Annotated in this window: 53 protein-coding genes, 2 tRNA genes and 3 pseudogenes (1 of these 58 running past the window's edge); 29 read left to right on the top strand and 29 right to left on the bottom strand. The window is 68.0% G+C overall.

All coding sequences use genetic code 11. From position 1 onward, the window contains the following. The 5 genes from OPU66_RS05695 to OPU66_RS05675 all read left to right on the top strand — a co-directional run. Positions 1-347 carry the end of an efflux RND transporter periplasmic adaptor subunit gene (locus tag OPU66_RS05695; protein ID WP_498552641.1) on the top strand. The gene continues 718 nt to the left of window position 1, outside the view, so 347 of the gene's 1065 nt are visible here — the last part of the coding sequence; its start codon lies off the left edge, out of view; its stop codon occupies positions 345-347. Between the two features lie 13 nt (positions 348-360). Next, entirely contained in the window at positions 361-1815 is a 1455-nt protein-coding gene (locus tag OPU66_RS05690; RefSeq protein WP_498552640.1) for a TolC family protein, read from the top strand. A 132-nt stretch (positions 1816-1947) separates the two neighbouring features. Beyond that, positions 1948-3162 carry an acetyl-CoA C-acetyltransferase gene (locus OPU66_RS05685; protein ID WP_498552639.1) on the top strand — a complete coding sequence of 405 codons (1215 nt, stop codon included), beginning with the start codon at positions 1948-1950 and terminating at the stop codon, positions 3160-3162. Positions 3163-3302: 140 nt separating this feature from the next. Beyond that, a complete protein-coding gene (locus tag OPU66_RS05680; RefSeq protein WP_498552638.1) occupies positions 3303-3470 on the top strand; it encodes a hypothetical protein in 168 nt (55 codons plus the stop codon). 276 nt (positions 3471-3746) lie between these two features. Further along, complete coding sequence (locus OPU66_RS05675; RefSeq protein WP_498552637.1) at positions 3747-3944, top strand: hypothetical protein; 198 nt, start codon at positions 3747-3749, stop codon at positions 3942-3944. A gap of 301 nt (positions 3945-4245) precedes the next feature. Here the strand turns inward: OPU66_RS05675 and ahcY are convergent, their stop codons facing one another. From ahcY to OPU66_RS05660, 3 genes are all read right to left on the bottom strand, one after another. Beyond that, on the bottom strand, positions 4246-5718 hold the full coding sequence (gene ahcY / locus OPU66_RS05670; RefSeq protein WP_498552663.1) for an adenosylhomocysteinase: 1473 nt from the start codon (positions 5716-5718) through the stop codon (positions 4246-4248). Between the two features lie 253 nt (positions 5719-5971). Then, positions 5972-6475 carry a hypothetical protein gene (locus OPU66_RS05665; RefSeq protein ID WP_498552636.1) on the bottom strand — a complete coding sequence of 168 codons (504 nt, stop codon included), beginning with the start codon at positions 6473-6475 and terminating at the stop codon, positions 5972-5974. 90 nt (positions 6476-6565) lie between these two features. Beyond that, a complete protein-coding gene (locus OPU66_RS05660) occupies positions 6566-7147 on the bottom strand; it encodes a GNAT family N-acetyltransferase (protein WP_498552635.1) in 582 nt (193 codons plus the stop codon). Positions 7148-7242: 95 nt separating this feature from the next. Between OPU66_RS05660 and rpiB the strand changes: the two genes are divergently transcribed. Genes rpiB through OPU66_RS05640 form a run of 4 tightly spaced genes read left to right on the top strand, consistent with a single transcriptional unit; the run spans position 7243 to position 10215 of the window. Further along, positions 7243-7716, top strand: coding sequence for a ribose 5-phosphate isomerase B (gene rpiB, locus OPU66_RS05655; RefSeq protein ID WP_498552634.1), 474 nt, complete (start codon positions 7243-7245; stop codon positions 7714-7716). Continuing rightward, entirely contained in the window at positions 7713-9026 is a 1314-nt protein-coding gene (gene glyA, locus OPU66_RS05650) for a serine hydroxymethyltransferase (RefSeq protein ID WP_498552633.1), read from the top strand. The genes rpiB and glyA overlap by 4 nt, the downstream gene beginning before the upstream one ends. Next, complete coding sequence (nrdR, locus tag OPU66_RS05645) at positions 9026-9490, top strand: transcriptional regulator NrdR (protein WP_498552662.1); 465 nt, start codon at positions 9026-9028, stop codon at positions 9488-9490. The genes glyA and nrdR overlap by 1 nt, the downstream gene beginning before the upstream one ends. Continuing rightward, entirely contained in the window at positions 9487-10215 is a 729-nt protein-coding gene (locus OPU66_RS05640) for an RNA methyltransferase (protein WP_498552632.1), read from the top strand. The genes nrdR and OPU66_RS05640 overlap by 4 nt, the downstream gene beginning before the upstream one ends. On the opposite strand, the gene OPU66_RS05635 is transcribed toward OPU66_RS05640, so the two are convergent. Further along, a complete protein-coding gene (locus OPU66_RS05635) occupies positions 10179-10505 on the bottom strand; it encodes a chorismate mutase (protein ID WP_498552661.1) in 327 nt (108 codons plus the stop codon). The genes OPU66_RS05640 and OPU66_RS05635 overlap by 37 nt on opposite strands. 79 nt (positions 10506-10584) lie before the next feature. On the opposite strand from OPU66_RS05635, the gene OPU66_RS05630 reads away from it, so the two are divergent. After that, on the top strand, positions 10585-10857 hold the full coding sequence (locus OPU66_RS05630) for a hypothetical protein (RefSeq protein WP_498552631.1): 273 nt from the start codon (positions 10585-10587) through the stop codon (positions 10855-10857). Positions 10858-11049: 192 nt separating this feature from the next. Continuing rightward, positions 11050-11664, top strand: coding sequence for a 30S ribosomal protein S4 (gene rpsD, locus OPU66_RS05625; protein WP_498552630.1), 615 nt, complete (start codon positions 11050-11052; stop codon positions 11662-11664). 83 nt (positions 11665-11747) lie between these two features. Here the strand turns inward: rpsD and OPU66_RS05620 are convergent, their stop codons facing one another. After that, a complete protein-coding gene (locus tag OPU66_RS05620) occupies positions 11748-13691 on the bottom strand; it encodes an alpha/beta hydrolase family protein (RefSeq protein WP_498552629.1) in 1944 nt (647 codons plus the stop codon). 269 nt (positions 13692-13960) lie between these two features. Here OPU66_RS05620 and OPU66_RS05615 point away from each other — a divergent pair, with 269 nt between their 5' ends. From OPU66_RS05615 to OPU66_RS05595, 5 genes are all read left to right on the top strand, one after another. After that, complete coding sequence (locus OPU66_RS05615; RefSeq protein ID WP_498552660.1) at positions 13961-14950, top strand: agmatine deiminase family protein; 990 nt, start codon at positions 13961-13963, stop codon at positions 14948-14950. Beyond that, positions 14947-15795 carry an N-carbamoylputrescine amidase gene (aguB, locus tag OPU66_RS05610; protein ID WP_498552628.1) on the top strand — a complete coding sequence of 283 codons (849 nt, stop codon included), beginning with the start codon at positions 14947-14949 and terminating at the stop codon, positions 15793-15795. Before OPU66_RS05615 ends, aguB begins: the two co-directional genes overlap by 4 nt. Next, on the top strand, positions 15792-16256 hold the full coding sequence (locus OPU66_RS05605; protein WP_498552627.1) for a VOC family protein: 465 nt from the start codon (positions 15792-15794) through the stop codon (positions 16254-16256). The genes aguB and OPU66_RS05605 overlap by 4 nt, the downstream gene beginning before the upstream one ends. A 182-nt stretch (positions 16257-16438) precedes the next feature. Beyond that, positions 16439-18598 (top strand): TonB-dependent receptor, encoded by a 2160-nt coding sequence (locus tag OPU66_RS05600; RefSeq protein WP_498552626.1) that lies wholly within the window; start codon positions 16439-16441, stop codon positions 18596-18598. After that, positions 18598-19650: a PepSY-associated TM helix domain-containing protein gene (locus tag OPU66_RS05595; RefSeq protein WP_498552625.1), complete on the top strand. Its 1053-nt coding sequence runs from the start codon at positions 18598-18600 to the stop codon at positions 19648-19650. Before OPU66_RS05600 ends, OPU66_RS05595 begins: the two co-directional genes overlap by 1 nt. Positions 19651-19727: 77 nt before the next feature. Here the strand turns inward: OPU66_RS05595 and OPU66_RS05590 are convergent. After that, a tRNA-Arg gene (locus tag OPU66_RS05590) sits at positions 19728-19804 on the bottom strand. Between the two features lie 93 nt (positions 19805-19897). Between OPU66_RS05590 and OPU66_RS05585 the strand changes: the two genes are divergently transcribed. Next, a complete protein-coding gene (locus OPU66_RS05585) occupies positions 19898-20383 on the top strand; it encodes a hypothetical protein (RefSeq protein WP_498552624.1) in 486 nt (161 codons plus the stop codon). Positions 20384-20437: 54 nt separating this feature from the next. On the opposite strand, the gene OPU66_RS05580 is transcribed toward OPU66_RS05585, so the two are convergent. The 3 genes from OPU66_RS05580 to hemB are packed head-to-tail and all read right to left on the bottom strand — an operon-like array spanning position 20438 to position 24278. Further along, positions 20438-20998, bottom strand: a complete 561-nt coding sequence (locus OPU66_RS05580) for a gamma carbonic anhydrase family protein (RefSeq protein ID WP_498552623.1) — start codon at positions 20996-20998, stop codon at positions 20438-20440. A 56-nt stretch (positions 20999-21054) separates the two neighbouring features. Next, on the bottom strand, positions 21055-23280 hold the full coding sequence (locus OPU66_RS05575; protein WP_498552622.1) for a spermidine synthase: 2226 nt from the start codon (positions 23278-23280) through the stop codon (positions 21055-21057). 2 nt (positions 23281-23282) lie between these two features. Further along, complete coding sequence (hemB, locus tag OPU66_RS05570; protein ID WP_498552621.1) at positions 23283-24278, bottom strand: porphobilinogen synthase; 996 nt, start codon at positions 24276-24278, stop codon at positions 23283-23285. 30 nt (positions 24279-24308) lie between these two features. On the opposite strand from hemB, the gene OPU66_RS05565 reads away from it, so the two are divergent. Next, the gene (locus tag OPU66_RS05565) at positions 24309-25244 is read left to right on the top strand and encodes a diacylglycerol kinase family protein (protein WP_498552620.1); all 936 of its coding nucleotides are present in this window, start codon (positions 24309-24311) and stop codon (positions 25242-25244) included. Positions 25245-25323: 79 nt separating this feature from the next. Here OPU66_RS05565 and OPU66_RS05560 read toward each other — a convergent pair whose 3' ends face one another. From OPU66_RS05560 to OPU66_RS05540, 5 genes are all read right to left on the bottom strand, one after another. After that, positions 25324-26766: an MATE family efflux transporter gene (locus tag OPU66_RS05560; RefSeq protein ID WP_498552619.1), complete on the bottom strand. Its 1443-nt coding sequence runs from the start codon at positions 26764-26766 to the stop codon at positions 25324-25326. Continuing rightward, positions 26763-29402: a valine--tRNA ligase gene (locus OPU66_RS05555; RefSeq protein WP_498552618.1), complete on the bottom strand. Its 2640-nt coding sequence runs from the start codon at positions 29400-29402 to the stop codon at positions 26763-26765. Before OPU66_RS05555 ends, OPU66_RS05560 begins: the two co-directional genes overlap by 4 nt. A 104-nt stretch (positions 29403-29506) precedes the next feature. Further along, positions 29507-30145 (bottom strand): DUF2497 domain-containing protein, encoded by a 639-nt coding sequence (locus OPU66_RS05550; protein ID WP_498552617.1) that lies wholly within the window; start codon positions 30143-30145, stop codon positions 29507-29509. 42 nt (positions 30146-30187) lie between these two features. Then, on the bottom strand, positions 30188-31609 hold the full coding sequence (locus OPU66_RS05545; protein ID WP_498552616.1) for a TolC family outer membrane protein: 1422 nt from the start codon (positions 31607-31609) through the stop codon (positions 30188-30190). 69 nt (positions 31610-31678) lie between these two features. After that, a complete protein-coding gene (locus OPU66_RS05540; protein ID WP_498552615.1) occupies positions 31679-32329 on the bottom strand; it encodes a protein-L-isoaspartate O-methyltransferase family protein in 651 nt (216 codons plus the stop codon). Between the two features lie 165 nt (positions 32330-32494). On the opposite strand from OPU66_RS05540, the gene OPU66_RS05535 reads away from it, so the two are divergent. The 5 genes and pseudogenes from OPU66_RS05535 to OPU66_RS05515 form a co-directional block, all read left to right on the top strand. Then, positions 32495-32568, top strand: a tRNA-Cys gene (locus tag OPU66_RS05535). Between the two features lie 294 nt (positions 32569-32862). Beyond that, positions 32863-33342, top strand: a complete 480-nt coding sequence (rplM, locus tag OPU66_RS05530; RefSeq protein ID WP_498552614.1) for a 50S ribosomal protein L13 — start codon at positions 32863-32865, stop codon at positions 33340-33342. Next, on the top strand, positions 33342-33860 hold the full coding sequence (gene rpsI, locus OPU66_RS05525; protein WP_498552613.1) for a 30S ribosomal protein S9: 519 nt from the start codon (positions 33342-33344) through the stop codon (positions 33858-33860). Before rplM ends, rpsI begins: the two co-directional genes overlap by 1 nt. 256 nt (positions 33861-34116) lie before the next feature. Then, positions 34117-34809 (top strand): annotated as a pseudogene (locus OPU66_RS05520) (trypsin-like serine protease); the annotation flags it as partial. A 465-nt stretch (positions 34810-35274) separates the two neighbouring features. Then, positions 35275-35379, top strand: a pseudogene (locus OPU66_RS05515) (PEPxxWA-CTERM sorting domain-containing protein); the annotation flags it as partial. 108 nt (positions 35380-35487) lie between these two features. Here OPU66_RS05515 and OPU66_RS05510 read toward each other — a convergent pair. Then, positions 35488-36333 carry a metallophosphoesterase family protein gene (locus tag OPU66_RS05510; RefSeq protein ID WP_498552612.1) on the bottom strand — a complete coding sequence of 282 codons (846 nt, stop codon included), beginning with the start codon at positions 36331-36333 and terminating at the stop codon, positions 35488-35490. A 100-nt stretch (positions 36334-36433) separates the two neighbouring features. On the opposite strand from OPU66_RS05510, the gene galE reads away from it, so the two are divergent. After that, entirely contained in the window at positions 36434-37447 is a 1014-nt protein-coding gene (gene galE / locus OPU66_RS05505; protein WP_498552611.1) for a UDP-glucose 4-epimerase GalE, read from the top strand. A 30-nt stretch (positions 37448-37477) separates the two neighbouring features. Here the strand turns inward: galE and OPU66_RS05500 are convergent, their stop codons facing one another. The 8 genes from OPU66_RS05500 to OPU66_RS05465 form a co-directional block, all read right to left on the bottom strand. Continuing rightward, positions 37478-37972 (bottom strand): molybdopterin-dependent oxidoreductase, encoded by a 495-nt coding sequence (locus OPU66_RS05500; RefSeq protein WP_498552610.1) that lies wholly within the window; start codon positions 37970-37972, stop codon positions 37478-37480. Between the two features lie 4 nt (positions 37973-37976). Then, a complete protein-coding gene (locus tag OPU66_RS05495) occupies positions 37977-39974 on the bottom strand; it encodes an acetyl-CoA carboxylase biotin carboxylase subunit (protein WP_498552609.1) in 1998 nt (665 codons plus the stop codon). Between the two features lie 82 nt (positions 39975-40056). After that, positions 40057-41076, bottom strand: a complete 1020-nt coding sequence (gene bioB, locus OPU66_RS05490) for a biotin synthase BioB (RefSeq protein WP_498552659.1) — start codon at positions 41074-41076, stop codon at positions 40057-40059. 14 nt (positions 41077-41090) lie between these two features. Further along, positions 41091-43232, bottom strand: a complete 2142-nt coding sequence (gene scpA, locus OPU66_RS05485; protein WP_498552608.1) for a methylmalonyl-CoA mutase — start codon at positions 43230-43232, stop codon at positions 41091-41093. A gap of 43 nt (positions 43233-43275) precedes the next feature. Beyond that, positions 43276-44061, bottom strand: a complete 786-nt coding sequence (locus OPU66_RS05480) for an enoyl-CoA hydratase-related protein (RefSeq protein ID WP_498552607.1) — start codon at positions 44059-44061, stop codon at positions 43276-43278. A gap of 73 nt (positions 44062-44134) precedes the next feature. Continuing rightward, positions 44135-44560 carry a methylmalonyl-CoA epimerase gene (gene mce, locus OPU66_RS05475; RefSeq protein ID WP_498552658.1) on the bottom strand — a complete coding sequence of 142 codons (426 nt, stop codon included), beginning with the start codon at positions 44558-44560 and terminating at the stop codon, positions 44135-44137. A gap of 26 nt (positions 44561-44586) precedes the next feature. Continuing rightward, positions 44587-46119, bottom strand: a complete 1533-nt coding sequence (locus tag OPU66_RS05470) for an acyl-CoA carboxylase subunit beta (RefSeq protein ID WP_498552606.1) — start codon at positions 46117-46119, stop codon at positions 44587-44589. A 103-nt stretch (positions 46120-46222) separates the two neighbouring features. Beyond that, entirely contained in the window at positions 46223-47239 is a 1017-nt protein-coding gene (locus OPU66_RS05465; RefSeq protein ID WP_498552605.1) for an NAD-dependent epimerase/dehydratase family protein, read from the bottom strand. A 179-nt stretch (positions 47240-47418) separates the two neighbouring features. Here OPU66_RS05465 and acs point away from each other — a divergent pair, with 179 nt between their 5' ends. After that, a complete protein-coding gene (gene acs, locus OPU66_RS05460; protein ID WP_498552604.1) occupies positions 47419-49362 on the top strand; it encodes an acetate--CoA ligase in 1944 nt (647 codons plus the stop codon). Between the two features lie 116 nt (positions 49363-49478). On the opposite strand, the gene gorA is transcribed toward acs, so the two are convergent. Continuing rightward, positions 49479-50822, bottom strand: coding sequence for a glutathione-disulfide reductase (gorA, locus tag OPU66_RS05455; protein WP_498552603.1), 1344 nt, complete (start codon positions 50820-50822; stop codon positions 49479-49481). A gap of 191 nt (positions 50823-51013) precedes the next feature. Between gorA and rplU the strand changes: the two genes are divergently transcribed. From rplU to OPU66_RS05440, 3 genes are all read left to right on the top strand, one after another. Beyond that, entirely contained in the window at positions 51014-51382 is a 369-nt protein-coding gene (gene rplU / locus OPU66_RS05450) for a 50S ribosomal protein L21 (RefSeq protein WP_498552602.1), read from the top strand. A 38-nt stretch (positions 51383-51420) separates the two neighbouring features. Further along, positions 51421-51690 carry a 50S ribosomal protein L27 gene (rpmA, locus tag OPU66_RS05445; RefSeq protein WP_498552601.1) on the top strand — a complete coding sequence of 90 codons (270 nt, stop codon included), beginning with the start codon at positions 51421-51423 and terminating at the stop codon, positions 51688-51690. Positions 51691-51862: 172 nt separating this feature from the next. After that, entirely contained in the window at positions 51863-52417 is a 555-nt protein-coding gene (locus OPU66_RS05440; RefSeq protein WP_498552600.1) for a GNAT family N-acetyltransferase, read from the top strand. 94 nt (positions 52418-52511) lie between these two features. Here OPU66_RS05440 and OPU66_RS05435 read toward each other — a convergent pair whose 3' ends face one another. From OPU66_RS05435 to OPU66_RS05415, 5 genes are read right to left on the bottom strand one after another with little or no spacing between them, the layout of a single operon-like run. Next, the gene (locus OPU66_RS05435; protein WP_498552599.1) at positions 52512-52784 is read right to left on the bottom strand and encodes a hypothetical protein; all 273 of its coding nucleotides are present in this window, start codon (positions 52782-52784) and stop codon (positions 52512-52514) included. Positions 52785-52825: 41 nt separating this feature from the next. Next, positions 52826-53683 (bottom strand): S-formylglutathione hydrolase, encoded by an 858-nt coding sequence (gene fghA / locus OPU66_RS05430; RefSeq protein ID WP_498552598.1) that lies wholly within the window; start codon positions 53681-53683, stop codon positions 52826-52828. 25 nt (positions 53684-53708) lie between these two features. Next, positions 53709-54092, bottom strand: a complete 384-nt coding sequence (locus OPU66_RS05425) for a VOC family protein (protein WP_160593396.1) — start codon at positions 54090-54092, stop codon at positions 53709-53711. 27 nt (positions 54093-54119) lie between these two features. Then, positions 54120-55229, bottom strand: coding sequence for an S-(hydroxymethyl)glutathione dehydrogenase/class III alcohol dehydrogenase (locus OPU66_RS05420; protein WP_498552597.1), 1110 nt, complete (start codon positions 55227-55229; stop codon positions 54120-54122). Then, entirely contained in the window at positions 55226-55846 is a 621-nt protein-coding gene (locus tag OPU66_RS05415; protein ID WP_498552596.1) for a class I SAM-dependent methyltransferase, read from the bottom strand. The genes OPU66_RS05420 and OPU66_RS05415 overlap by 4 nt, the downstream gene beginning before the upstream one ends. 181 nt (positions 55847-56027) lie before the next feature. On the opposite strand from OPU66_RS05415, the pseudogene OPU66_RS05410 reads away from it, so the two are divergent. Then, positions 56028-56288 (top strand): annotated as a pseudogene (locus OPU66_RS05410) (DUF885 domain-containing protein); the annotation flags it as partial.

Raw genomic sequence — 56288 nt, 5'->3', positions numbered from 1 at the left:
GGGTGCGGCTGGAGTTTGAAGGCTGGCCGGCGATCCAGTTCAGCGGCTGGCCGTCGGTCGCGCAGGGCATGTTCGATGGCCGGGTGTTCGCGCTCGACGTCAATGCCTCGCCCAACGGCCTGTTCCGCGTGCTCGTCGAGGAAGCGCCGGACCGCCAGCCCTGGCCGCGCGAGCCGTTCGTCCGGCTGGGTGCCAAGGTGCGCGGCTGGGTGATGATGGACACGGTCAAGGTCGGGTTCGAACTGTGGCGGCTGCTCAATGACTTCCCGCTCCAGTTCCAGCGGCCGGGCGACAATATCATGGATGTGGCCCGCGGCACGGCGGACGAGACCGATGAGGCGAAATAACCCTCCCCGCCCTGTGCGGCTGTGGTTGCTCACCGGTGCGCTGGCGGCTGTTCTGGCCGCCGCCCCGGCCGCCGCGCAGATGATCGCGCCGCTGCCGCCGGTCGCGGCCGGGCCGGTCACGCCGCCCCCTGCCAGCGGGCCGCTGACGCTGGACGCGGTGCTGGAGGCATCGCGCCAGCACCAGCCGCAGATTCTGGAGGCGCTGGCGCGGGTGCGCGTCGCCGAAGGGCGGCGGCTGTCGGTCGAAGGCGCGTTCGACACGCTGTTCGCCGCCAGCGCCGACACCAGGCTGTCGGGCTTTTACGACGGCCGCTATCTGGAATCGAAACTCACCCAGCCGCTCCAGACCAATGGCGGCAATGTCTATGGCAGCTACCGCGTGTCGGGCGGCCGCTTCCCGACCTATGAGAACGAGAAGTTCACCAACGAGCTGGGCGAGTTCAAGGTCGGGGCGGTGTTCGCGCTGCTGCGCGACCGGATCATCGACGAACGCCGCTTCGGCCGCACACTGGCCGAGGGCGAGATCGAGCTGGCCGATGCCGAACGGCTGATGATCGCCATCGGCGTGCAGGCGCGGGCGATCGAGGCCTATAACGCCTGGGTGGTGGCCGGGCAGCGACTGCGCGTGTTCCGCGATCTGCTCGCGCTGGCCGAGGAACGGCAGCGCGGTTTCCAGCGCGCGGTCGCCGAAGGGCTGCGGCCGCGGATCATCCTGACCGAGAACGAACAGAATATCCTCAGGCGCAAGTCCTTCGTCACCCAGGCTGAACAGGCGCTAGCGGTGGCAGCCAACAATCTGTCGCTGTTCTGGCGCGATAGCGATGGTCGGCCGATGCTGGCCGACACCGCGCGGCTGCCCGACACCTTGCCCACCCCCCTGCCGCTGCCGGTCGATCCGCGCTCGGGCCTCGTTCAGCGGCCCGACCTGCGCAATCTGGAGCTGCGGCTGAGCCTGGCGCGCGAGCGGCTGGCGCTGGACCGCAACCAGCTGCTGCCCCGGCTCGACGTCGCGGTCGAGGTGTCGCGCGACATTGGCGAGATCGGTGCCGGCGGGCGCTCGTTCGACGGCACCGAGAGCAAGCTCGGCCTCACGCTGCGCGTGCCGCTACAGAACCGGGCGGCGCGCGGCCGGCTGATGCAGACCGAGGCCGAAATCGACGCGTTCCGGCGGCGCGGTCAGGCGCTGGGCGAACAGATTGTCGCGCAGATCGACGCCATCGGCATCGCCATCGGCGCATCGGCGCGCATCGCCGGGCTGGCGACCGAGGAGGCCGACCGCGCAAGCGCGATGGCGGTGGCCGAACGGCGGCGGTTCGACATGGGGGCGACCGACTTTTTCGTCGTCAATCTGCGCGAGGAAGCCGCTGCCGACGCCCAGATCCGGCGGATCGACGCGCTCGCCCGCCAGATTCAGGCCCATGCCGACATGGCGGCGGCAACCGCCGACGCGACCGTCCTGAAGCTCTGACCGCGCCGGGCCGCCCGCGCCCTCTCCCCCTGCCGTCCGCCTGCCGCATTTTACCGGCGGCGGGCTGTTTCCACCGACGCCCAAATCGCTCTAAAGCGGGCGGACAGGTGAAAAACACAAAAGGGAGAGACGATGCGCGACGTGGTGATTTGCGAGCCGGTGCGGACAGCGGTCGGCCGGTTCGGCGGGGTGTTTCGCGGGGTGCCGGCAGAGCGGCTGGGCGCAACCGTGGTCGCCGCGCTGGTCGAGCGGGCGGGGCTGGCCCCCGATGCCGTCGACGATGTGCTGTTCGCGCAATGCTATCCCTCGATGGAAGCGCCTGCCTTGGGCCGCGTCGTCGCGCTCGATGCCGGGCTGGCGATCACCACCTGCGGGTTGCAGGTCGACCGGCGCTGCGGCTCGGGGCTGCAGGCGATTGCCTATGCGGTCATGCAGGTCGCGATGGGCGCATCCGATCTGATCATCGCGGGCGGCGCGGAATCGATGAGCAACGCGCCGTTCTTCACCCATGATGCGCGCTGGGGCGTCAATGGCCGCGCGCTCGCCATTCAGGACGGGCTGGTGCGCGGGCGGCTGACCGCGGGCGGCCGCCATTATCCGGTGCCGGGCGGCATGCTGGAAACGGCCGAGAATCTGGCCCATGAATATGGCATTCCGCGCGCCGAGCAGGATGAATATGCCGCCCGCTCCCATGCCCGCGCGGTCGCCGCGCAGGCCGATGGCCGCTTTGCCGACGAAATCGTGCCGGTCGCCGTGCGCACCAAGGCGGGGGAGACGCTGGTGACGCGCGACGAACATCCGCGCGCCGACACCACCGCCGAAACGCTGGCGGCGCTCAAGCCCGTCCGGCTGGCCGAGGATCCGGCGGCAAGCGTGACGGCCGGCAATGCCAGCGGCCAGAATGACGGCGCATCGGCAGCGATCGTCACGACGCGCGACCGGGCCGAGGCGCTGGGGCTGAAGCCGCTTGCCCGGATGCGCAGCTGGGCGGTGGCCGGCGTGCCGCCGCGCACCATGGGCATCGGCCCGGTGCCGGCGACCGCCAAGGCGCTGGCGGCCGCGGGACTGGACCTGTCCCAGATCGATCTGATCGAGCTGAACGAGGCCTTTGCCGCGCAGGTGCTGGCCTGCACCCGCGAATGGGGTTTTGGCACCGCCGATTTCGACCGGATGAATGTCAATGGCTCGGGCATTTCGCTCGGCCATCCGGTCGGCGCGACCGGTGGCAGGATTCTGGCCACGCTGTTGCGGGAAATGGACCGTCGCGAAGCGCGCTTCGGGCTTGAAACAATGTGCATCGGCGGCGGCCAGGGAATTGCGGCGGTTTTCGAGCGCGTCGTCGACTGAATCAAAACAGCTGCGGCATCCCCCTATACTTTTCCTACGATCCATGTTATGCATCGCAGGTCGGCGATTAACTGTGCGCGTTTCATTTCGGGTTCGTAATGAACATTGGGGGTGCCGCAGCCATGCCTTCACCAGAGGATATGACCGAAAATCCTGCCGCCCAGGCCCGGCGCTGCCGGACGCTGGCGAGCAACATGACCAACCAGTCCGATATCGAACTGCTTGAGCATATGGCCGATGAGTACGACCTTCAGGCCGATGCTGCTGACAGCGGCGATGTCAAATATGCGCGAAGACAAACGCGCTGAAACCGCCGCCTGACTGACGGCAACCATATTCATCACATCTTGCCCGCAAGACCATCATTACCGGCCGGGTTACCATTTCTATCCGGCGTTTAGTGTTGGGTTAACGGGCCAGCCCCGGCATCAACTGGGGTCAGCGCCATCCATCTCCCGCCCACCCCATTTGTCTATACAATAGGTATATATACGGAATAAATCCTTTCCCCGTGCTGACGTTAAACTAATAACGACAGGCCTGTTTATGCAGACAGGCCGCAGGGGTGGAGTTGGTCGCGAGTCATGTGGGTATCGGCGCTGCTTGACCACAGCGAAAGCCTGCGCGCACAGGCGCTGCGCTGCCGTGCGCTCGCGGCGGGGCTGAAGACCCATGACGAAATCCAGCTGCTGCTGCAGATGGCCGACGAATATGAGGCCGAGGCCGCCAATTGGGAGGCCCGCGCGCTGTCGCGCAGCTCGTCGGACAGCACCGAAGGCTGAGCGCATGGCGGCGGGTTGCGCCCGCGCCCGCCCGGCCGATCCTCCCCGGCAGCATGCAGCCAGCCGCCCACCTCAGGCCGCAGCAATCTTCAGCCGGTGACGCCCCGGACCGCGCTGTCAAACCACCCCGCAAGACCGATCGGCCAGAGCTGACCGATCCGCCGCCAGCCCCAGCGCCGCGACGGGGACATCGCCGCGAACGATGCCAAGCCGCGCATGAAAAATGCCGGGCCAGCACAGGCTGACCCGGCATCTTTCGAACCCCGCCCGCTGCCACGCAGCGGGTCGGGCAGTCTGCCAATCAGTAGCGATAATGATCCGGCTTGAACGGCCCTTCGGCACCGACGCCGATATAGGCGGCCTGTTCCGGATTGAGCTTGGTCAGCTTCACGCCCAGCTTTTCCAGATGCAGCATCGCGACCTTTTCATCGAGATGCTTGGGCAGGACATAGACTTCGTTCTTGTACTGCGCGTGGTTCTTCCACAGCTCGATCTGGGCGATCGTCTGGTTGGTGAAGCTCGACGACATGACGAAGCTCGGATGGCCGGTCGCGTTGCCGAGATTGACCAGACGGCCCTTCGACAGGACGATGATCTTCTTGGCATCCGGGAACTCGACCTCGTCGACCTGCGGCTTGATCTCGGTCCACTTCATGTTGGCGAGCGCGCCGATCTGGATCTCGCTGTCGAAATGGCCGATGTTGCAGACGATCGCCATGTTCTTCATCGCGCGCATGTGATCGAGCGTGATCACATCCTTGTTGCCGGTCGCGGTGACGAAGATGTCGGCGCGGGTCGCCGCTTCTTCCATGGTGACGACTTCATAGCCTTCCATCGCCGCCTGCAGCGCGCAGATCGGATCGATTTCGGTGACGAGCACGCGCGCGCCGCCATTGCGCAGCGACGCGGCCGACCCCTTGCCGACATCGCCAAAGCCGGCGACCACGGCGACCTTGCCGGCCAGCATCACGTCGGTCGCGCGGCGGATCGCGTCGACCAGCGATTCCTTGCAGCCATAAAGATTGTCGAACTTCGACTTGGTGACCGAATCATTGACGTTGATCGCCGGGAAGGGAAGCTTGCCGGTCTTGGCGAGTTCATAGAGCCGGTGGACCCCGGTGGTGGTTTCTTCCGACACGCCGCGGATGTTCTGGACGGTCTTGGTCAGATAGCCCGGACGCTCGGCCAGGAAGCGCTTGAGCGTCGCGCAGAAGATTTCCTCTTCCTCGTTGGTCGGCGTGAACAGCGTCTCGCCGGCTTCGACGCGCGCGCCCCACAGCGCGAACATCGTGGCGTCGCCGCCATCGTCGAGGATCATGTTGCAGGTCGTGTCCTGACCCCAGTCGAAGATGCGGACGACATAGTCCCAATATTCCTCGAGCGTTTCGCCCTTCACGGCGAACACCGGCACGCCCGACGCGGCGATGGCGGCGGCGGCATGATCCTGGGTGGAGAAGATGTTGCACGACGCCCAGCGCACTTCGGCGCCCAGCGCGGTCAGCGTTTCGATGAGCACCGCCGTCTGGATGGTCATGTGCAGCGAGCCGGTGATGCGCGCGCCCTTGAGCGGCTGCTCAGCGCCATATTCGGCGCGCAGCGCCATCAGGCCGGGCATTTCCGTCTCGGCGATCTCGATCTCCTTGCGGCCGAACGCGGCCAGGCTGAGATCGGCGACGACATAATCCTTGGGGTCGAGTTGAGTGGCCACGACGGTTCTTCTCCGGCAAACGAAAAAACGCGGCCGGCTGCGGAAATGCGGCCGGCCGGATGGCATCGCCCTTAGCGTCAGCACCCGCTCAAGGCAAATATAAAGAATCCTTTATATCCGCCATTCTCCCCGGATCGACAGGGCGGAGATGGCGGAAAAGAGGGTAAATGAAAGCTTGCCGGTCGGTCCCCGCCACGCGCGCGGCTTAACGCCGCTATGGAGGCCCCTGCTTGCGCTCGCGGCTTAACGCCGCGACGGGGTCCCCTGCTTGCGCTCGCGGCTCAACGCCGCGACGGGGTCCCCTGCTTGCGCTCGCGGCTTAACGCCGCGATGCGATGGCCAGCGGTGCGGCAGGGCCGGTGCAGCGTGCGCCCGGCAGCGCCGGCTGCATATCGGCCGCCTCGGCCAGTTCGATCAGCGCCGGCAATGCGCCCTTGGCACCGGCGGCCGCGCGCAGGATGTTGCGCATGTCGTCGCAGCCCAGCCCCGACACGCCCGCACCGTAACGATTGGCGACCGTGGTGACATAGCGGTCATAGGCATCGAGCGCGCGCGCCGCGCCGACATTGGCGGCGAAATGCTGGCGCAGCTCGTCATTCACCCGCACCAGCGCCGGGCGGCTGTGCTGCACGAACGCATTGTAATCCGACACGAAATCGGGCGCGGCGCGGCGGCAGCGCAGCGCTTCGACCATCAGCATCGTGTCCAGTTCGCGCACCTGCGCGGCGCGATAGGCGGCATCGCTCCAGCACGCTGCCTCGACAGGTGCGGCAAGTGCGGCGGCGGCGGCGAACAGCGCAGCCCCTTTGGCGAAAAATGTCATCGACCGATCCTTTCGACAACCGGAGCCGCATGAGCGCGGCCCACCGCCAGACTGGAGCGGGAGGATCGGCCAGAATGTGAAAAGAAATGGTTAAGCCGGGGCTGGCGACGATTGGCCGGGGGGCGGCGCAACTGGTGCCAGCGCGGCGGCGGCCCGCTCGAACATCAGCACCTCATTGCCCTTATAGGGGCAGGTGCCGAACGGCCGGTAGCCAAGCGCTGCCGCCGTCGCCAGCGACGGGGCATTGGCAGGATCGATGATGCATACGGTGCGGGCAAAATGATGCTCCGCCTCCGCCCAGCCGAGCACGGCCGTCATCGCCGCGCGGGCATGGCCATGCCCGTGGGCTGCCGGGCACAGCACCCAGCCCGCCTCGGGCGCGCTGTCGAACCGGCTGCCCAGCCCGCGCCGCCCCTCGAACAGGCCGACCTCGCCCAGCGCCGCGCCGGTCTCGCGGTCCTCGACCACCCACATGCCAAAGCCGTTGGTCCGCCAATGGCCGATATAGCGCAGCAGCCGGTTCCACGTGTCTTCAGGGGCCATGGGCTGGCCGCCGAAATGGCGCACCACCACTGGATCGCGCCAAAGCGCGATCAGCGTTTCGGCATCTTCCCGGCGATGCGCCCTCAACCGCAACCGGTCGGTCAGGATTTCCGGGGCGGCATCTGGCATCAGGGTTCCGATCACTGTGGCATTTGAGCGGCAACGACCCTAAACAGCGCGCCGTCCGGAGTCATCCCGGCTCCGAGTCACCGCTGGAACCCGCCATGTTGGAACCCGCCCAATCCGGCCCCATCGCCATCGCGTGCGACCATGCCGCCGTCGCGCTCAAGACGCTGCTTGCCGACTGGCTGCGCGAACAGGGCCATGAGGTGATCGACCTTGGCACCGCGACCGAGGCCTCGGTCGATTATCCCGATTTCGGCTATCGGCTGGCGCGCGCGATTGCCGCCGGCGATGCGGCGCGCGGCATTGCGCTGTGCGGATCGGGCATCGGCATTTCCATTGCCGTCAACCGCGAGCCGGCCTGCCGCTGCGCGCTGGTGTCGGAACCGCTGTCGGCGCGGCTGGCGCGCGAACATAATGATGCGAACGTGATCGCGCTGGGCGCGCGGCTGGTCGGGCCGGACATGGCCAAGGCCTGTGTCGAGACGTTCCTGTCGACCGCCTTTCTCGGCGACCGCCATGTCCGGCGCGTCGGCAAGCTGTCCACCCCCATCCTTGCCAAGGAGCCCGCATGAGCACCAATCCCGTCTCCCTTGCCCAGGTCCAGCCGGACGGTTTCTTCAGCCGCGGCCTGGCCGATGCCGACCGCGAGGTGTTTGCCGGCGTCGCCGCCGAGCTGGAGCGCGAGCGTTACCAGATCGAGCTGATCGCATCGGAAAACATCGTCTCGCGCGCGGTGCTCGAAGCGCAAGGATCGGTGTTCACCAACAAATATGCCGAGGGCTATCCCGGCAAGCGCTATTATCAGGGCTGCGCCCCGTCCGACACCGTCGAGACGCTGGCCATCGAGCGCGCCAAGCAGCTGTTCGGCTGCGGCTTTGCCAATGTGCAGCCGCATTCGGGCGCACAGGCCAATGGCGCGGTCATGCTCGCGCTGACCAAGCCCGGCGACACCATTCTGGGCATGAGCCTGGATGCCGGCGGCCATCTGACGCACGGCGCCCGCGCCGCCCAGTCGGGCAAATGGTTCAACGCCGTGCAATATGGCGTGCGGCCCGACGACCATCTGATCGATTATGACGAGGTCGAACGGCTGGCCAAGGAACACCGGCCGACGCTGATCATCGCCGGCGGCTCGGCCTATCCGCGCATCATCGATTTCGCCCGCTTCCGCGCGATTGCCGACGAGGTCGGCGCGCATTTCCTGGTCGACATGGCGCATTTCTCGGGTCTGGTCGCGGGCGGCCACCACCCCTCGCCCTTCGGCCATGCCCATGTCGTGACCACCACGACCCACAAGACGCTGCGTGGCCCGCGCGGCGGCATGATCATGACCGATGACGAGGCGATCGCGAAGAAGATCAACTCGGCGGTGTTCCCCGGCCTGCAAGGCGGGCCGCTGATGCATGTCATCGCCGCCAAGGCGGTGGCGTTCGGCGAGGCGCTGCGCCCCGAATATCGCGACTATATCGGCGCGGTCATCGAAAATGCCCGCGCGCTCGCCGCGCGGCTGAAGGAGCGCGGGGCCGATCTGGTCGCTGGCGGCACCGACACCCATCTGGCGCTGGTCGATCTGCGGCCGCTGGGCATCACCGGGCGCGACGCCGACGAGGCGCTGGAGCGGTCGGGCATCACCTGCAACAAGAACGGCATTCCGTTCGATCCGCTGCCCCCGGTCAAGACCAGCGGCATCCGCGTCGGTTCGCCCGCGGGCACGACGCGCGGCTTCGGCGTTGCCGAGTTCCGCGCCATTGGCGACATGATCGCCGATGTGCTCGACGGGCTGCGCGCCAAGGGCGAGCATGGCGACCCGGCGGTCGAGGCCGATGTCCGGGCGCGGGTGCGCGCGCTGTGCGAGCGTTTCCCCATCTATCCGGGTTTTTGATGCGCTGCCCCTATTGCGGTCATGATGCGAGCCAGGTGAAGGACAGCCGCCCCAGCGAGGATGGGGCGGCGATCCGCCGCCGCCGCCAGTGCGAAGGCTGTGGCGCGCGCTTCACCACGTTCGAGCGCATCCAGCTGCGCGAGCTGACGGTGGTGAAAAGCGAGGACCGGCGCGAGCCGTTCGACCGCGACAAGCTGGCGCGGTCGATCGCGATTGCGTGCCGCAAACGCCCGATCGAGACGGTCAGGATCGAACGGCTGGTGTCCGGCATCCAGCGCCAGCTTGAAACCAGCGGCGAGACCGAAGTGCCAGCCAGCCTTATCGGCGCGCTGGTGATGGACGGGCTGCGCGGGCTGGACAGTGTCGCCTATATTCGTTTTGCCAGTGTTTACAAAGACTTCTCAGAAGCGCGCGACTTTCGCGAGTTTGCCGGCGCGGTGATCGAGGCGGGTGGCGCGGAATGAGCCGGCCGGTCATCGTGCTCGTCCGCCCGCAGCTGGGCGAGAATATCGGCGCGGTCGCCCGCGCGATGCTGAACTTCGGCCTGACCGAACTGCGGCTGGTCGATCCGCGCGACGGCTGGCCCAATCCCGCCGCCGGGCCATCGGCCTCGGGCGCGGACCGGGTCCTCGACGGGGCGCAGCTGTTCGCCTCCACCGCCGAGGCGGTTGCCGACTGTGCCCATGTCTATGCGACGACGATGATCCGGCGCGGCATGGCCAAGCCGGTCGTCACCCCGGAACAGGCGAGCGGCGAGATCCGCACCCGCCCCGGCCGGTCGGCGCTGCTGTTCGGGCCGGAACGATCTGGGCTGGACAAGGATGATATCGCGCTTGCCCGCGCGGTGCTGACGATCCCGATCAACCCCGATTTCGGCTCGCTGAACCTTGCCCAGTCGGTCGCGGTGATCGCCTATGAATGGTCGAAGCAGGATGCGCTCGCCATGCCGACGCTGCTCGACCTCGCCCCGCCCGCGCCGCAGGCGGAGCTGGAAGGGCTGATCGCCCATGTCGAACAGGTGCTGGAACCCGCCGGCTATTTCTTCCCCGAAAACCGCATCAGCGCGACCCGGCGGAGCCTGAGGGCGCTGCTGACCAAGCCCGGCTGGTCGTCGGCCGAAGTGCAGATGATGCGCGGCATTTTCTCGGCGGTTCAGCCGCGCGTGCGGTCGAAAACCTCGAACTCATAGGCAATCGACGCTTCGACGAGCTGCTCCCAGAGCTGAGCGATCAGATCGGTGCTCAGGCCATGCCGTGCGGCATGGTCGGATACGTTTGCGATCACCTGCGCCTTGCGGGCTTCGTCGCGCACATGCTCGCGGCCGGGCTTGATCCGTGCCGCCGCAGTCATGAAACCGAACCTGACCGCCAGCAACTCCACCAGCGCGCGGTCGATCGCATCGACGCCTAGGCGCACCTGCGCCATATCCTCGCACGCCGCCGGATGCCGCAGCCCGGCAAGCGCGGCATCGATCGGCATTGGATGATCTATCGGATTGCTCATCAACGATTTCCATATATCATGGCGGCCCGTCGCTCACAGCCACCAAGGACGAAATATGCGTGCCTCCCTTGCATGTCTGCTGCTTGCCGTCACCCTGCCTTATGCGGTGACCGCGCAGGCTTTCGAACCGAAAGGTGCCACCTCCGCCGACGCCAAGGCGGCGGAAGACAAGCTCATCTGCCGCCGGGAAGTGCCGGTCGGCTCGCTGGTCGCCTCGCGCAAGATGTGCCTGACCAAGGCGCAATGGGCCGAGCGGGAGCGCGTCGGCAACGACGTCGCCCGGCAGATGATCTATGACAATCAGGGCCGCCCGTCCGGGAGCAATTGATCCGGCAACAGGGTGGCAGGGGGCGGGTTCGCCAAACCGCGACCATGCTTGACTGCACCTGCACACAGGGCTAAGCGCCCGCCTTCGCGATTTGGCCCCGCATTCCGGTGAAGCGGTGGCCCTGCCCCCGGCCTTATGGCCGGGCCAGCAGGCGGAACCGGAACCAACGTTGTCGCAGATTGGAGATATCAGATGTCGAAGCGCCATAGCGCCAAGCACAAGCTCGACCGCCGGATGGGCGAAAACATCTGGGGGCGTCCCAAGTCCCCGGTGAACAAGCGCGAATATGGCCCCGGCCAGCACGGCCAGCGCCGCAAGGGCAAGATGTCGGATTACGGCCTGCAGCTGCGCGCCAAGCAGAAGCTGAAGGGCTATTACGGCGATGTGACCGAAAAGCAGTTCAAAAAGGCCTATGAGGAAGCGTCGCGCATGAAGGGCGACACCTCGCAGAACCTGATCGGCCTGCTCGAACAGCGCCTCGACATGATCGTCTATCGCGCCAAGTTCGCGCCGACCGTGTGGTCGGCCCGCCAGCTGGTCAGCCACGGCCATGTCCGTGTCAATGGCGTCAAGTGCAACATCGCGTCGCGCCGCGTGCGTCCGGGCGACATCGTCTCGCTGGGTGAAAAGGCCAAGCAGATGACGCTGGTGATGGAAGCGCAGAGCCTCGCTGAGCGCGAAATCCCCGATTACGTCGCGCCCGACGGCAACGACAAGATCACCTTCACCCGCGTGCCGACGCTCGACGAAGTGCCCTATCCGGTGAAGATGGAACCGAATCTGGTGGTCGAATTCTACAGCCGCTAATCCGGCCCGTTCGATCCGAACGAAAAAGGGCGGTCCGTGCGGGCCGCCCTTTTTTTATGTGCCGGGCTTTTGGGGCGGCCGGATCAGCCTGCCGGCTTGTCCGCAAACGCCGCGCGGATAAACGCCTCGCTGCGCGTCAGCATGTCGGCCCGCGCCGTCCCGTCCCTCAGGCTGTGGGCAAGCCCCGGATAGATGTGCAGTTCGGCCGGCCGGCCCTTGTCCTTCAGCGCATCGGCCATCATCCGCGACTGGACGACATCGACATTCTGGTCGAGCGTCCCGTGGAAAAGCTGCACCGGCACGGTGATCGCCCCGGCATTGCGATAGGGCGATCCCTGTTCGACCTGCGGCCCGGATCCGATTTCGAACCGCGCCAGCCGCGCCGCAGTCGAGCGCGCATATTGCGCCTTGAGCGTCGCGAAATCGGTGACCGGCGCGACCGCGACAATCGCCTTGAACAGCCCGGGGGCGATCACGCCCGACTGGAGCGCCGCATAGCCGCCATAGGACCAGCCGAAGATCGCCAGCCGGCCGGGATCGGCAATCCCCTCGGCCACCAGCCAGCGGCCGCTGTCGACCACATCGCCGATCGCGATGCGCCATGATTTGAAGCCGTTCTCGCGCAGCCATGCGTCGCCATAGCCGGCCGAGCCGCGATAATTGGGCTGGAGCACGGCAAAGCCCTGATGCGCGAAATATTGCGCCAGCCAGTCAAAGCCCCATTCATCGCGCGCGCTCGGCCCGCCATGCGGCATGACCAGAGCGGGCAAGCCCTTGCCGGTCGACCCCGGCGGCAGCGTCAGATAGGCGGGCACCTGCGTCCCGTCCCCCGCCTTGACGAAGACATGGCGCACATTGGCCAGCGTCTTGTCGGCCAGCCCCGGATAGAGCCGGAGCAGCGGCCGCAGCTGTTTGGAGCTGCGGTCGAGCAGGAACAGCGTGCCGGGATCGACATCCGATGCGGCCGAGACCAGCAGCCGCTGTTCATCGTCGCTCGCCCCGGCAAAGCCGATGGCCGGGGCCCCGGGCAGCGCGCGCGACAGGGACTCACGCAGCCGTGCAAGCCCGGCGTCGAAATAATGGGCATGCGTCGCATCGGTGGTGTAGCCGACGCCAACCACGCGGCGCTTGCGCCCGATGCGGATCAGATCCCCGACATCGACCGCGGGATGCGCGAACACCAGCTCCTCACGGTCCGATCCGTCGAGCGCGTGGGCGAACAGCGCCAGCCGCCCTTGATGACGCCGATAGCCATAGGCCCGATCAAGATCGGGGTCGACGGCGAACGGGTTGAACCCGTCACCGGTGCGGCTGTCATGGTCGCCGAGCGGTCGCCAGTCGCCCCCGGTCTTCAGCCGGTAACGATAATTGGTGATGCCGGTGGCGACATAATCACCGGTGAATTGGGTAGATCCGATGATGCGCAGCTGACCGAGGCCGTCGGTGATGAACTCGCCAATCTCGACGGTCGCCGGGGTGGTCGCGCGCGACCTGAGCGTCCGGGTATCGACCAGATCAAGGCTGTAGCCCTCGGCGGTCCGCCGGACCAGCGTGCGCGGGTCGGCATCCGGCACGTGCCAGCGCGACATCAGCACCGCACCGTCGGTGCCGGGCGCGAAATCAACCAGCTGGCCACCAAAGCCGCTGACATAGGCGGCATTGCCCGACGGACGTTCGGAAATGACCTTGAGATTGCCGCCATCGGCATCGAGCGCGATCCAGCGTGTCGCGCCGAGCACATAGCCCGAATATTCGCCAAGCGCACCGATCCGGCAGGCGAGCCGTGTCGCCGCCACCCAATGACAGCGTTCGATCCATTCCGGCTTCCCGGTTGTCGAAATCACCGGGGCCGGCGTGGCCGCCCCGGCGAGATCGACGACGAACAGGATGTTGCCGCCGCCCGCACGCGGGGCGAGATAGGACAGGCGTTGCCCGTCGGGCGACAGATCAGCAGCGATATAGGCGGGCAGCGCGCCGAACGCCTCGGCCGGCGTCGGTGCCGCGCCATTCGCGGCCGATGCGGTCATCAGTCCCGCCACCAACGGCAACAATATGGCCGTCGCGGCCGCCCTGCCGACAGGCCGGCTGCAGTTCGTCCTGGTCAACACGCGCCCCCTCTGGCCCATACGGACGTCCCGCGCCGGAGCGCTGCACGCAGCCCCCCGGCGCGCGGGACTTTCCCGCCTTCCCCCTCACGCCCGACCACCCTATATCGGCGCGACGTCCGCGCCCAAGGGCGGACCGCATCCATTCCGGTTTAATCTGCCGGTTCAACAGCTTGATGGACAAGATAACGATGCCGCCTTTCCGCCAGCCACCCGAATGGGCCCCGCACGACTGGGTGTGGATCGGCTTTCCCAGCGACCCCGAGCTGTGGCTGGAGGATCTGGCCCCCGCCCAGGCCGAGGTCGCGGCCTTTGCCGCGGCCGTGGCAGCCGATGGCGCGGGCGAGCGGGTGCTGGTGGTCGCGGCCGATGACGATGCGGCGGCCGCTGCGCGCGCGCTGGCGGTGCCGGGGGTCGAGGTGATGGTCGCCCCGTTCGGCGATATCTGGCTGCGCGACACCGGCCCGGTGATCGTCTCCGCCGCCGATGGCGCGCGCGCCGGCCGGGGCTTCCGCTTCAATGGCTGGGGCGGGAAATATGATCTGCCCGGCGATGACGATCTCGCCGGGCGGCTGGCGGATGCCGCCGGTCTCGCCTTCACCGCTGCCGATTATGTGCTGGAAGGCGGCGCGATCGACACCGACGGCACCGGGCTGGCGGTGACGACCGAGCAATGCCTGCTCAACCCCAATCGCAACCCGGCGCTGTCGCGCGCCGACATCGAAGCGCGGCTGGCGGCCGATCTGGGGCTGACCCGCATCCTGTGGCTGGGCGACGGGCTGATCAACGACCATACCGACGGGCATGTCGACAATCTGGCGCGCTTTGTCGGGCCGGGCCGGCTCGCCATTCCCGAACCGGCGGGCGAGGATGATCCCAATGCCGCGATCTACCGCGACGCGGCGGCACGCGCCCGCGCCTTCGGGCTGGAGGTGGTTCCCGTCCCCTCGCCGGGCCGGGTGGAGCGCGACGGCGATATCGTGCCGGCCAGCTATATGAACTTCTATATCGGCAATGCCACGGTCGTCGTGCCGCTTTATGGCGCGGCAAATGACGATGCCGCTATCGCCGCATTCGCCCGCATCTTTCCCGACCGCCGCGTCGTCGGCCAGCGCGCCGACCATGTGCTGACCGGCGGCGGCAGCCTTCATTGCATCAGCCAGCAGGTGCCCCTGTCATGACCGAACTCACCGTCGCCGCGCTGCAACTGCCGCTGGGCGGCAGCGCGCAGGACAATATCGCCCATGTCAGCGAACTGGTGCGCGAGGCCGCGGCGCGCGGCGCGCAGGTCATCCTGCCGCCCGAGCTGTTCGAGGGGCCGTATTTCTGCCGCGTCGAGGATGAAGCGCTGTTCGCCACCGCGCGCCCGATGGCCGAACATCCAAGCGTGCTTGCGATGCAGAAGCTGGCCGCCGAACTGGGCGTCGCCATCCCGACCAGCTTTTTCGAGCGCGACGGGCCGCATCATTACAACAGCCTGGCGATGATCGACGCGACCGGCGCGATCATGGGCCTGTATCGCAAGAGCCATATTCCCGACGGCCCCGGTTATGAGGAGAAATTCTATTTCCGGCCGGGCAATAGCGGGTTCAAGACCTGGGCGCTGCCCCAGACCATGGTCGGCGTCGGCATCTGCTGGGATCAATGGTATCCTGAATGCGCGCGCGCGATGATGCTGATGGGGGCCGAGGCGCTGTTCTACCCGACCGCGATCGGCAGCGAGCCGCACGATCCCGGCCTCGACACCAGCCGGCTGTGGCGGCGGGCGATGATCGGCCATGCGGTGTCGAACGTGGTGCCGGTGATCGCCGCCAACCGCATCGGCACCGAGGACGGGCAGCATTTCTATGGCCACAGCTTCATCTGCGACGAGCGCGGCGATCTGGTCGCGGAGTTTGGCGCGAACGAGACCGGCGTGCTGGTCGCAACGCTCGATATCGACCGGATCCGGCGGCACCGCGCGGCGTTCGGCTTTTTCCGTGACCGGCGGCCGGAGCTGTATCACCGGCTGGTCGAGGACAGATGAGGCGATGGCCGGGCCGCGCGGCGCTGGCGGCGCTGCTGACCTGCGCGTCCCTTGCCGGGGGCGATGCCATGGCTGCTGACGCCCGGCTCGGCAATCCGGTCGGCTATTTCGAGATTCCGGTGACCGATCTTGATCGCGCCATCGGCTTTTACGAAGCGGTGTTCGGCGTGACGCTCGAACGCCAGACCATCGATGGCTATCAAATGGCGCTGTTCCCCGCCCTCGACGGCGGCGCGGGCGCGAGCGGGGCGCTCGCGCGCGGCGATGTCTATGTGCCGGGCAAGGCCGGGCCGGTGCTTTATTTCGACACCCCGGCCCTTGAGGCAACGCTGGCCCGCGCCGTCGCGCGCGGCGCGGCGATTCTCTATCCGGTCAAGGACATCGGCGCCGCCGGCCGCATCGCCGAGATCGAGGACAGCGAGGGCAACCGCATCGCCCTGCACGAACGCCCGCGCCGCTGAAGCGCAGCGGCCGGCACGGCGCGCCAGAGGAGAGGCGTATTTATTGCGCCCGCCATCCGTCTCCAGATTCCGGCTGCCGGTTGCCGGTTGCAGCAAGCCGCACGGCCGGCAACGAAAGCGCTTGCCGCATCGCAATCTATTCGCAATAGCGATGCGACTGATTATTAATAACGGATTGATCGATGCGCTTCGCCCTGCTGCTGTCCGCCGCCCTGACTGGCCTGTCCGCCGCTCCCTTTGCGGCTCATGCCGGCACGCCGGCCACCGCCGGGATGATGGATGGCGAGGTTGAATCCGCCAGCGCGCCTGACGCCGCTGCGCCGGGCGACATCATCGTTACCGCCACGCGCACGGAGCTGCCGGTCACGGCGCTGCCGCTGACCGCCAGGGTGATCGACCGCGATACGCTCGACCGGCAGCTGCAGATTTCCGGTTCGGTCGTCGACGCGGTCGCAGCGCTGACGCCCAGCTTCTCGCCGTCACGCCAAAAGCTGACCGGCCAGGGCGAAACGCTGCGCGGCCGATCGCCGCTGTTCGCGATCGACGGCATCCCGCAGACCGCGCCGCTGCGCGACGGATCGCGCGACGGCTTCACCATCGATCCGTTTTTCATCGACCGCGTCGAACTGGTGCTGGGCTCGAACGCCCTGCAAGGCATTGGCGGCACCGGCGGCGTCATCAATCAGGTGACCGTGTCGGCCCCGGCCGAACAGGGATGGAGCGCGCGCACGATCCTGACCGGCACTGCCGAGAATGGCTGGCGCGGGGACGGGCTGGGCGCCAAGGCCGGGGCGCTGGTCGCCAACCGCTCGGGGGCGTTCGAGATCGTGGTGGGCGCGGCCTATGAACGGCGCGGCGTGTTCCGGGACGCGCAGGAACGGCGGATCGCGCCCGACGGCACACAGGGCGACCTGATGGATTCGGACAGCTTCAGCCTGTTCGCCAAGGCAGGGCTGGCGCTGGGCGACGGCGTGCGGCTGGAGGCGATGGCCCAGCGTTTCCAGCTGCAGGGCGATGGCGATCTGGTCGCGGTCGCCGGCAACCGGGCAACCGGCCTGCCATCCACCGGCGCGGCGGGCATCGTGCCCGGCGCAGCGCCGGAAAATCTGGCCGAATCGGTCGCGCTGACGCTGACCGCCGACGATCTGGCGGGTGGCGCGCTGCGCGTGCGCGGCTTCTGGAACCGCACCGCCGACATTTACGGCGGCGGCATTTTTGCCGATTTCCAGGATCCGGCGATCGCGCCCCTCGGCACGCTGTTCGACCAGTCGCAGAATATCAGCCGCAAATGGGGCGTGAATGCCAGCTGGGAACGCGGCTTCGGCCCGCTCAACCTTGTGCTTGGCGTCGATCTGCTCAACGATGCCACCGTGCAGAAACTGGCCGCGACCGACCGTGCCTGGGTGCCGCCGACCGATTATCGCAGCATCTCCCCCTTTGCGCAGGCCAATCTGGCGCTGTTCGACGACAAGCTGCGGCTGGCGGGCGGGCTGCGCTGGGAAAATGTCCGCATCGACATCGCCGATTACCGAACGCTGTGGTTTTACGGCCCGCAACAGGTGGGGGGCGGCAGCCCGAGCTTTGACCGGCTGCTGCCCAATGGCGGCATCGTGATCGAACCCAGCCCCGGCATCCGCGCTTATGCCAGCTATGCCCAGGGCTATACGGTCGCCGATATCGGCCGCATCACCCGCGCGATCCGCACGCCGAATGTCGATCTCGACCGCTTCCTCGATATCGCGCCGGTCATCGCCGACAATCGCGAAATCGGCGTCGAAATCCGGCGCGGCCCGGTGGAGGCAAGCGTCACCTATTTCTGGTCGGACAGCGACCGCGGCCAGCTGCTCGTGCTGGTCGGCGATGTGTTCGAGGTGCAGCGGCAGCGCATCGAGATCGAGGGGCTGGAGGCAAATCTGTCGGTCGCCACCCCGGTTGACGGGCTGCGGCTGGGCATCGGCTATGCGCATCTGGCCGGCCGGGTCGATGGCAATGGCGACGGGCAGGTGGACACCGATCTCGACGGCGCCAATATCGGCCCGGACCGGCTGAACCTGTCCGCGGACTGGGCGATCGGCCCGGTGGCGCTGCGCCTCCAGTCGCGCACGCATTTCGCCCGCCGCTTCCGTGGCGGCGATCCGCGCAACGATTTCGGCGGCTATCACCTGCTCGACGGTGCCGTGAGCATGGACACCAAATGGGGCCGGATCAGCCTGTCGGCGCAGAATCTGCTCAACCGGCAATATATCGACTATAACAGCGACACCCAGCGCCCGACCGACAATCTGCGCTTTTTCGCCGGGCGCGGGCGCAGCGTGACGCTGGGCTGGCTCGGCCGTTTCTGATGCACCGCGCGCTCGGCCTGTTCCATCGCTGGCTGGGCGCGATCATAGGTGCCGGGCTGGCCGTGCTCGGCCTGTCCGGCACGCTTTTGCTGTGGAAACCCTGGTGGATCGGCGTGCCGCAGGTCGCGCGCGCCGCCGAACCGGCGGAAATCGGCGCGATCACCCGCGCTGCCGAACGGCTGGGTGCCGGCCATGTCACCCTGCCCTCGGCCGAATTGGGGGTCGCCCATGCCGGGCTGCCGGGCGGCGGCGGGGCCTATCTGTCCCATGATGGCAGGCTGCTCGCGCGCTGGGACAATATGTGGGAACGGCCCGAAACGCTGCTGTTCGACCTTCACCACCATCTGCTGATGGGCGAGACCGGAGAGATCATCTCCGGCTGGTTCGGCCTTGCCGCGTTGTTGTTCGTCATCACCGGCGCGATCCTGTGGTGGCCGACTCGGCGCACCTTTGCCTGGCGCGCCCTGCCCGCGCGGCTGACCCGGCCGGCGATCATTCGCCATCACCGCGATATCGGCATTATCATCGCCCTGCCGCTGCTGCTGGCGGGCGCGACCGGCGCGCTGATGGTGCTGAAGCCGCTGAGCCGGGCGGTCTTCGCGCCCCTGTCGACGCCCGCAGCCATCGCTGCATGGCAACAGCCGCCACCCGCCTTTTCGGCGCGGCGTTCAGCGCCGGACTGGCCGGTCCTCGTCGCTCAGGCGCAGGCGCGATTCCCGGTGGCGGTGCCGCGAATCATCATCTGGCCGAAAAAGCCCGGCGATCCGGCCATGATTCGGATGCGCCAGCCGGCCGAATGGCACCCAAATGGCCGCACAACGCTGTCTTTCACCCCCGACGGCCGGATGCTTGCCGCGCGCGATGCAACCCGCGCGCCGCGCGCCGTGAGGGCGCAGAACGCGCTTTATCCGCTTCATGCGGCGCGGATGACAGGCAGCCCGCTGTCGGTGCCGCTGCGCATCGTGCTGACGCTCACCGGGCTTGGGCTGACACTGCTCGGCAGCCTGGCGGTGATGAGTTTCTGGCAATCCCGGCCGCGCAACCCGCGGTGACGGCCGCAAGCGCGCCGGCGGCGCCGCCATCCGGCATTGCGCGCAAAAATGCGGCCTGAACCAGAGATTTGGGAAAATGGCGCGCCCGGAACGATTCGAACGTCCGACCCTCAGATTCGTAGTCTGATGCTCTATCCAGCTGAGCTACGGGCGCGTTGGAGGTGGGCCAGTAGCCCGGAAATTCAGGGAGCGCAAGCCCATTGCGAGCCCATTGCGAGCATTGTTTCAAACGCCTAGGCCGATGGCCATGCGCAGCCTCAGCCCGCTTGCCCTTCTGCTCCTTGCCGCCTGTGCGTCAGGGGGTGCCGCCCCGTCGCTTCGCCACCGCGCGATCGAGGATCGCAGCATGGACGAGCCGGTGCGCACGCCCGCCGCGCCGGGCGCGGCAGATGCGGCGCTTACGGCGCGAATCGCCGCGCTGCGCGCCGATCTGGCGGCTGCTGGCCGGGCCTTTGGCGAACTTCAGCCGGCAACCGCGCAGGCGGTGGCCGGTGCGGGGGCAGAAGGCAGCGAATCATGGGTGGCGGCGCAGCTGGGGCTGACGGCACTGGCCGACGCCCATGGCCGCACACCGGCGATCCTGGCCGAGCTTGACGGGCTGATCGCCGCGCGGCTGGCCGAGGGCCAGGAGAGCGGAGTAGCCGAACTGACCGCGCTGCAGGCCGACGCCGTGCGGCAGGCCGACGCACAGCGCGCGCAGCTCGATTCGCTGTCGGCGCGGCTGGCGCGCTGACCGGGGCGGCGTCGCACCGCCCGATCAGCCCTGACCCTTTTGACCTCCCGCCCCTCAGCCGTGGCGGCTGGCGGCGACCGCCGCCGCATGGGCGCGGCCATTTTCGACATAATGGGCCACGCCCAGCCGGTTCATCGCCACTTCGGCGTCGCTCAACGCGCGCATCAGCCGCGCCGGGCGGCCGCCCCACAGCTCGCGCGCGGCGATGCGCTTCCCGGGGGTCAGCATCGCGCCGGCGGCCAGCATCCCGTCACCCTCGATCCAGGCCTTGTCCATGATGATCGCGCCCAGCCCGACAAAGGCGCGGTCTTCGAGCACGCAGCCATGGATCATCGCCATATGGCCGATCAGCACATCGTCGCCGATCAGCGTCGGGCTGCCGGCATCGCCGGGCGCGCGCGGCGAATCGCAATGGATGACGGTGCCGTCCTGAATGTTGGTGCGCGCGCCGATGCGGATATGGTTCACATCGGCGCGGATCACGCAGTTATACCAGATGCTGGCATCCGGCCCGATTTCGATATCGCCGATCAGCCGGCATCCGGGCGCGACGAACGCGCTGTCATGGATGCGCGGCCTTTTGCCGCCCAGTTCGATGATCGTCACCCCGTCCACGCCTGTTCTCCACGAAGATTCATCCCGCGACTCCAAAAATCCGGCAAATGGGACTCCTAGTGCCGCCGTCCGGTGCGGATCAGCGGCAGGATCGATCCATAATCATCGCTCCACCCGGCAAAGCCCGGCATCGGGCGCAGCGCCCGCCAGCCGCCGAGGCTACGCGGGGCGGCGGCGTCGATCACCGCCGGATCGGGGCTGAGCGCCACCCAGATCGAGCTGTTTTCCAGCCGCGCCGCCGGCGTGCCGGGCCGCACCCGGTGGTCGAGCAGCCGGGCCGACCAGCCCCCAGCCAGCGCCGCCTGCGCGATCACCGGTTCCAGCCGCAAATGCCGGTTGGTGATATGGACGAGCAGCAGCCCGTTCGGGGCCAGCACGCGGCGATAGAGCGCGAACGCCTCCCCGGTCAGCAGGTGCATCGGCACCGCATCCGATGAAAAGGCATCAAGGGCGAGCAGATCGAAGCTGCCGGGCCGCGCGCGGGCGAGTGACAGCCGCGCATCGCCGATCACAATCCCGGCCCCCGGCGCGCAACCGGACAGGAAGGAAAAGCGCGTCCGCGCCACCCGCACCATCAGCGGGTCGATCTCGAAAAACCGCCACTGCTGGCCCGGCCGGGCATAGCAGGCGAGCGTCCCCGCCCCCAGCCCGACCACGCCCACCCGCGCGCGCGGCCCGGCAATCCCCGGCAGCGCGGTGAGCGCGCGGCCAATGCCGGCATCCGGCCCGTAATAGCTGGTCGGGCGCAGCCGTTCCGGCCCGGCCAGACGCTGCAGGCCATGGGCGGTGGTGCCATGGGCAAGCACCCGCACCCCGCCCCGGTCGCGCACCGTGTAGATCCCGAAATAGCTGCGCATCCGCGCGCCCGGCTGGTTCGACAGCGACAGCGCATCCGCCCCGCCCGAGACGAGCAGGATGCCCAGCACAGCAACCACGAACACCGCGCGCCGCCCGGCACAGGCAATGGCGATGACGCCGATCAGCAGCGCCGCCAGCATCATGCCCTGCGCGGCGCCAAACGGCCCGATCCGCGCCAGCGCCGCCGCCACGATCAGCGCGATCAGCACCGGCCCGGCAAGGACGATCATGCGCCCCGCGGCCCCCGGCAGACGCCACAGCGGCACCAGCGCGGCCGCCGCCAGCAGCAGCAGCGGATGCTCATAGCTCCAGTCAAAGGCGAGCGGCGCGACCAGCGCGGCAAACGCCCCGCCCAGCGCCCCGCCCAGCGCCATCGCCAGATAAAAGCCGGTCAGATGGCGCGGCGACGGGCGTGCATCGTAAAGCCGCGCATGCAGCGCCACCGCCACGATGAACAGCAGCGCGAGCGCGGCCAGCGCGGTTGGCAGCGGCCGCCCGGCGACCGGCTGCACGGCGAGCGCGACCAGCGGCAGCATCAGCACCGGCGCGGCGCGCACGATCAGCGCCGCCGCACCGCGCCGTTCGGCAAAGGCAAAGGTGAAGCTGAGCAGATAAAGGCCAAGCGGCGCGACCCAGAGCAAGGGCATCGCGACGATATCGGTGGTGAGGAAAGTGGTCGTCGACAGGATCAGCCCCGACGGCACAAAGGCAAGCACCACCCACAGGCCGCGCTGCCGCCAGCCCGGTGCCGGCGAAGGATCGAAGCCGGCATCGTGCCGGTCGACGCCCGCGCGCGGCAGCACCAGCGCACAGCCGAGCGTCAGCACGGTCAGCAGCACATAGCCGAGCGACCAGAACTGGCTCTGCCCGGTCAGCGCAAGGCGCGGCTCGACCAGAAACGGATAGGCGAGCAGCCCGGCAAAGCTGCCGAGATTGGACGCGGCGTAGAGCGGATAGGGATCGCGCCCCCCGGTCGCCGCGCCATACCAACGCTGGAGCAACGGGGCCTGGGCGGCGACCGCGAGGAACAGCGGCCCGATCGACGACAGCAGCAACCCGGGGACCCACAGCACCGGCGACACATCCGGCCCCGGCGTGCCGCCCGAAAGCGTGATCGGCAGCATCAGCCCGGCGAGCGCGAGCAGCAGCAGCTGCACCGCCGACTGGGTGCGCGGGGTGAAGCGCGACAGCAGATGAGCATAGCCATAGCCGCCGAGCAGCAGCGCCTGATAGACGAGCATCGCGCTGTTCCACACCGCCGGCGCGCCGCCCAGCCGCGGCAGCGCCATGCGCGCGACCATCGGCTGGATCAGGAACAGCAGGAATGATCCGGTCAGGATCGCGCCGATGAACAGCCAGCCATGGTCGCGCCGGTCTTCGCCCAGCGCGTCGGCAGCCCCGGCGCCGAGCGCCGCCGTCGCCATGGTCAGCGGCCGAGCAGCCGGGCCGCGTGCGGCGCGTGATAGCTGAGCACGCCCGCACAGCCGGCGCGCTTGAACGCGGTCATCGTCTCCAGCACCAGCGCGTCGCGGTCGCCTGCACCGGCGGCCACCGCCGCCTCGATCATCGCATATTCGCCCGACACCTGATAGGCGAAGACGGGAACCTGAAACGCCTGTTTCACCCGCCAGATGATATCCAGATAGGCGAGACCGGGCTTGACCATCACGCTGTCCGCACCCTCGGCCAGATCGAGCGCGACCTCGCGCAGCGCCTCCTCGGCATTGCCCGGATCCATCTGATAGCTTTTCTTGTCGCCCGACAGCCGCCCGCGCGAGCCGACGGCGTCGCGGAACGGCCCGTAAAAGGCGCTCGCATATTTGGCGGCATAGGCCATGATCTGGACATTGACATGCCCCCCGGCCTCCAGCGCCGCGCGGATCGCCGTCACCCGCCCGTCCATCATGTCGGACGGCGCGATGATGTCGGCCCCGGCCCGCGCCTGATTGAGCGCCTGTTCGACCAGCACCGCCTTGGTCGCGTCGTTGAGCACATAGCCTGAAGCATCGACCAGCCCGTCATGGCCGTGCGCCGTATATGGATCGAGCGCGACATCGGTGAGCACGCCGATTTCGGGGGCGGCATCCTTGATCGCGCGGATCGCGCGGCACATCAGATTGTCGGGGTTGAGCGCCTCGCGCCCGTCTTCGGTGCGCAGCGCGGCGGGGGTGTTGGGGAACAGCGCGATCACCGGAATGCCCAGCTCCCGCGCCTCCACCGCGCGCTTTGCGATCAGATCGACCGACCAGCGCGACACGCCGGGCATGGTCGCGATCGGTTCTTCCACCCCCGTCCCTTCGACGATGAACAGCGGCCAGATCAGATCGGCCGGCGTGACCACCGTTTCGGCGTGAAGACGGCGGCTCCAGGCGGCGGCACGGGTGCGGCGCAGGCGCAGGGCGGGAAATGCAGCTTGACTCATGCACCAGACCTAGCGCGAACCTTGCCCCGGATGCCAGCACAACCGCCCGCCTCATACCCGCCGACTTCGCCTCCCGTTGCCACGGCACGCGAAGACGCGCTGCCGCGCCGCGCGGCGCTGGTCGTCAACGCCCGGTCGCGCAAGGGCCGCGACCTGTTCGCCGAGGCGCGGAACAGGCTGGAGGCGGCGGGGATCGAGCTGGTCGCCGCCCATGCGGTGCGCGATCCGCGCCAGTTGCAACAGATCATCCGCCGCGTGCTGGCCGATGATCCGCCGATGGTGATCGTCGGCGGCGGCGACGGCACGCTGTCGGGCGTGGTCGATGATTTCGTCGCCCATCATGCGGTGTTCGCGCTGCTGCCACTCGGCACCGCCAACAGCTTTGCCCGCACGCTGGGCATCCCGCTCGACCTCGATGGCGCGATCGCGGTGATTGCCGGCGGACGGCGGCGGCGGATCGATCTGGGGATGATCGACGGCGATTATTTCGCCAATGCCGCCGCCATCGGCATGTCGCCGCTGATCGCGCAGACGGTGCCGCACGGGCTGAAACGCTGGTTTGGGCGCATCGGCTATATGGCGTGGGCGGCGCTGGTGTTCACCCGCTTCCGCCCGTTCCGGCTGACGGTCGATGGCGAAACCATCGATGCGGTCGAGGTGCGGATCGCCAATGGCCGCTTTCACGGCGGGACCGAACTGATCGAGGATGCAGCGGTCGACAGCGGCGAAATCGTCGTGCAGGCGGTGATCGGCGATGCCAGCCACCGGCTGCTGACCAGCTGGGCGGCGAGCATCCTGAAGCTGAGCTGGCGGCGGCGCACAGTGCGCGAATTCCATGGCCGGGCGCTCTGCATCGAAACCGATCCGCCGCTGCCGATCTCGATCGACGGCGAGGTGCTGGCCAAGACCCCGGTGACGGCGCGCGTCGCCCCGGCAGTGATCGAGGTCGCCGCGCCGCAGGCCTAGGGCATTTTCGAGCCGGGCAGGCTTGCCCGGTGACTCGGAAAAAGCGGCGAACAAAAAGGCGCGTGCGGGGCCGGCGCGCTCAGCCGGTGAGATTGCTCGCCGCGCGGGCCGTCGGAGGTGCGGGCGCGCGCCCCATCCCGCCGCTGCGCCAGCCGCCGAAGCGGTAATAGAGCGCGGTCAGCACGACGGACACCGCCGACCCGGCCGGAAAGCTCCACCAGATCGCATCCGCGCCCAGCACCGGGCCGAACGCCACCGCAAAGCCGAACCGCACCGGCATCAGCGCGACCGTCAGGATGAGGAGCGGCACCATCACCGCGCCGTTCGCGCGCACCGTGGCCGACATGACGGCAGTGATGCCGAACAGGATCCAGCTCCACGCGACGATGCGGTTGACATGGGTGGCGATGTCGAGCGCCGCCCCCGCATCGGCCAGGAACAGCCCCAGCAGCGGGCGTTCGGCCAGAATGACGCACAGCACGACCAGCCCGGTCATCACGATGTTGATCGCAATCCCGGCGCGCATCGTCTGTTCGACCCGCGCCCATTGCCCGGCGCCCAGATTCTGCGCCGCGACCGCGCTTACCGCCGCGCCCACGGCCATCGCCGGCATCTGGATATAGGTCCATAGCTGGTTGGCAGCGCCAAAGGCGGCGATGGTCGCCACCCCTTCGGCATTGATCAGGAACACCATCATCAGCACCGACACCGACACGACCAGCATCTGCAGCCCCATCGGCACGCCCTTGGCCAGCAGCAGCTTCACGATCGCCGGATCGGGCCGCAGATAGCGCCATTGCGCCCCGCTCAGCCCGATCGGCAGGTCACGCGCGCGAATATAGCCGAGCAAGCCCGCCAGCCCGGCCAGATTGGCGATCAGCGTCGCCAGCGCCGATCCGGCAATGCCCAGCGCCGGCACCGGGCCAAGCCCCAGGATCAGCAGCGGATTGAGCACCACGTCGAGCGCGGCGGTCAGCCCCATGAAGATCAGCGGCGTCACCGCATCCCCTGCCCCGCGCAGCGCCATGGTGACGAGCACGGTGACGAAACTGGCCGGCACCGACAGCAGGATGACGCGCAGATAGAGATCGGCCAGCCCATGCGACTCGGTGGGCGTGCGCAGCAGATCGAGCAGCCGGTCCGCCGCAAGCCAGCCGGCCACCATGACGACCAGCCCGAAGATCAGGAACAACCCCAGCGCGGTGCCGAACACCCGCCGCGCGCCGTCAATGTCGCGGCGGCCGAACGCCTGGCCGATCAGGATCGTCGCCGCCATGCCGAACCCGAACATGGCCGCGAACAGCAGGAACATGACCAGGCTGGCATTGGTCGTCGCCGCGAGCGCCGTCGGCCCCAGAAACCGCCCGATCCACACCGCGTTGATCGAGGCGTTGAGCGACTGAAGCACGCTCGACCCCATGGTCGGCAGCGCGAACAGGATCAGCGTGCGGGCAATCGGCCCGGAGGTCAGATCCCTGCCCCCGGCCCGCCCGCCGCCGCGTGCTGCCCCGCCCGGGCTCACCCGAGCCGCGCGCGCGCCGCGGCCAGCCGTTCGGCCTCGGCGGCCTTGTCGGCATGATCGGCGCGCGCCTTGGCGACCGCTTCGGGCTTGGCGCGCTCGACAAAGGCCGGATTGTCCAGCCGCTGGGCAAGCGCGTCGCGCTCCTTCTCAGCGGCGGCAATCGCCTTGGCCAGCCGCGCGCGTTCGGCTTCGAGATCGATCACCCCTGCGAGCGGCAGCGCATAGGTCGCCTCGTCGACGACGATCTGCAACGCCCCGCCGGCAGGTGCCGCGCCGGGCGTCACCGCATCGATGCGCGCCATCCGGGCGAGCACCGGCCCGTTCCGGTCGATCCGCGCCAGCGTCGCCGCCGCCGCGTCGCGGACAAAGGCCGACAGGCGCGCCCCCGGGGCGATGCCCAGTTCGGTGCGCGCGGCGCGCACTTCGCCGACCAGCCGGATCAGCCAGTCAATCTCGCGCGCGGCATCGTCATCGGCGGGGATCGACGCCGCATCCGGCCAGCGCGCGACGATCAGTTCGTGATCGCGCGGCCCCATTGCGTGCCACAGCTCCTCGGTGATGAACGGCATGAACGGGTGCAGCATCACCAGAATCTGGTCGATCGCCCAGCCGGCGACGGCGCGAGTCTCGTCGTCGATCTGGCCCTTGATCAGTTCCAGATACCAGTCGCAGAACCGGTCCCAGACGAAGTGGTAGATGGTGTTGGCCGCTTCGTCATAACGCAGCCCGGCCAGCGCCTGATCGAGCGCGGCGACGGTCGCGCGCACTTCGCCAACGATCCAGCGATTGACCGGCAGGGTGGCGGGCGGCGGCACCGGCGACGACGACGCGCCGATGCCGTTCGCCTGCGCGAAGCGGGCGGCATTCCACAGCTTGGTCGCGAAATTGCGATAGCCCTCGACCCGGCGCTCATCGAGCTTCACGTCGCGGCCCTGGCTTTCCATCGCCGCCAGCGTGAAGCGCAGCGCATCGGCGCCGTAACGCTCGATCAGGCCCAGCGGATCGACGGTATTGCCCTTGGACTTGGACATTTTCGACCCGTCGGCCGCGCGCACCAGCCCGTGCAGATACAGCGTGCGGAACGGCACCTCGCGCATGAAATGCAGCCCCTGCATGATCATGCGCGCATCCCAGAAGAACAGGATGTCAAACCCCGAAATCAGCACGTCATTGGGATAATGGCGCGCGAGCATTTCGCTCTGATCGGGCCAGCCCAGCGTGCCGAACGGCCACAAGGCCGAGGAGAACCAGGTGTCGAGCACATCTGCATCGCGGGTCAGCACGACATCGGGGCCGATCGCCGCCCGCGCCTGCGCCAGCGCCTCATCCTCGGTTTCGGCGACGAACACCTGCCCGTCGGGCGCGAACCAGGCCGGGATGCGGTGCCCCCACCACAGCTGGCGCGACACGCACCAGGGCTGGATGTTGTCCATCCAGTTGAAATAGGTCTTGGCCCAGCTTTCGGGCACGACCCTGATCGCGCCGGAACGCACCGCCTCGATCGCCGGCTGGGCCAGCGTCTTGGCATCGACATACCATTGGTCGGTCAGCCAGGGTTCGATCACCACGCCCGAACGGTCGCCATAGGGCGTCTGGATCACCCGGTCCTCGACCTTGTCGAGCAGCCCTTCGGCCTCGATCAGCTCGACGACACGGCGGCGGGCGGCGAACCGGTCCAGCCCGATCAGCTCGTCCGGCACCAGATTGTCGGCGGTCTGCACGATCCGCGCCTCGGCATCGAGCATGTTGAGCATGTCCGCCGCCTTGAAACCGGCACGCACGCCGACTTCGAAGTCGTTGAAATCATGCCCCGGCGTGATCTTGACCGCGCCCGACCCCAATTCAGGATCGGCGTGCTCGTCGGCCACGATCGGGATCAGCCGGCCGGTGATCGGCAGCCGCACCTGCCGCCCGACCAGCGCGGTGTAGCGCGGATCCTCGGGATGGACGGCAACCGCCATGTCGGCGAGCATCGTCTCGGGCCGGGTGGTGGCGACCATGATATGGCCCGACCCGTCGGCCAGCGGATAGCGCAGATGCCAGAAATGGCCCTGCACCTCGCGCGTCTCGACCTCCAGATCGGAAATCGCGGTGCCAAGCTTCGGGTCCCAGTTGACCAGCCTCTTGTCGCGGTAGATCAGCCCCTGACGATACAGGTCGACAAACACCTTGAGGACGGCACGGCTAAAGCCTTCGTCCATCGTGAAGCGTTCCTGCGCCCAGTCGCACGACGCGCCCAGCCGGCGGAGCTGGCGGGTGATCTGGCCGCCGCTTTCTTCCTTCCAGCGCCAGACCCGCTCGACAAACGCCTCGCGGGTGAAATCGGTGCGCTTTTCCCCGGCGGCGTTCATCTGCCGCTCGACCACCATCTGGGTGGCGATGCCGGCATGATCGGTGCCGACCACCCACAGCGCGTCGCGCCCCATCAGCCGGGCATGGCGGATCAGAATGTCCTGCAACGTGTTGTCGAGCGCATGGCCGATATGCAGCGAGCCGGTGACGTTGGGCGGCGGAATGACGATCGTGAACGGCTCGGCATCGGGACGCGCGGGCCGGAACAGGCCGCTGCCTTCCCAGTGCGGATACCATTTCGCCTCGATGGCGGCGGGATCGAAAGTCTTGGCAAGCTCGCTCATGCACCGGCCTTAACCCGATCCGCCCCCGGTCTGGCAAGGGCGGCCAGAGAAAGAGCGGCCAAAGAAAGAACGGCCTGGGAAAGAGCAGGCAGGACGGCTGCGGGTCAGATGCCCCGGCCGCTGATCCGCGCGACTTCGCGCGCGACGGCTGCATTGACGATTTCGGGCAGCCGCGCGTCGAGCCAGTCCTTGAGCATCGGGCGCAGCATTTCGCGCACCAGCGCTTCAAGCGTCAGATCGCCCGCCCCGCCTTCGGGCCGCACCACCATGCGCGACAAGGCAGCGAGCGCCTGCCGGCTCGCCTCGGCGGCGCTGGTCGAGATCAGTTCGTCGGCGGTCGAGGTGATCGCGCTGACCGTGGCGATGCCGCCTGTCTCGGGCGCAGGCGGCGCGGCATAAGCCGGCGCAGCGTCCGCCGGCACGTCGCCCGCCGGCTGGGGATCGACCAGCGCGGAATGGAGCGGCCCGGCGGCAAAGGCCGGAATGCCCCCCGCCCCGCCAACCGGATCGGTGAGTTCGAGCACATCGGGATCATCGCCCTGGGGCGGGGCATCGGCGGCGCTGCCATGCCCGTCAGCCGCGGACGCGGACCGGATGCGGCGGCCACGCGCGGTGCCGTCACTGTCCTCGGCAATGATGCGTTTGATGGACGAGAGAATCTCTTCCATCGAAGGTTCGGTGCCGCCCTGCGCCATCATCAACCCCGCGCCATCATGGTCCCCGCACGCCCCCCGATCAGCCATAATGACGCGCCTGCGCCATCAGCCGGGCGCCGCTCGGCGGCTTTACTGCGGGGCGCGGGTGGTTTCCGGGTTTTGCGCAGGCGTGTCAACGGTGCGGGTGGTCTGCGCGGTCGGATCGGCCGGGGCCTCGAAATCCCAGATCCGGTCGCGGACGCGTTCGTAATTGACCGCCGGATCGTAAAGCACGACGCCCTCAAGGTTCAGGTCGCGCGCCTCGGCCTGCCCCATCGCCGCCAGCAGCGAGAAGGCGGCGACATAGGCGTTGCGCCGCGCCGTCACCAGCTGCACCCGCGCGTTGAGCAATTCCTGCTCGGCATTCAGCACCTCGATGATCGTGCGGTTGCCGACGCTGTTTTCGGCCCGCACGCCTTCGAGCGACAAGGTGTTGGCATCAACGGCGGTCTGCGCGGCGCGGATCACGTCCTGCGCGGCGCGCCAGCTGGCAAAGGCGGCACGGGCCTGCTGGACGACATTGCGCTCGGTCTCGATCACCTGCTCGATCGCCTGGCTCTGCCGGGCCTGGGCCTGACGCACCTGCGCACTCGGGCGGCCGCCCTGGAAGATCGGGATATTGGCCTGCACGCCCAGCGCGGCCGAGGTCTGCTGGTTGGGAATGTCGATCGGAATATTGGCCTGAACGCTGCCGAAATTGTCGTTGCGCTGCGCCTGGCCGAACGCCGACAGCGTCGGACGGCGGCTGGCCTGCGCGACGGCGACATCGAATTTGGCCGCTTCGCGGTTGCGCGCCGCCGCCGCCAGATCCGGATTTTCCCGCAGCGCCACCGTCACCGCCTGTTCGGGGCTGTCGGGCAGATTGGGCAGCTGCGGCGGCGCGGCGAGATCGACCGGCACTTCGCCGACCAGCTGGATATAGCGTTCGCGGCTGCCGATCAGATTGGCCTCGGCGGTGCGCAGATCGCCGCGCGCCAGCGACAGCCGCGCTTCGGACTGGGCGACATCGGTGCGGGTCAGGTCGCCCACCTCGAACCGGTCGCGCGTCGCCTGCAGATTGACCTCAAGCTGGCGGACATTGGCGCGGTTGAGTTCGGCCACCGCCTCGTCGCGCAGCACATCGTTATAGGCAGCGACCACCTGCGAGAATACCGAGGATTCGACGCCGCGCAGCTGCTCCGCCCCGGCCTGCACCCGGCGGTCGGCGGCACGAATGCCGTTCTTGACCGATCCGCCATTGTAGATCGGCACCTGCAGCTGCGCGTTCGAGTTGAGCGTACGCAGCGTGTTGACGAACTGGCCCGGCGGAATGAGGACGTTTTCGTTATAGGTCGCGTTCAGACTGGCCGAAGGCAGGCCGGCCGCGCGCTGGATCGGCACATTTTCGTCGGTCGCGCGCTGGTTGGCGCGCGCCGCGGTCAGCGTGGGGTTGTTCTGATAGGCCTTGGCCAATGCGCCCTGGAGCGTTTCGGCAGCGGCCGGCGCCGCCAGCGCGAGCGTGGCCGCCGACATGGCCAGGCCAGATAGATAACCCCGCATGCGCCCCTCTTTCGTCCCTAATCGCCTGTCAGAATGTGCCGGTCAGAATGTAAATGTGCGCGGCCGGTCGAACCCCGGCAGGCGCACCGCCTCGCAATCGGCGAACAGATCGACGCCGAAACCGGTGCCCGAGCGCCGGCCGATGCCCAGCCGCGACGCGCCATGATCCTCGATCGCCGCCGCCAGCCGGCCGCCCTCGGCCAGCTGCGCGACCAGCGCATCGGGAACATGGCCGATCAGCCCGTCGATGAAGATCAGATCATAAGGCCCACCGGCCGCCCAGCCCTCGGCCAGCGGCCCTTCGACCATCTCGACCGCCGTGTCGGCCAGCGCCGCCCGCGCCGCCGCAATCAGCGCGGCATCGCATTCGAGCGCGACGACATGACCCGCCAGATCGCCAAGCAGCGCGGCGGCATAGCCGCTTGCCGCGCCGATCACGAGCACCCGATCCTCCGGCATCACGCGCGCGGCGGTCAGCAGCCGCCCGGTCGCTTCCGGCAGGTTGAGGGCGCGCCCGCCGCCCAGATCGACCGGCCGGTCGATATAGGCGAGCGCCCGGCGCTCATCGGGCACGAATCGCTCGCGCGGCACGGATGCCATCGCCGCAACGACACGGGGATCGCTGACTCCTGTGGTCCGCAGCTGGCTCTCGACCATCGCCCGGCGCATCAGATCGTAATTCTGTTCCGTCATCGCTCGCTTCTTCGCACAACTGTCTTATGGGGGCAATACACTTTGTCGGTCGACTTCTACCGCCTGGCCGCCGATGCGCCAAGCCGGGTTTCGCCCGGCCACCCACCCGTTGGCGCAAGTTTTGATTGACCCGGCGCCCAAAGCCAAGCAAATGCCCAACGCCTCGGCCCGATGGCGGAGTGGTTACGCAGAGGACTGCAAATCCTTGCACGCCGGTTCGATTCCGGCTCGGGCCTCCACTTTCCCCACCAGTTCTGATCGATCAGCGCGGCCCTGCGCTGTCCAAGGCTCATGCCGGCCCAGCGATGGCGCGGTATCGCCGGACGGGTGTCGCCTCCCGCCGCATGGCGATGGCCCGCTACGCGCACAGCTCTTAGGGTATTTAGATACCCGTCGGCAAAGTGGCGCTTTTCTTGACTTTTCGTCCCTGGCTGGCCAAAGGGCTGCCTGCACGCGCCGTCCGGTTCCGGGCGGCGTCGTTCGTTTACACCGTACGTCCATTCAATGTTCGTCCATTCGCAGAGGTCATTGCCATGAAGGCGCTGATGAAGACGACCAAGTCGGCCACGCCGGCGACGGTCGAGAAGAAGTGGCATCTGATCGATGCCGAGGGCCTGGTCGTCGGCCGGGTCGCGTCGATCATCGCCAACATCCTGCGCGGCAAGCACAAGCCGAGCTTCACCCCGCATATCGACTGCGGCGACAATGTGATCGTGATCAACGCCGACAAGGTGCGGTTCACCGGTCGCAAGCTGACGCAGAAGGTCTATTACAAGCACACCGGCTATCCGGGCGGCCTGAAGGAATATCGCGCCGACAAGGTGCTGGGCGGCCGTTTCCCCGAGCGCGTCCTTGAAAAGGCGGTCGAGCGCATGATCCCGCGCGGCCCGCTCGGTCGTCAGCAGATGCGCAACCTGCGCATCTTCGCCGGTCCGAACCACAGCCATGAGGCGCAGAATCCGCAGATTCTCGACGTTGCCTCGATGAACCGCAAGAACAAGGTGGGCGCATAATGTCCGACACGCGTCAGTCCCTCGCCGATCTGGGCTCGATCGCCCAGGGTATCGCCACCGCGCCTGCCGGCGACGCGCCGGCCCAGCCGACCCAGCCCGCCGCCCCGCTGCGCGAACAGCAGCTGGACAAGCAGGGCCGCGCCTATGCGACCGGCCGCCGCAAGGATGCCGTCGCCCGTGTCTGGCTGAAGCCGGGCAGCGGCAAGATCATCGTCAACGGCCGCGATCAGACGATCTATTTCGCGCGCCCGACGCTGCGTCTCGTCATCAACCAGCCGTTCGACGTTGCCGAGCGCCGCGACCAGTATGACGTGATCGCGACCGTCAAGGGCGGCGGGCTTTCGGGCCAGGCCGGTGCGGTCAAGCACGGCATCGCCCAGGCGCTGACCCGGTACGAGCCGGCGCTGCGCTCGGCGGTCAAGGCCGCCGGCTTCCTGACCCGCGACCCGCGCGTCGTGGAGCGCAAGAAGTATGGCCGCGCCAAGGCGCGTCGCAGCTTCCAGTTCTCGAAGCGCTGACGCTTCTGCCCCTTGGGGCATGGCCGAAATCAGGGGTCCCGGACATGGTCCGGGGCCCCTTTTTTCATGGCCGCGCGCCGCCGGATGCGGCAGCGAACCGCGCAATATCGCGCCATTTCGGATCGAACCGGGGCATTTTTGCATTGCACCGCAGCGGCTTGGCGCAGCTTTGTTACCCATGTCCCGCAACGGGACGTGGGCCATAAACATACGTTTAAGACTTGATTAACCTTTCCGACACGGCATTGTCATCGACATGCGACCGCATGGGGTCGGTCGCTCAGCGGGTCGGTGTCCATTCCCCCGGCGGGGCCTGGGTGTCGTCAGCGCTGCCTCACACCAAGGGGGTTTTGTAATGTCGTATAAGGTTATTGGCCTGCTCGGCGCCGCCGCGCTCGCCTTCCCGATGGCTGCTCAGGCGCAGGTCGGCCCGAAGATCCAGAGCGGCAGCTCGAACGGTCTCAGCTGGACGGCGCAGAGCCGCATCGTCGGCACCGGTTCCACCGCCACGCTCGCCAGCGGCGGCAGCACGCTCAACGTGGCCCCGATGCCGCAGCGCTCGGGCGTCGTCGCGCTGATCATGGACTATGGTCCCGGCGGCTCGTTCATCTGCACCGGCTCGCTGCTGCCTGACCGCCGCTCGATCCTGACCGCCGCGCACTGCGTGTCGGACGGGGCCGGCACCGAAGGTCCGCGCACCACCACGGCGTGGTTCTATGGCGGCAACAACCCCGACACCATCGTGTCGAACAACCCGGTCGATTCGGTCGCGCGCACCGCGATCGGCATCTCGGTCAACCAGAACTACACCGGCGAAGTCATCGACCAGAACGACATCGCGATCATCCGCCTGGGCGAAGACGCGCCGATCTGGGCGACCTCGTACGAACTGGACCTCGGCCCGGATCTGACCGGCCGTGACTTCACCGTCGCCGGCTATGGCCGTCGCTCCGACGCCGGCGGCAATGTCGGCGCCAATCTCGGCACCGGCCGCCTGCGCGAAGGCGACAACCGCATGGACTTCCGGTTCGGCGACGCCGATTTCGACGGCTTCTGGACCGACCGTGACGCCAGTGGCGAGAACTTCTTCGGCAAGGCCGAAGTGGAATACTCCTATGTGTCGGACTTCGACAACGGCCTCGCGGCCAATGACGCCTCGTGCCGCCTTGCGGTCAACGGTCTCGGCGTCGCGTCGAGCGCGAAATATTGCGACCTCGGCCGCGGTGCGCGCGAAGTCAGCGTCGCCGGCGGCGATTCGGGTGGCCCGCAGTTCGGTGCCGATGGCCGGATCATCTCGGTCACGTCCTATGGCCTGAGCTTCGGCCCGTCCTTTGGCGACATTGGCGGCGGCCTCAACAGCTCGTTCGGTGAGCTGAACGGGTTCGTGCCGCTCTACATCCATCGCCAGTTCCTGGCCGATGCGGTGCCGGAGCCGGCGACCTGGGGCATGATGATCCTGGGCTTCGGCATCGTCGGTGCCGGCATGCGCGCCCGCGCGCGCAAGGTCAGCTTCGCCTGATCTTTGCCTGATCGAAGAAAATGGCCCCGTCCTGCACGCGCAGGGCGGGGCCTTTTCATTTCCGCTTCCGGTTGTGCCCGACGGACTGCCTGAAGGTTGCTGACAGCTTCAGGCCGGATCGGGCACGCCCGCGTGCCGGCCGGCAATCGGTGCCACCGGATCCCCCGGCCCGGGCGGCTCGGCATCTTCGGGCACGCGGTCGATCATCATGTCGGCCTGCCGGACCTCGCCCAGCGTGCGCACCCGCACCTCCAGCCCGCCGCGCCCGATCCGCAGTTCGTTGAAGCTGGGCGGGGTCGAGCGCAGCCGCTGCGACAATGTGCCCGCGCCGATCATGCGGATCGGGCCTGCGGGCGTCAGCTTCACCAGATCGAACGGATCATGGACATGGCCGGTCAGCACCGCCGTTACCCCGGCGGCGGCGAGCGCGGCCAGCGCCCGCTCCCCGCCCCGGGTCAGTGCCCGGCCCCTCGTGTTCGCCTCAACCAGCGGATGATGGGCGGTGACGAGCACCATTTGCGGGTCGGACAGCGCGCCGATGGCATCGAGCGTGTGGCGCAGCGCCGCCGGGGTCACGCACCCCTTGGACCAGTCGAGCCGCCACTGCGCCCGCGCCGTGGTCTTGAGCGGCACCAGCGAGACGCCGGGCAGATCGATCTCGCGCTCGACCAGCCGTTCGATCCGGCGGATGCGGCGATAGGGGGCGGCGAATCGTTCGACCAGGTTGAAATAGGGCAGATCGTGATTGCCAACCTCGACCGTCACGGGCGCGGCAAGCGACAGGATATAGTCACAGGCGGCGGCGAACTCGCGGTGGCGGGCGCGCATCGTCAGGTCGCCGGTGATCGCCACGGCGTCGGGGCGTTCGGCCGCGACCCGCTCCCGGAACCAGTCGATCGCCTGCACATCCTCGCGCCCGAAATGCAGATCGCTCACATGAAACAGCCGGTGCATGGCCTCTCCCCTGCCCGATCGACCCCCGCCATGGCAACGCGGGAACAATCGCATCGGCCCGGACTTTGTGTGTTCGCCGCGCACGGTTAAAGGGAGTTCGATGTCCAGACCGACCATTCTCGTGACCGGCGGGGCCGGCTATATCGGCAGCCACGCGGTGCTCGCGCTGCTCGACGCCGGCTATCCGGTGATCGTGCTCGACACGCTCGTCACCGGATTTGACTGGGCGGTCGATCCGCGCGCGTTGCTGATCGTCGGCGACATTGCCGATTCCGCGCTGGTGGCTGAGGTGCTGCGCGCGCATGACATCCGGGCGATCATCCATTTCGCGGGATCGATTCTGGTCGCGGAGTCGGTGACCGACCCGCTCAAATATTACCGCAACAACACCGCCGCCTCGGCAAACCTGATCGATACCGCGCTCGGGGCCGGGGTCCGCCATCTGCTGTTTTCGTCAACGGCTGCAACCTATGGCCAGCCGCCGGTCTCGCCGATCCCCGAAACCGCGCCGACGGTGCCGATCAATCCCTATGGCCGGTCAAAGCTGATGACCGAACAGATGCTGGCCGATGTCGCGCGCGCGCACCCGCTGAATTACTGCGCGCTGCGCTATTTCAACGTTGCCGGGGCCGATCCGCAGGGCCGGTCGGGCCAGTCGAGCGCGGTCGCCACCCATTTGATCAAGATCGCGGCCGAAGCGGCGATCGGCCTGCGCGACCGGATTTCGGTATTCGGCAGCGATTATCCGACCGCCGATGGCACCTGTGTGCGCGACTATATCCATGTCAGCGATCTGGCCGCCGCGCATCTGCACGCGCTCGAACGGCTGATGGCGGTGCCGGATGAGAATATGGTGCTCAACTGCGGCTATGGCCGGGGATTTTCGGTGCTGGAGGTGCTCGATGCCGTCGACCGGGTGACCGGCCGGGCAATCGCGCGTGTGATCGCCGAGCGCCGCCCCGGCGATCCGCCCGAGCTGGTTGCCGACAATCGCGCGATCCTCGCCACCTTGCCCTGGCGGCCCGCGCATGACGATCTGGAGGCGATCATCGCCGATGCCATCGCATGGGAAGAAAGGCTGGCCGCGCGCCGGGCCGGCAGGGCGGCGGCCTGACGCCTGTTCAATGACGGAAAACGCGCCGGATCAGGGCGCTGACGCCGGCGACAGCCGGATCACATGCAGCCGCTCAAGCTGGCGGACCGAGCGGGCGGCGCGGGCCTCGCCGGGCGCGACAAGCCGGAACGGGCCGTCCTCCCCGGTCAGCGCCTGCCCGTCGCAACGATCCGCGACCAGCACCGGGCGATTGCCGAGCAAGGGGTCCAGCTCGCCCGCGCTGAATGCCACGCTGTAACCGTCGCGCCCCTCGGCCAGCACGATCAGCCGCAGCGCGTCGCCGCGCAGTTGCGGCCCGGCAGGCAGGCCGAGCCGCGCCAGCAGATCGGCGAGCCTGACCCCGTCACAGCTTTGCGCCCGGCCATGGGCGGTGAACTGCGCCTGATGACGCGGCAGACCGGCCAGCAGCGCGGGATCGACGGAGTGGGTGGCGACGGGATGGCTGGCTGGCATCTCCGCCGCCCCGGCACTGGTCGAGGCGGCGATCAGGCCGAGAAGCGCACCCAGCGCGCCCAGCCCGGCCACGACCTTATTCCAGCTCCAGAATCACCGCATCGACGGCCAGGCTGTCGCCCGGCTTGGCCGACACCGATTTGACCACACCGGCCTTTTCGGCGCGCAGGATGTTTTCCATCTTCATCGCCTCGACAACGGCCAGCGGCTGGCCCGCCTCGACCCGGTCGCCGGGGCCGACATGCAGGGCCGACAACAGGCCCGGCATCGGGCAGAGCAGATATTTAGACAGATCGGGCGGCACCTTCTCGATCATGTGCCGGCCCAGTGCCGCGACATGCGGCCGCCAGACGTCGACCAGATGGCTGGCGCCGCGCGCCGTCAGCCGCAGGCGGCGGCCCTGACGCGCGATCTTGACGCTCAGCGGCGCGCCGTCGACCATGCCTTCGAACAGCCGCTGGCCGGGCTGCCACTGACCGTCGATCACCAGCGCCGGGCCGTCGCCAATCCGCGCGGTCAGCGCCCCGTCGGCAGCGGCCAGCATCACCGCCAGTTCCTGCCCGGCGATCCGCACGATCCGCGTGTCGCCGGCCGGCGGTGCCTCGCCCATCCGGCCGTCGATCGCGCCCGCCCGGCCGTCAGTCTCGATGCCGATCATCGCCGCCACTGCCGCCAGCGCACCGATCAGCGCATCCGCAGCCGGCGCGCCGCGGAAGCCGTCGGGATATTCCTCGGCGATGAAGCCGGTGGTCAGCCGCCCGTCGCGGAAACGCGGATGCTGCATCAGCGCCGACAGGAAATCGATATTATGGCCCAGCCCCTCGATCTCGAACCGGTCGAGCGCGGCGATCTGGCGGTCGATCGCCTCGGCGCGGCTGTCGCCCCAGGTGATCAGCTTGGCGATCATCGGATCGTAGAAGATCGATACCTCGCCGCCCTCGGCGACGCCGTCATCGACGCGCACGCCCGCGCCCTCGGCGGGCGGACGGTAACGCACCAGCCGCCCGGTCGACGGCAGGAAGCCGCGATAGGGATCCTCGGCATAGACGCGGTTTTCGATCGCCCAGCCGGTCAGCCTGACATCGTCCTGGGTGAAGCCGAGCGGCTCGCCCGCGGCGACGCGGATCATCTGTTCGACCAGATCGAGCCCGGTCACGCATTCGGTGACCGGATGCTCGACCTGAAGCCGGGTGTTCATTTCGAGGAAATAGAAGCTCTTGCCGGTGGTATCGGCCCCGGAGACGATCAGTTCGACCGTCCCGGCGCTGAAATAGCCGACCGCGCGGGCCAGCGCGACGGCCTGTTCGCCCATCGCGCGGCGCATTTCGGGCGTCACGAAGGGCGACGGCGCTTCCTCGACCACCTTCTGGTGGCGGCGCTGCACCGAACATTCGCGCTCGCCCAGATAGACGATGTTGCCATGCTGGTCGCCCAGCACCTGAATTTCGATGTGGCGCGGGCTTTCGATGAACTTTTCGATGAACACCCGGTCATCGCCAAAGCTCGCCAGCCCCTCGCGCTTGGTTGCCTCGAACCCTTCGCGGACATCCTGTTCGGAATAGGCAAGGCGCATGCCCTTGCCGCCGCCGCCGGCCGATGCCTTCATCATTACCGGAAAGCCGATTTCGGCGGCGATCCGCACCGCTTCCTCGGTGTCGGCAATCTCGCCCAGATAGCCGGGGACGACATTCACCCCCGCCGCCTTGGCAAGCTTCTTGGATTCGATCTTGTCGCCCATCGCGGCGATGGCGCCGGGCGGCGGGCCGATAAAGGCGATGCCGGCATCGGCCAGCGCCTGCGCAAAGGAGGTGCGTTCCGACAGAAAGCCATAGCCCGGATGCACCGCTTCCGCGCCCGTCGCCTTGCAGGCAGCGATGATCTCATCGGCCAGCAGATAGCTCTGCGCCGCCGGCGGCGGGCCGAGCCGCACCGCCTCGTCCGCCATCATCACATGCGGGCTGCGCGCGTCCGCGTCCGAATAGACCGCCACCGTGGCAATGCCCATCCTGCGCGCGGTGCGGATCACCCGGCACGCAATCTCGCCGCGATTGGCGATCAGGATCTTTTTGAACATCTTGTTTTTTCCTCGTCCCCGATCGTCTTGTTCCTGATCGTCTCGTTCCCGGTTCCGGGCACGCCGGCCCGGCCCCCTTGTCCTAGGCGCAGGCCCCGGCGCAGGCACGCGCGGCGCGCATCGGCTCTTCGGCGGCCATCGGCGTCAGCCCCAGCCGGGCGAACAGCGCGCCATCGGCATCGTCGCCGGCATTGGGCGCGGTCAGCAGCCTGTCGCCGGTGAAGATCGAATTCGCCCCGGCCAGAAACGCCAGCGCCTGCGTCGCCTCGCTCATGCTCTCCCGCCCGGCCGACAGGCGCACCATGCTGAGCGGCATGGTGATGCGCGCGACCGCGACCGTGCGGACAAACTCGATATCGTCGATCTTCGCCATCGGCGTGTCGGCCAGCATGTCGCCCAGCACCGTGCCCTTGACCGGCACCAGCGCGTTGACCGGCACGCTTTCGGGATGCCGTTCGAGCGTCGCCAGCGTGTGGACAAAGCCCACCCGGTCGGCGCGCGTCTCGCCCATGCCGACAATGCCGCCCGAACAGACATTGATCCCCGCCGCGCGGACATGGCCAAGCGTATCCAGCCGGTCGGCCATCGTCCGGGTCGTGATCACCCGCTCATAATATTCCGGGCTGCTGTCGATATTGTGGTTGTAATAATCAAGCCCGGCCTCGGCCAGCATCTCCGCCTGTCCGGGCGTGAGCATGCCCAGCGTCATGCACGTCTCCAGCCCCATTGCGCGGACGCCCTTCACGATCTCGACGATGCGGGGCATGTCGCGGTCCTTGGGGTTGCGCCAGGCCGCGCCCATGCAGAAACGCTGGCTGCCCGCGTCCTTCGCCTCGGCGGCGCGTTGCAGCACCGCCTGCACGTCCATCAGCTTGGTTGCCTCGACGCCGGCATCGGCCTTCACGCTCTGCGAACAATAGCCGCAATCCTCCGGGCAGCCGCCGGTCTTGATCGACAGCAAAGTGCACAGCTGCACCTGATCGGGGGCGTGATGCGCGCGGTGGACGGTCGCGGCGCGGAACAGCAGCTCGGTGAACGGCAGGTCGAACAGCGCCGCAATCTCGTCGCGGGTCCAGTCATGGCGCACGGCCGGATCGGTCATCTCAACGGCCATGCTCATGCCGCCGCCTCGGCCGGGGGCATGTTGTGGCCAAGCAGGCGCAGCACATCGGCCGCGCATTCGACGACATTCGATCCGGGGCCGTAAATGCCCTGCACCCCGGCTTCGCGCAGATAGTCATAATCCTGGGGCGGGATGACGCCGCCGGCGATGACCTTGATGTCGCCGCGCCCCTTTTCCTTGAGCAGGCGGATGAGTTCGGGGATCAGCGTCTTGTGCCCGGCGGCAAGGCTGGATGCGCCGACCATGTCGACGCCGCTGTCGAGCGCCAGCACCACCGTTTCCTCCGGCGTCTGGAACAGCGGGCCGGAGACGACGTCGAACCCCATATCGGCAAAGGCGGAGGCGATGACGTTCGCGCCCCGATCATGCCCGTCCTGGCCCATTTTGGCGATCAGGATGCGCGGCTTGCGGCCCAGCCGCCGCTCGACCGCCGCCACGCCGTCGACCACCTGCTGCCAGCGGCTGTCCTCGGCATAAGGCGCGGCATAGACGCCGCGCACCGGGCTGGGAACGGTCGCATGGCGGCCGAACACATCCTCCATCGCCGCCGAAATCTCGCCCAGCGTGGCGCGCGCGCGCGCCGCATCGACCGCCAGCGCCAGCAGATTGGCGCGGCCGCGCGCGCCGTCGCGCAGCGCCGCGAGCGCGGCCGTCACCCGGCCCTCGTCGCGCGCGGCACGCACCGCGGCAATGCGCGCGATCTGCGCCTCGCGGACACGGGCATTGTCGACCTCAAGCGTTTCGATCAGCTCTTCATTCGCCAGCCGGTATTTGTTGACGCCGACGATCACATCCTCGCCCCGGTCGACCCGCGCCTGACGGGCGGCGGCGGCCTCCTCGATCATCGCCTTGGGCCAGCCGGCGGCCACCGCGCGCGCCATGCCGCCTTCGGCCTCGACCCGCTCGATAATCTCCCACGCCCGGTCGACCAGCTCGCGGGTCAGGCTTTCGACATAATAAGACCCGCCAAGGGGATCGACGACCTTGGTCATCCCCGTTTCTTCCTGGATCACGATCTGGGTGTTGCGGGCGATGCGCGCCGAAAAATCGGTCGGCAGGGCAATGGCTTCGTCAAGCGCATTGGTGTGCAGGCTCTGCGTCCCGCCCAGCATCGCCGCCATCGCCTCGATCGTCGTTCGGATGACGTTGTTATAGGGGTCCTGCTCGGTCAGCGACACGCCCGAGGTCTGGCAATGGGTGCGCAGCATCTTGGAGCGCTCGTCCTTCGCGCCCAGCCTGGTCATCACCCGGTGCCACAGCACGCGCGCCGCGCGCAGCTTTGCCACTTCCATGAAAAAGTTCATGCCGATGGCAAAGAAGAAGCTCAGCCGCCCGGCGAATTTGTCGATGTCCAGCCCCGATGCGACACCGTATTTCACATATTCCATGCCGTCGGCGATGGTGAAGGCCAGTTCCTGCACCTGCGTCGCCCCGGCCTCCTGCATGTGATAGCCGGAGATGGAGATCGAGTTGAACTTGGGCATGTTCGCCGAGGTATAGGCGAAGATGTCCGAAATGATCCGCATCGACGGTTCGGGCGGATAGATATAGGTGTTGCGGACCATGAACTCCTTCAGAATGTCGTTCTGAATGGTTCCGTCCAGCTTTTCGGGCGGCACGCCCTGTTCCTCGCCGGCGACGATGAAAAAGGCGAGGATCGGGATCACTGCACCGTTCATCGTCATCGACACCGACATCTGGTCGAGCGGAATGCCGTCGAACAGGATCTTCATGTCCTCGACCGTGTCGATGGCGACCCCGGCCTTGCCGACATCGCCGACCACGCGGGGATGATCGCTGTCATAGCCGCGATGCGTCGCCAGATCGAACGCGACCGACAGGCCCTTCTGCCCGGCGGCAAGGTTGCGGCGGTAAAAGGCGTTCGATTCCTCGGCGGTCGAAAAGCCCGCATATTGGCGGATCGTCCAGGGCCGCCCGGCATACATGGACGCGCGCACCCCGCGCGTGAACGGCGCGAAGCCCGGCAGGCCGGGATCCCAGTCCCCCACATCCTCGGCGGTGTAGAGCGGCCGCACGGTGATGCCCTCTGGCGTCTGCCAGTCGAGAGTGCGGCCCTTGACCTCCTTGTCGAGGAGCGCCTGCCAGTCCGCGCGGCCGGTGGGGGTGTCGTTCATCGTCAAACCAGATCCATTGCTGTTGAGGGCCGGGCGGGCCCGTTCACCGGCCGGTAAAGGCCGGACGGCGCTTGGCCAGAAACGCCATCCCGCCTTCGACCGAATCCTGCGTGCGGCGCATGTCGCGCTGGGCATCGGCCTCGGCAGCCATGGCAGCGGCATAGTCGGTCTCAAGCGCGCCGATCAGCGCCCGCCGCATCGCGCCCAGCGCGCGGGTCGGCCCGGCGGCCAGCCGCGCGGCGAGCGCGCGGGCGGTATCGTCCAGCTCCTGATCGGGCACCACCTTGTGGATCATGCCCCAGCCGAGCGCGGTCTCGGCGGGCACACGTTCGCCGAGCATCATCATTTCGGCGGCCCGCGCCTTGCCGATCAGGCGCGGCAGCATCCAGCTGGCCCCGCCATCGGGCACCAGCCCGATATTGACGAAAGCCTGCAGGAAATAGGCGGTGTCGCTGGCGACGCAGAAATCGGCGGCGAGCGCGAGGCTGCACCCGATGCCGGCGGCCGGGCCGCGCACCGCGCTCACCACCGGCACGTCCAGCCGGGCAATCGCCTGCATCGTGGGGTTATAGGCGGTGGTCAGCGCCTGATGCGTCGCCTCGGCCGGATCGCCGCCCCGGTCCAGCCCGCCGGCCAGATCCGCGCCCGAGCAAAAGGCCCGGCCGGTGCTGGCGAACAGCACCGCGCGCGCCCCGCCCAGATCGGCAAGCGCGGCCCGGATCTCGGTGAACATTTCCGGCGGCGCGGCATTCAGCCGCTCCGGCCGGTTGAGGGTGATGGTCAGCACATCGCCGTCCCGGGCGGTGAGGATCGTGTCGAAGGCGCTCATTCTCTCTCCCTTCAGTCTGTGCGGCCCGGTTTGCCCGGTGCCGGTTGCGCGACGGGCATTGCGGATCGCCCGCTCAATGCCCGGCGTCGCCCTTGGGGCTTTCCATGATCTCGGTCAGCACGCCGCCCATATCCTTGGGATGGACGAAGAAGATCGGCGTGCCGTGCGCGCCGATGCGCGGTTCGCCCAGCACCTTTGCGCCCTTGGCCTCGAACCACGCCTTGGCGGCATGAATGTCGGGCACCTCATAGCACAGATGATGCTGCCCGCCGGCCGGGTTCCTGGCCAGAAAGCCGTGGATGGGCGACGCCTCGCCCAGCGGCTCGATCAGTTCGATCTGGGTGTTGGGCGTGTCGACGAAACACACCTTCACCCCCTGTGCTGGCAGGTCGAAGGGCTTGTGAATCTTCGTCGCGCCCATCACCTCGCGGTAAAAGGCGATCGACGCCGCAATCGACGGGGTGGCGACGCCGACATGATTGAGCCGGCCCAGTTTCATCGTGTCAGCCTGCATCGGCTCCTCCCTCACAGCGGGATGTTGTCGTGTTTCTTCCACGGATTCTCGAGCTGCTTGTTGCGCAGCTTGCGCAAGCCCAGCGCGATCCGGCGGCGCGTCGAATGGGGCATGATCACCTCGTCGATGAACCCCTTGGACGCGGCGACGAACGGGTTGGCGAAGCGCGCTTCATATTCGGCGGTGCGCTCGGCGATCTTTTCGGCATCGCCGATATCCTGACGGAAGATGATCTCGACCGCGCCCTTTGCGCCCATCACCGCGATCTCGGCGGTCGGCCAGGCATAATTCAGGTCGCCGCGCAGATGCTTGGACGCCATCACGTCATAGGCCCCGCCATAGGCCTTGCGGGTGATGACGGTGATTTTCGGCACCGTCGCCTCGGCATAGGCAAAGAGCAGCTTGGCGCCATGCTTGATGATCCCCGAATGCTCCTGCGCGACGCCGGGCAGGAAGCCGGGCACATCGACAAAGGTGACGATCGGAATATCGAACGCATCGCAGAAGCGCACGAAGCGCCCGGCCTTTTTGGAGCTGTTGATGTCGAGACAGCCGGCCAGCACCATCGGCTGGTTGGCGACGATGCCGACGGTGCGCCCTTCGATCCGGCCGAAACCGATCAGGATGTTGCCGGCATGGCCGGGCTGAAGCTCGAAGAAATCGCCCTCGTCGACGACCTTGGCGATCAGCTCGCGCATGTCATAGGGCTGGGTCGCGCTTGCCGGCACCAGCGTGTCGAGGCTGTCGTCGGTCCGGTCCCACGGGTCGCTGGTCGGCCGCTCGGGCACCGGCTCGCGGTTCGACAGCGGCAGGAAATCGATGAAGTCGCGCGCGGCGAGCAGCGCGTCGATGTCGTTTTCAAACGCCATGTCGGCCACGCCGGACTTGGTCGTGTGGGTGATCGCCCCGCCCAGTTCCTCCTGCGTCACCACTTCGTTGGTGACGGTCTTGACCACATCGGGACCGGTCACGAACATGTAGGAGCTGTCCTTCACCATGAAGATGAAGTCGGTCATAGCCGGGGAATAGACGGCCCCGCCCGCGCACGGCCCCATGATCAGCGACAGCTGCGGCACCACGCCCGAGGCGAGCACATTGCGCTGGAACACCTCGGCATAGCCGCCGAGCGAGGCCACGCCTTCCTGAATGCGCGCGCCGCCCGAATCATTGAGGCCGATGACCGGTGCGCCGACCTTCATCGCCATGTCCATGATCTTGCAGATCTTTTGCGCGTGTCGTTCAGACAGCGAACCGCCGAAAACGGTGAAATCCTGGCTGAACACGAACACCAGCCGGCCATTGACCGTGCCCGATCCGGTGACGACGCCGTCGCCGGGGATGCGCTGCGCCTCCATCCCGAAATCGACGCAATTATGCTCGACATACATGTCCAGCTCTTCGAACGAGCCGGGATCGAGCAGCACTTCGATCCGCTCGCGCGCGGTCAGCTTGCCCTTGGCGTGCTGCGCGTCGATGCGCTTCTGCCCGCCGCCGAGCCGGGCGGCCGCACGCCGCTGTTCAAGTTGGTCGAGGATGGTCTGCATCGCGCTCCCCACAGTCCGATTATCGATTTTGCCGGCTCTCTGGCGCGCCCGCGCCCGGAACGCAAACCGGAAAAAGCCGGCCCGGCCCCAGCCGCCCCCAAACTCAGGCCGCCACGATCCCGCGTTCAATCAGGCTGCGCGCGGTGTCGACGATGGTGTCGCGGTAGGGGCGCGGCACCCAGCCGAGCCGGTCGCAGGCATGATCGGCCGGGGTTTCGCGGACATGGCCGAGTTCGCCCACCACCTGCCCCAGCACCGGGTCGAACCGCGCCGCCATGCGCACCAGCATGTCGGGCAGCTTCATCTTGGGCACCCGCCGCGCCGCCTCTCCCATCTCATCGCGCAGCACGGCGGCGATATCGGCAAGCTTCAGGAACGGCCCCGACGCGATGAAGCGTTCGCCGGCAATCCCCGGCTCGGTCAGGCAGCGGACATGCAACTCGGCGACGTCGCGCACATCGACGATGCCGAACCCCAGATCGGGCAGCCCCGGCAGGTCGCCGGCCAAGAGCTTCTTCACCGCCTCGATCGAGGCCGAGAAATCGGGGCCGAGCACCGGGCCGAGCACGGCGGAGGGATTGACGGTGACCAGTTCCGGCCCGCCGCCCGCCTGCGCCAGCCAGTCGCGCACCGCGCGCTCGGCAATGGTCTTGGACTTGGGATAGGCATAGACGCCCGGCCCGTCGACCACCGTCCAGTCGGCCTCGGTGAAGCGGCTGCGCTCTCCGCCATGGCCATAGGCGATGGCCGCGACCGACGAAGTCATCACCACCCGCCCGACCCCGGCCGCCGCGGCAAAGCGCAGCGCGCGCAGCGCCCCGTCGCGCGCGGGCACGATCAGATCATCCTCATGCGCGGGCGCGCCCGTGGGCAACGGCGAGGCGAGATGCGCGACATGGCTGCACCCGGCCATCGCCTCGGCCCAGCCGGCATCATCGGTCAGGTCGACGGCGACGAAGCTGAGCTGCGCATCGTCGACGCCCAGCCAGCCGCGCACCTCGGCCTCGCGGGCGAGCGAGCGCAGCGTCGCGCGCACCGTCCAGCCGGTTTCGACCAGCCGGCGGATGACAAAGCCGGCGATATAGCCGCTGCCCCCGGTCACGAGCACGGTTCCCGTCATCTGCCCCTCTCCCTCCTGCCGCGCCGCCCGGCAGTCTGTGCCTGCCGGGGCGGTTTTGGTTTTGATTTGCAATGCAAGTTGCGGGACCGGTGCCGCGCCGTCAAGCGCCCGGCCCATTCGGGAATGGTTCGCTTGCAACTCCGAACGTCTCGGCTAAAGCGGGGTCAGGGGAGAGGTTGATGGCCGGGGACAAGCTCTATCCGGTGCCGGCGTCCTGGGGAAAAAAGGCGCGCGTCACCGCGGACAAATATCAGAAGCTCTATGGCCGCTCGCTGGCCGATCCGGGCAGTTTCTGGCTGGAACAGGCGCGGCGGATCGACTGGGTGAAGCGCCCCGAAATCGCCGGCGACTGGTCGTTCGCGGCGCAGGATTTCCGCATCGCCTGGTATCCCGACGGGCGGCTGAACGTCAGCGCCAACTGCATCGACCGCCATCTGCGCGAACGTGGCGACCAGATCGCGATTATCTGGGAACCCGATGCGCCCGATGAAGAGCCGCGCCGCTTCACCTATCGCCAGCTTCACACCGAAGTGTGCCGGTTCGCCAATGTGCTGAAAGCGCGCGGCGTGCAGCGCGGCGACCGGGTGACCATCTATATGCCGATGATCCCGGAGGCGGCGTTCGCGATGCTCGCCTGTGCGCGGATAGGGGCGATCCATTCGGTGGTGTTCGGCGGCTTTTCGCCCGAAGCGCTCGCCGGGCGCATCCAGGATTGCGACAGCAGCATCGTCATCACCGCCGATGAAGGGCGGCGCGGCGGCCGGCGCGTGCCGCTCAAGGCCAATGTCGATGCCGCCGCCGCCCATGCGCCGTCGCTGCAACAGGTGATCATGGTGCGCGCGACGGGGGCCGAAGTGGCGATGACCCCGGGGCGCGATCATGTCTATCAGGATCTGGCGGCGGCGGCGGACAGCCAATGCCCGGCCGAACCGATGGGCGCGGAAGACCCGCTGTTCATCCTCTACACCTCAGGCTCGACCGGCAAGCCCAAGGGCGTGCTGCACACCGGCGGCGGCTATCTGGTCTGGGCGAGCCTGACGCATGAGCTGGTGTTCGATTACCGGCCCGGCCAGATTTACTGGTGCGCCGCCGATCTCGGCTGGGTGACGGGCCACAGCTACATCCTCTACGGCCCGCTGGCGAACGGCGCGACCACGCTGATCTATGAAGGCGTGCCGAACTGGCCCAGCCCGGCGCGGATCTGGGAGGTGGTCGACCGGCACCGGGTGGAGATTCTCTACACCGCCCCCACCGCCCTGCGCGCGCTGATGCGTGAGGGCGATGAATGGGTGACACGCACCAGCCGCGCATCGCTGCGCCTGCTCGGTTCGGTCGGCGAGCCGATCAACCCCGAGGCGTGGGAATGGTATCACCGCGTTGTCGGCGAAGGCCGCTGCCCGATCGTCGACACATGGTGGCAGACCGAAACCGGCGGGGCGATGATCGCCCCCCTGCCCGGCGCCACCGCGCTCAAGCCCGGATCGGCGACGCGACCGCTGCCCGGCGTCGATCCGCAGATCGTCGATGCCGAAGGCAATGTGCTGACGGGCGCGACCGAGGGCAATCTGGTCATCGCCCGGTCATGGCCCGGCCAGATGCGCACCGTGTGGGGCGATCATGACCGCTTCTTCCAGACCTATTTCACCACCTATCCGGGCAAATATTTCACCGGCGATGGCTGCCGCCGCGACGCCGATGGCGATTACTGGATCACCGGGCGCGTCGATGATGTGATCAACGTCTCCGGCCACCGCATGGGCACGGCCGAGGTCGAAAGCGCGCTCGTCGCCCATCCCAAGGTGGCCGAGGCCGCGGTGGTCGGCATGCCGCATGACGTGAAGGGCCAGGGCATCTATGCCTTTGTCACGCTGAACGCCAACGACGCGCCGTCGGATGCGCTGGCGCGTGAGCTGGTCGGCTGGGTGCGCACCGAAATCGGCCCCATCGCGACGCCCGACGCGATCCAGTTCGCCCCGGCTTTGCCCAAGACGCGCAGCGGCAAGATCATGCGCCGCATCCTGCGCAAGATTGCGGAGGGCGAACCGGGCGCGATCGGCGACACCTCGACGCTTGCCGATCCGGCGGTGGTCGACGCGCTGATCGCGGGGCGGATTACCGGCTGAACGGACGCCGGGGTTTTTCGGCGCGGGTGGTGGTGTTTGTGGTGCGGGCCGGTACCGTTCTTCCCAACAAACAAATCCCGGTGCCGTTCTTCCCAGCGAAGCTACGACATCCCCACTCAGCGCATCAGCACCAGCTCCTCGGCCATTGACGGGTGCAGCGCGACGGTCTGGTCGAACTGCTGCTTGGTCAGCCCGGCCTTGACCGCGATCGCCGCCGCCTGAAGGATTTCGGGCGCGTCCGGGCCGATCATGTGCAGGCCGACGACCCGTTCGGTCACCGGATCGCAGATCATCTTGTAGAGCGCGCGTTCGTTGCGCCCGGCGAGCACATTCTTCATCGGCCGGAAATCGGAGGTATAGACCTTGACCGCGCCCAGCCGATTTCTGGCCTCGCTTTCGGTCAGGCCGACCCCGGCGAGCGGCGGATGGCTGAACACGGCGGCGGGGATGCAGTCATAATCGACGCGCCACGGCTTGTTGCCGAACAGCGTGTCGGCAAAGGCCTGACCCTCGCGGATCGCCACCGGGGTCAGCTGCACCCGGTTGGTGACATCGCCGACCGCATGGATGCCCGGCACATTGGTGCGGTTGTCGGCATCGACGATCACCGCGCCCTGTTCGTCGAGCGCGACGCCCGCTTCGGCCAGCCCCAGCCCCCTGGTGTTGGGCGCGCGGCCGGTGGCGAACAGCAGCAGATCGGCCTCGATCACATCGCCGGTGCTGAGCGTGATGGACAAGGTGCCATCCGCGCGCCGGGCAATGTCGGCAAAGCGGGTGTTGAAGCGGAACTCGATCCCCTTGGTCATCGAGATCTGGAGCAGCCGGTCGCGCACCCCCTCGTCATAGCCGCGCAGGATGGTGTCGCCGCGATTGATCAGCGTCACATGCGCGCCGAACTGGTGGAAGATGCCGGCAAACTCATTGGCGATATAGCCGCCCCCGGCGATCACCACCCGGCGCGGCAGCGTGTCGAGATGGAACACCTCATTCGACGTGATGCCATGTTCGGCCCCCGGCACATCGGGGATCACCGGCCAGGCGCCGGTCGCGATCAGGATGTGCCGCGCCGTCACCTCGCGCCCGCCCGCCAGCCGCACGCGATTCGGCCCGGCGACCACGGCGCGTTCGAGAATGATCTCGACCCGGTTGTTGTTGAGCGTGTCGGTATAGGCACGGTTGAGCCGCGCGACCTCGGCCAGCACCGTGTCGCGCAGGCGCGCCCAGTCGAACCGGCATTCGGGCACGTCCCAGCCGAACTGGCGCGCATCGGCCAGATCCTCGGCAAAATGCGCGCCATAGACGAGCAGCTTTTTGGGCACGCAGCCGCGGATCACGCAGGTGCCGCCGACCTGATGATCCTCGGCAATGGCGACGCGCGCGCCATAGGCGGCGGACACCCGCGCCGCGCGCACCCCGCCCGACCCCGCGCCGATCACGAACAGGTCATAATCAAAGTCCATCCGGCCGTCCTCCATGGTGCAGGGCTGCCATATGGGTGGCATAGGCGGCCGCGTCCATTCCTGCCGGCACAGCGAAGGCGCGGTTGGCACCGTTGGCGCGGTTGACAAGGGGGCCGGTTTTGCCTAGCTGGGCGCTCTTCCCGTGCGGGGATTCCCGCGCGGCGACCAGCTTTGAAAGAGTGATGAGGGCCATGTTCGCAGTCGTGCGCACGGGCGGCAAGCAGTATCGCGTTGCCGCAGGAGACAAGATCGTCGTTGAAAAGCTCGCCGGTGAGGCGGGTGAGCGGATCACGCTCGGCGACGTGTTGCTGGCCGGCGACGGCGGCGAGCTGAAGACCACTGACGGCCTGACCGTGGCGGCGGAAATCGTCGCCCAGGCCAAGGGCGAGAAGGTCATCATCTTCAAGAAGCGCCGTCGGCATAACTACCGCCGCAAGAACGGCCATCGCCAGCAGCACACGATCCTGAAGATCCTGTCGATCGGCGGCGAAGAGGCGAAGCCCGCCAAGAAGCGCGCCGCCAAGGCCGCGCCCGCCGAAGACACCGCTCCGGCCGCCTGAGCCTGGGCCTTAACGAGCTGAAAAGAAGGTAACGAGAGATGGCACATAAGAAAGCAGGCGGCTCCTCGCGCAACGGCCGCGACTCCGCTGGCCGCCGCCTCGGCGTCAAGAAGTTCGGCGGCGAGACCGTTCTCGCCGGCAACATTATCGTGCGTCAGCGCGGGACCAAGGTCTATCCGGGCCGCAATGTCGGGCTGGGCAAGGACCACACCCTGTTTGCGACCGCCGAAGGCCGCGTGCGTTTCCACGAAGGCAAGCTTGGTCGCAAATATTGTTCGGTCGACATGATGGCCGAAGCGGCCGAGTAACGGACGACCGTGATTACGGGTCGTCCCTGGGGCGACCCGATAGTCCGCTGCGGCGGATGATGAGGGAGACGGGTTGCCCCCGCCTCCCTTTTTTCCATCTCCCTCATGGCCATGTCGCTGCCCTGTCACCGAAATCCGGCACAGGCGCAGCCACGAAGACGGGAGAGTGGAGATGTTCGCGCGCACCCCAAGATTGCTGCTGAGGCCCGGCTGGCGCGAGGATGCGCCCGCCCTTGCCCGCGCGATCGGCGACGAGGCGGTGATCCGCAACCTTGCCTATGCGCCCTGGCCTTACGGGCTGGCCGATGCGGAGGAATTCCTCGCCCGCACGCCGGATCCGCGCCACCCGAACCTGCTGATCTTTGCCCGCACGCGCGGCGCGCCGCGGCTGGTCGGCGGGATCGGCCTTGGCCCGGCGCGCGACGGCGATGCGCCCGAGCTGGGCTATTGGATCGCGCGCCCCTTCTGGGGCCTCGGCTTTGCGACCGAAGCTGGGCGGGCGTTCGTCGCCGGCGTCAAGGACAGCCTGAAGATCCGGCGGCTGAGCGCCAGCCACATGCTCGACAATCCGGCATCGGGCCATGTGCTGCGCAAGCTCGGCTTCCGCCCGACCGGGCGGATCGTCAGCCGCTTCAGCAGCGGACGCGGGGGCGAGGTCGATTGCGCGCAGTTCGAACAGGGTATGAGCAGCGACGCGACCGACGACATGCGCTGTCTCGCCGCCTGAACGCCCTGGCCCCGTCCCATCTCGGCCCGGCCCATCCCGGCCCGTCCTATCTCAGCCCGCCCCGGCACGGCCACGCGCCGGGGCGGCGGCTGCATCAGTCCTTTTTGCGGTTGCGCCCGCGATTGTTCGCGTAAAGCAGGGCGGCGACCAGCGCCGCCGAGCCGATGCCGACGCCGGCGGCGATCCAGGCATTGCGGTTGCTGTCGGCATTCTTGCCGGCCTCGGCGGCTTCCTCGCCTTCCTTCGCCAGCGTCGCGGACTTCACAATCTCGTTCACCACATTCTCCGTTCCGGCCGCCGGGGCGGCACCGACCTTGATGTCTTCGGCGCTCGCGGCACCGCTCAGCGGCTGATCAATCGTCGACACGGCATTTCTCCTTCACGGCCCGAACGCGCGGACCGGCCTTGCTATCCCGCCTGCACCCCGACGGCCGCCAGCCGCGCCGCGTGCCAGCGGAGCTGATCCGCCATCAGCGTGGATATGCAATAATAGCTGTGATCATAGCCGATATGCCGGCGAAGCGTGAGCGCGATGCCCGCATCGGCGCAAGCCACCGCCAGCAGATCGGGCCGCAGCTGCTCATCCAGAAATGCATCGGCCAGCCCCTGATCGACCAGCAGTTCGGGCAGCCGCGCGCCATCCTCGATCAGCGCCACCGCATCATGCGCGCGCCACGCCGCCCGGTCATCGCCCAGATAGGCGGCCAGCGCCTTTTGCCCCCAGGGCACCTGCGACGGTGCGACGATCGGCGCAAATGCCGACACTGCCCGGAACCGTCCCGGATTGCGCAGCGCGATGGTCAGCGCGCCATGCCCGCCCATCGAATGGCCCATGATCGACTGGCGGGCCATGTCGGCGGGGAAATGCCCGGCGACCAGCGCCGGCAGCTCGTCCTCGATATAGCGGCGCATCGCGAAATGCGGCGCCCAGGGCGCGCGCACCGCATCGACGTAAAACCCCGCCCCCTGCCCCAGATCATAGCCGGGATCATCGGCCACCCCGTCGCCGCGCGGCGAGGTGTCGGGGGCGATGAAGATCAGGCCGAGTTCCGCGCAGGCCGCGCGAAACTCGCCCTTTTCGGTCACATTGGCATGGGTGCAGGTCAGGCCCGACAGATACCAGACGACCGGCAGCCGCACGCCCGGCGCATGATCCGGCACGAACACGGAAAACACCATGTCGGTGCCGGTCGCGGCGGAGGCATGGCGATAGACGCCCTGTTCCCCGCCATGCGCCCGCCATGCGGACAGCTGCTCGATGGTCATCGCGTCAGGCCCGATGCGCGCCGCCTTACTGCGGCATCCGGTACATGGCGCAGATCTTGTTGCCCGCCGGATCGCGCAGATAGGCGAGATACAGCTTCATGCCCGCGCCTTCGCGCACGCCGGGCGGATCTTCGCACGGGGTGCCGCCATTGGCCGCGCCCGCCGCATGAAAGGCATCGGCCTGTTCGGGCGACGCGGCGGCAAAACCCAGCGTCCCGCCATTGGCGCAGGTCGCCGGTTCGCCGTTGATCGGCTTGGTGATGATGAACAGGCCGCCGGCGTGCGAATAGATCACCCGCCCCTTGGGATCGGCAAAGCCCGGGCGCACGCCCAGCGCACCCAGCGCCGCATCATAAAACCGCTTCGACGCCTCGATATCATCGGCGCCCAGCATCACATGGCTGAACATTCAGGTCTTCCTCTCTTCTGCTGGTGATCAATAGACGACGACGCTGCGGATGCTCTCGCCCGCATGCATCAGATCGAACCCCTTGTTGATCTCGTCGAGGGTCAGGACATGGGTGATCATCGGATCGATCTCGATCTTGCCCGACATATACCAGTCGACGATGCGCGGCACATCGGTCCGCCCCTTCGCGCCGCCAAAGGCCGATCCCTTCCACACCCGCCCGGTGACGAGCTGGAACGGCCGCGTCGCGATCTCGCGCCCCGCTTCGGCCACGCCGATGATGACCGATTCGCCCCAGCCGCGATGACAGGCCTCGAGCGCGGTGCGCATGACATCGGTGTTGCCGGTGCAGTCGAACGTATAGTCCGCGCCGCCGCCGGTCAGTTCGACCAGATGGGCGACCAGATCGCCGCTCACCGTGCGCGGATCGACGAAATGGGTCATGCCGAAGCGGCGGCCCCATTCTTCTCTCGCGGGATTGATGTCGACGCCGACGATCATGTCCGCGCCCACCATCCGCAGGCCCTGGATGACGTTGAGACCGATGCCGCCCAGCCCGAAGACGATGCAGTTCGCCCCCGGCTCCACCCGCGCGGTCTTGACCACCGCGCCGACGCCGGTGGTGACGCCGCAGCCGATATAGCAGCTCGACTGGAAGGGCGCGTCGGTGCGGATCTTGGCGACTGCGATTTCGGGCAGCACGGTGAAGTTCGAAAAGGTCGAACAGCCCATGTAATGATGGACCGGCTGGCCCTTGTAGGAAAAGCGGGTGGTGCCGTCGGGCATCAGCCCCTTGCCCTGGGTCGCGCGGATCGCCGTGCACAGGTTGGTCTTGCCCGACAGGCAGGATTTACACTGGCGGCATTCGGGGGTGTAGAGCGGGATGACATGATCGCCCGGGACGACCGAGGTGACGCCGGCCCCGACCTCGCGGACGATGCCCGCCCCTTCATGGCCGAGCACGGAGGGAAACAGCCCCTCGCTGTCCAGCCCGTCAAGCGTATAGGCATCGGTGTGGCAGATGCCGGTCGCCATGATCTCGACCAGCACCTCGCCGGCGCGCGGCCCGTCCAGATCCAGCTCGACAATCTCCAGCGGCCGTTTGGCCTCGAACGCCACTGCGGCGCGCGTCTTCATGCCAGGGCTTCCTCTCCGACGATGGCAGCGCTTGGCTGCCGGGGGACGGCCCGTGACGGGGCCGATTCGAAAATCCAGATGCGGGCCGGGGGCAGGTTGCGCCACACGGTGCCCGCCAGCCGCACGCGCACATCGGCCTCACGCGGGACGGGCGCGCGCACGCCATAGGAATATTGGACGAACGGCGCGCCCGGCGGCAGCAGCTCGAGCATCGATTCGACGAACCGCGCCACCGTCTCGTCGGGAAAGTTGAGCAGCGGCAGGCTGGAAATGATCGCCGAAAACGGGCCGAGCGCGGCGACCTCCGCGGCGTTCATCGCATCGCCGTGGCGCACCTCGACGCCCGGCATCCGCTCACCGAGCAGCCGGGCAAAGGTCGGATCGGCCTCGATCGCGACGATCCGGGCCGGCGGCACGCCGCGCGCGACGAGCGCGCGGGTGATCGCGCCGGTGCCGGGGCCAAGCTCAAGGATACGGCCGGGCGCGGCAGGATCGACCTGCGCGGCCATGGCCTGAGCAAGAATCGGGCTGGAAGGGCTGACGGCACCCACGGCGCGCGGATTGCGGGCGAGGCGTTGGGCAAAGCTCAGCCAGTCATGCATAGCGTGTCGAACCACCGCCCCTCCATGCGCAAACCGGCGCGCTTGTGCAACAAAACTGCGCGGGGCACGGGCCGCTTGCGTCAAACGGCAGGCGACTTAAGGGTTTGCCGACAGAAAAACGGGCCGGTGCCGCGTTCCGGGACAGCCATGTTCAGGCGCGCGTGCGCCTTACCGGCACCGGCCAAGGGAGAGAAAGATGGATCGTCGCCAGTTCGTCCACACCGCAGGCGCCGCGCTGCTCACGGGCATGATGCCGGGGGCCGCCCGTGCGGCGGCCGCCGCCACAACCGCGACCGGGCCGGATGATGCGCGGCTGCGCGCGCTGCTTGACCGGATGTTTGCCGACCGGCTGGCCGAAAGCCCCGAACAGGCGACCAATCTCGGCCTCGATCAGGGGGCGAATGCGGGGCTGCGCGCCCGGCTCGACGATCGGTCGCGCGCCGGGGCGGCCCGGCGC

The sequence above is a fragment of the Sphingomonas sp. URJC2 genome, assembly GCF_059803575.1.
This window is presented reverse-complemented; position numbering and strand designations above follow the sequence as displayed.

Bases quoted from the DNA above. Each gene is read 5' to 3' on its own strand.
- OPU66_RS05595 (WP_498552625.1), top strand. From the start codon at position 18,598: ATGCACCGCGCGCTCGGCCTGTTCCATCGCTGGCTGGGCGCGATCATA.
- OPU66_RS05635 (WP_498552661.1), bottom strand. From the start codon at position 10,505: ATGCCGATCGATGCCGCGCTTGCCGGGCTGCGGCATCCGGCGGCGTGC.
- OPU66_RS05640 (WP_498552632.1), top strand. From the start codon at position 9,487: ATGAGCCGGCCGGTCATCGTGCTCGTCCGCCCGCAGCTGGGCGAGAAT.
- rpiB (WP_498552634.1), top strand. From the start codon at position 7,243: ATGTTGGAACCCGCCCAATCCGGCCCCATCGCCATCGCGTGCGACCAT.
- OPU66_RS05495 (WP_498552609.1), bottom strand. From the start codon at position 39,974: ATGTTCAAAAAGATCCTGATCGCCAATCGCGGCGAGATTGCGTGCCGG.
- mce (WP_498552658.1), bottom strand. From the start codon at position 44,560: ATGAAACTGGGCCGGCTCAATCATGTCGGCGTCGCCACCCCGTCGATT.
- rpsI (WP_498552613.1), top strand. From the start codon at position 33,342: ATGTCCGACACGCGTCAGTCCCTCGCCGATCTGGGCTCGATCGCCCAG.
- OPU66_RS05685 (WP_498552639.1), top strand. From the start codon at position 1,948: ATGCGCGACGTGGTGATTTGCGAGCCGGTGCGGACAGCGGTCGGCCGG.
- OPU66_RS05665 (WP_498552636.1), bottom strand. From the start codon at position 6,475: ATGACATTTTTCGCCAAAGGGGCTGCGCTGTTCGCCGCCGCCGCCGCA.
- OPU66_RS05565 (WP_498552620.1), top strand. From the start codon at position 24,309: ATGCCAGCACAACCGCCCGCCTCATACCCGCCGACTTCGCCTCCCGTT.
- ahcY (WP_498552663.1), bottom strand. From the start codon at position 5,718: ATGCCATCCGGCCGGCCGCATTTCCGCAGCCGGCCGCGTTTTTTCGTT.
- OPU66_RS05465 (WP_498552605.1), bottom strand. From the start codon at position 47,239: ATGACGGGAACCGTGCTCGTGACCGGGGGCAGCGGCTATATCGCCGGC.
- OPU66_RS05605 (WP_498552627.1), top strand. From the start codon at position 15,792: ATGAGGCGATGGCCGGGCCGCGCGGCGCTGGCGGCGCTGCTGACCTGC.
- OPU66_RS05615 (WP_498552660.1), top strand. From the start codon at position 13,961: ATGCCGCCTTTCCGCCAGCCACCCGAATGGGCCCCGCACGACTGGGTG.
- OPU66_RS05620 (WP_498552629.1), bottom strand. From the start codon at position 13,691: ATGACCGCATCGGCCGCGAATGGCGCGGCACCGACGCCGGCCGAGGCG.
- gorA (WP_498552603.1), bottom strand. From the start codon at position 50,822: ATGGACTTTGATTATGACCTGTTCGTGATCGGCGCGGGGTCGGGCGGG.
- OPU66_RS05440 (WP_498552600.1), top strand. From the start codon at position 51,863: ATGTTCGCGCGCACCCCAAGATTGCTGCTGAGGCCCGGCTGGCGCGAG.
- OPU66_RS05540 (WP_498552615.1), bottom strand. From the start codon at position 32,329: ATGACGGAACAGAATTACGATCTGATGCGCCGGGCGATGGTCGAGAGC.
- OPU66_RS05470 (WP_498552606.1), bottom strand. From the start codon at position 46,119: ATGCAGACCATCCTCGACCAACTTGAACAGCGGCGTGCGGCCGCCCGG.
- OPU66_RS05575 (WP_498552622.1), bottom strand. From the start codon at position 23,280: ATGGCGACGGCGGCGCTCGGCGCCGGGGCTGCCGACGCGCTGGGCGAA.
- aguB (WP_498552628.1), top strand. From the start codon at position 14,947: ATGACCGAACTCACCGTCGCCGCGCTGCAACTGCCGCTGGGCGGCAGC.
- OPU66_RS05420 (WP_498552597.1), bottom strand. From the start codon at position 55,229: ATGAAGACGCGCGCCGCAGTGGCGTTCGAGGCCAAACGGCCGCTGGAG.
- acs (WP_498552604.1), top strand. From the start codon at position 47,419: ATGGCCGGGGACAAGCTCTATCCGGTGCCGGCGTCCTGGGGAAAAAAG.
- OPU66_RS05480 (WP_498552607.1), bottom strand. From the start codon at position 44,061: ATGAGCGCCTTCGACACGATCCTCACCGCCCGGGACGGCGATGTGCTG.
- OPU66_RS05555 (WP_498552618.1), bottom strand. From the start codon at position 29,402: ATGAGCGAGCTTGCCAAGACTTTCGATCCCGCCGCCATCGAGGCGAAA.
- nrdR (WP_498552662.1), top strand. From the start codon at position 9,026: ATGCGCTGCCCCTATTGCGGTCATGATGCGAGCCAGGTGAAGGACAGC.
- bioB (WP_498552659.1), bottom strand. From the start codon at position 41,076: ATGACCGATCCGGCCGTGCGCCATGACTGGACCCGCGACGAGATTGCG.
- OPU66_RS05425 (WP_160593396.1), bottom strand. From the start codon at position 54,092: ATGTTCAGCCATGTGATGCTGGGCGCCGATGATATCGAGGCGTCGAAG.
- scpA (WP_498552608.1), bottom strand. From the start codon at position 43,232: ATGAACGACACCCCCACCGGCCGCGCGGACTGGCAGGCGCTCCTCGAC.
- hemB (WP_498552621.1), bottom strand. From the start codon at position 24,278: ATGAGTCAAGCTGCATTTCCCGCCCTGCGCCTGCGCCGCACCCGTGCC.
- OPU66_RS05600 (WP_498552626.1), top strand. From the start codon at position 16,439: ATGCGCTTCGCCCTGCTGCTGTCCGCCGCCCTGACTGGCCTGTCCGCC.
- OPU66_RS05585 (WP_498552624.1), top strand. From the start codon at position 19,898: ATGCGCAGCCTCAGCCCGCTTGCCCTTCTGCTCCTTGCCGCCTGTGCG.
- OPU66_RS05630 (WP_498552631.1), top strand. From the start codon at position 10,585: ATGCGTGCCTCCCTTGCATGTCTGCTGCTTGCCGTCACCCTGCCTTAT.
- OPU66_RS05660 (WP_498552635.1), bottom strand. From the start codon at position 7,147: ATGCCAGATGCCGCCCCGGAAATCCTGACCGACCGGTTGCGGTTGAGG.
- rplM (WP_498552614.1), top strand. From the start codon at position 32,863: ATGAAGGCGCTGATGAAGACGACCAAGTCGGCCACGCCGGCGACGGTC.
- fghA (WP_498552598.1), bottom strand. From the start codon at position 53,683: ATGACCATCGAGCAGCTGTCCGCATGGCGGGCGCATGGCGGGGAACAG.
- OPU66_RS05510 (WP_498552612.1), bottom strand. From the start codon at position 36,333: ATGCACCGGCTGTTTCATGTGAGCGATCTGCATTTCGGGCGCGAGGAT.
- OPU66_RS05675 (WP_498552637.1), top strand. From the start codon at position 3,747: ATGTGGGTATCGGCGCTGCTTGACCACAGCGAAAGCCTGCGCGCACAG.
- galE (WP_498552611.1), top strand. From the start codon at position 36,434: ATGTCCAGACCGACCATTCTCGTGACCGGCGGGGCCGGCTATATCGGC.
- rpmA (WP_498552601.1), top strand. From the start codon at position 51,421: ATGGCACATAAGAAAGCAGGCGGCTCCTCGCGCAACGGCCGCGACTCC.
- glyA (WP_498552633.1), top strand. From the start codon at position 7,713: ATGAGCACCAATCCCGTCTCCCTTGCCCAGGTCCAGCCGGACGGTTTC.
- rplU (WP_498552602.1), top strand. From the start codon at position 51,014: ATGTTCGCAGTCGTGCGCACGGGCGGCAAGCAGTATCGCGTTGCCGCA.
- OPU66_RS05680 (WP_498552638.1), top strand. From the start codon at position 3,303: ATGACCGAAAATCCTGCCGCCCAGGCCCGGCGCTGCCGGACGCTGGCG.
- OPU66_RS05545 (WP_498552616.1), bottom strand. From the start codon at position 31,609: ATGTCGGCGGCCACGCTCGCGCTGGCGGCGCCGGCCGCTGCCGAAACG.
- rpsD (WP_498552630.1), top strand. From the start codon at position 11,050: ATGTCGAAGCGCCATAGCGCCAAGCACAAGCTCGACCGCCGGATGGGC.
- OPU66_RS05550 (WP_498552617.1), bottom strand. From the start codon at position 30,145: ATGGCTGATCGGGGGGCGTGCGGGGACCATGATGGCGCGGGGTTGATG.